Below are 55992 nucleotides of genomic sequence, written 5' to 3'. Positions count from 1 at the left end.
CGCTGGAGCTCGGCGCTGTTCATGGCCGCATTTGCGGACGAAGTTGCGGGGCCGTCAAGCTGCACGGTGGGCTAGTACCGCGGCATTATATCTGGCGCATGCCTTTTCGGAAAACCGCTTCACACCTTTCCGGATCATGCGCTACCGCCCCACCTGCCCGCGGTCGCGCAAAAAGTGGTCGGCGAGCACGCAGGCCATCATGGCCTCGCCGACGGGGACGGCACGGATGCCGACGCAGGGGTCGTGGCGACCCTTGGTGAATATCTCGGTATCAGCGCCGTTGCGATCGACGGTGAGCCGCGGCTGCAGGATCGACGAGGTCGGCTTCACAGCAAAGCGCACCACCACCGGCTGTCCGGTAGAGATACCGCCCAGCACGCCGCCGGCATGGTTGGACAGGAAGCGCGTGCCGTCATTGCCGGTGCGCATCTCGTCGGCGTTCTCTTCGCCGGTCAATTCGGCCGCGCCAAAACCGGCGCCAATCTCGACGCCCTTCACCGCGTTGATGGTCATCATCGCGCCCGCGAGATCGGAATCCAGCTTGGCGTAGATCGGCGCGCCCAGGCCCGCCGGCACGCCCTCGGCGACAACTTCGATCACCGCACCGATCGAGGAGCCGCTCTTGCGGATGGCGTCGAGATAGGTTTCGAAAAACGCGGCCTTGTCCTTGTCGGGGCAGAAGAACGGGTTTTTCGCGATCTCGTCCCAGTCCCACTTCGCGCGGTCGATCTTGTGCGGGCCGATCTGCACCAGCGCGCCGCGCACCTTCACCTCGGGCAGCACCTTGCGCGCGATTGCGCCGGCGGCAACGCGCATCGCGGTCTCGCGCGCAGAAGAACGCCCGCCGCCGCGATAGTCGCGCAAGCCGTACTTCGCCTCATAGGTGAAGTCGGCGTGGCCGGGGCGAAACTTGTCCTTGATCTCCGAATAGTCCTTCGAGCGCTGGTCGGTGTTCTCGATCAAGAGCCCGATCGGAGTGCCCGTCGTCACCTGCACGCCGGTCTCCGGATGCGCCATCACGCCGGACAGGATCTTCACCTGATCCGGCTCCTGGCGCTGGGTGGTGAAGCGCGACTGCCCGGGCCGGCGGCGGTCGAGGTCCCGCTGGATGTCGGCCTCGGTGAGTGGAATCATCGGCGGACAGCCGTCGACCACGCATCCGATCGCCACCCCATGGCTCTCGCCGAAGGTGGTGACGCGGAACATGTGGCCGAAGGTGTTGAAGGACATCGTTGCTCGCTGGTGAGGTTCCGGCGAGTGGTAACGCGCTCTCGATGGAGGGTCAAATGCCTGCGGAGTTCGTCATGGCCGGGCCTGTCCCGGCCATCCACGTTCTTGGGTGCCGCAACCAAGTCGGTCCGTGGATGCCCGGGTCAAGCCCGGGCATGACGGCGGAGAGCGTGGCCCACCGTTAACTGAACTTCTCCAGGCCCCCATCCCGAAACACGTAGACGGCGCCCTGCTCGATATAGAGCTCAGCCGCGCTGGCGGGGGTCTCGATGCCCAAAGCCACCATCAGGGCCCGGCAGGTGCCGCCATGGGCGACCGCGACGGTGTCGACCAGGAGCGACTCGTACCAATCGAGCATCCGCAGCTGCACGGCGGCATAGGTCTCGCCGCCGGCCGGCGCGACCGTCCATTTGTCGGCGAGGCGGCTTGCATAGACATCGGGATCGGAGGCCTCGCTTTCGGCCAGTGTCAGCCCTTCCCAGGTGCCATAGCCGATCTCCCGCAGGCGGTCGTCGAGCGAATAGTCGGCAGGCGGCAGTTCGAGCTTGCCGCGCACGAGTTCCATGGTCTGGCGCGCTCGCCCGAGCGGGCTCGCCACGTATGGCAACGCCGCCTTGTCCTTGCCCTCGCGCCTGAACAGATCGGCGAGAACATCAGCCGCGTGCACCGCCTGGCCGCGGCCCTTTGCGTTCAGGGGGACGTCCTGGGTGCCCTGGAGCCGTCCGAGCGCGTTCCACTCGGTCTCGCCATGGCGAAGGAAGTAGATCGTGGGCACGGACATTCGAGCTAAAGGCTAGTCCTTCCCGCCGAACGAGATATCAGGCGAGTCCGGGCGCTTCATGCCGAGCACGTGATAGCCGGAATCGACGTGGTGCACCTCGCCGGTCACGCCGCGCGACAGATCGGAGAGGAAATACAGCGCGCTGCCGCCGACGTCCTCGGTCGAGACGTTGCGCCGCATCGGCGCGTTGGCCTCGTTCCATTTCAGGATGTAACGGAAATCGCCGATGCCGGACGCGGCGAGCGTCTTGATCGGACCTGCCGAGATCGCGTTGACGCGGATGTTCTTCTCGCCGAGATCGGCGGCGAGATAGCGCACGCTGGCCTCCAGCGCGGCCTTGGCCACACCCATCACGTTGTAATGCGGCATCCACTTCTCGGCGCCGTAATAGCTGAGCGTGATGAGCGAGCCGCCATCGGTCATCAACTTCTCGGCGCGCTGCGCCACCGCGGTGAACGAATAGCAGGAGATCAGCATCGACTTGGAGAAATTCTCCTGCGTGGTGTCGACATAGCGGCCGTCGAGCTGCTCGCCGTAGGCGATCGCGTGCACCAGGAAGTCGATCTTGCCCCACTTCTCCTTCAGCACCGCGAAGGCGGCATCGATGGATGCAGCGTCCGTGACATCGCAATGGCCGAGCACGAGCCCGCCGATCTCCGCGGCGAGCGGCTCGACGCGCTTCTTGAGCGCATCGCCCTGATAGGTGAAGGCGAGTTCGGCGCCGGCCGCGTGGCATGCCTTGGCGATGCCCCAGGCGATCGAGCGGTTGTTGGCAACGCCGAGGATCACGCCTCGCTTGCCGTGCATCAGACCTGAATTCTGCGCCATTTTTCGATGTCCCATCGAGCGGGTTGAGGTCTGGAGGTACACCAGCCCTCCCCTGCGGTACAGTCCTAATACGCGGCGTTAACGCTGTTTCGAGCGCCGGAATAGCCGTTCCATTCGGGTGTTATGATCGTTGAGGCGCTTGCCCCGAACACCCGGACGTCACGACCGCAATGAATGCGTTTCGCCAGAGTGTGGAAGCCATGATCCCGGCGTTGCGCCGCTACGCTCGCGCGCTCACGCGCGACGCGGATGCGGCCGACGATCTGGTGCAGGATACGTTGGTGCGCGCGCTGCGCTCGGAGCGCCTGTTCCTCGGAGGCGACGTCAGGAGCTGGCTCTATACGATCCTGACCAACCTCAACAAGAACAGGCGGCGCTCGTTGGCGAGGCGGCCGCAATTCATGCCGCTGACGGACAACAATCCGGACGCCAGCGGGACCGAGGCCGAAGGCCGCGACATCGAGAAGGCGCTGGCCACCCTCGTCGAGGAGCAGCGGTCGGTGCTGCTGCTGGTGATGCTGGAGGGCATGAGCTATCGCGAGGTCGCCGACATCCAGGGCGTGCCGATCGGCACCGTGATGTCACGCCTGGCGCGCGCCCGCGCCCACGTCAAGGCGTCGCTGGAGGGCGAGCGCCCGGCGCTCAGGCGGGTGAAATGATGGCGGGGTCGATGCATCGCGTATCGTCCGCCCGCGTGCCGATGGAGCGGGCGACATCGAGTGACGAAGGACATTTTGGACGGCAAGGCCAGAGACGACCGATATGAACGACCGCAACATTCCCATCACCGAAGACGAGCTGCACGCCTATGTCGACGGCGAGCTGCCGGCCGAACGTCGCGCCGATGTCGAGGCTTTTCTCGCCGCCAATCCCGATGAAGCCGAACGTGTGCAGTCCTGGCGCGCCATGGCCGAGATGCTGCACGCCCGTTACGATTCCGTCGTCCAGGAGCCGGTGCCGGCCCGGCTGGAGCTCGAGCGGCTGGAGCGCCGCCCGCGTCAGTGGCTCTACGGTGCCGCCGCGGCCGTGCTGGTTGCTTTCGTCGCCGGCGGCACCGTCGGCTGGGTCGCGCATGGCGCCGCCAACGCGCCCTCGACCTTCCAGAGCTTGACCGCGGACGCGCTCGACGCCCACCGCCTCTACGTCGTCGAGGTCCGCCACCCCGTCGAGGTCGGCGGCAACGAGCGCGACCACCTCCAGGCCTGGCTAACCCGGCGCTGCGGCTGGACCGTGTTCGCGCCGAACCTGGAGGCGAGCGGGTTGAAGCTCGTCGGCGGCCGGCTTCTGCCCGGGCCGAACGGTCCGGCCTCGTTCCTGATGTATGAGGGCGCCTCGGGCGAGCGGTACACGATCTACGCGACCAAGACCGAGAGCGGGGCGACGCAGATGCGCTATGCCAAAACGGACAAGGACGGCGCGCTGTTCTGGGCCGAGCGCGGTGTCGGCTACGTTGTCAGCGGCGGCGGCGACCGCGATCGGCTGACCAAGGTGGCGCAGGCGGTCTACGACCAGGCAGAGAAAAACGGCACCTGAGCAACCGCATGAATGCGGTGCCTCGATTCCGACATTGAAAATTTGGAATCAGGACATCGACGCGTCTCATTATCGCACCGGATGATCACGCGAAAATGAGCAGCGTTCGATCCGCCGATCGACGCGGGCGGCCTCGATTGGGGTTTTTGGTACCGCGCTGGTCCCCCTCTCGAGGCCGCACCCATTTATCGCCTGCCCCGCCGGACAGCCGACACGTCGAGCATATCAGCCGAGACGCGCGACCACGCCTCTGGCATATGATGTCGTCCGTTAAGAAGCCGGATTGATCGAGGCTGGCCGGGCGAGCGTGCGCCATAGCTGGGCCAGGAACAGGCACAAGAGATATCTCAGCCAGGCGAGGATGCGGCGGAAGTTGTGTCCGACGGCTGAGAGGACGACGTTGGCGGCATCGCCGGCGCGGCCTTTGAGGTAGCAGCGCCCGAGGTGGCCTTCCGCCTTCAGGTGTCCGATGATGGGCTCGATGGCGGAGCGGCGGCGCAGCTCGCGCTTGATGACACCGAAAACGCCGCGCTTCTGGCCGGAGATGAAGACGCGACGGGGATTTTGTGCGTCGTGGCCGCGGTATCCCTTGTCGACATAGGCCCGCTCGATCGGACAGCCGGTGAGTGTCTCGGTGCGGTCAATGACGTCCCGCAAGGTGTGACCGTCGTAGGGGTTGTCGGGCAGTGCGCTGGCGTGCAGCACGAACAGGCCACCGGGAGCCCGGCGGTTGTTGGTGACGATGGAGGCCTTCACGCCGAACTCGTAAGGCGCGCTGGCCTTGCCCTTGCCGATGCACTCCACTTCCGGGGCATGGAAGGAATAGAGCTTCCAGCCGCGCTGGCGCTGCTGCTGCGAGCGGATCTGCGTGGCCCGGCCGAGCGGGAGGGCGAACGCCTGCTCCAGTGCTGGCTGGCCTTCGATCTTGCGGCGGATGTCGCGGATGATCCGGCCCAGCCGGCTACGCAGGATACGCAACTGCCGCTGATGCCGCCTGAACTGTTTGGCATGGGCGTAGCGGCCGGCCATCATCGCGGCGGCCTTGGCGATGCGAGCATAGGATTGCCGCAGCCTGACGCCGTGCCTGATCGCCAGGCGGTTGAGCCCCTTGATGGCCGCATGCAGCAGCTTGGCATCGGTCGGAAAGGTGATGGCCTTCGGCTGCACCGTGGTGTCGACCGTAACCCGCTTGAGGTCCTGGCTGCGTAATGCACCGGCCTCGTGCGCTACCCGCAAGCTCTCGGCCAGCAGCAACTCCAGCTTGTCGCCAAGCCGCTTGCGCCAATGGCTCAGGTCCGAGCGCTCGTGCGGGAACGTGTGCTGAAAGAACTCTTCCCCGGTGAAGAACTGGAAGTATGGGTCATGGACCCAGCGCTCGCACACCTCCTCATCGGACAGCCCGTAAATGTGCTTGAGCAACAGCAGACCGATCATGAAGCGCGTCTCGATCCCGGGCCTGCCGTTCTCGCTGTAGAGCGGCGCGATCTCGCCGTCGATCCAGTCCCAATCGACCTTGCCGGCGAGCAGAACCAGCTCGTGCTTCATATTGATGATCTGGTCGAGCCGAGCCCGGAACAGATCGTTCGATCCCGTCGTCTTGTGCTTCTTCGGCCGCATCGTTCCCTCCGATGCAGACAAGGAATCATGCTTCCCGCTTCGAGGGAATCCACGAAAACCAAATCGCAAGGTTCTGACGCCCAAAGCATCAAAACCTTGCAATCTGGAAATGCCCCTTAGCCCAAATCGAGATTCCCGATCAGTGGCTTAGTCCTTCTTCACGGACGACATGATGAGCATCATCTGCCGGACGATGCTCTAGACCTCTTGGGAGAACCCCTTCAGTTGGATCACGCCTAACCAACACCACTACGCGGATTGTAGGGGTGCTGATCCCGCCACTTTTCCATCAATGCCTCAAGCTCGGCATCGTTCCCGTCCGGTAGCATAATCCTGATGACGACGAAGAGGTCCCCGGCTCCGCCGGCTTTCGGCAGCCCCTTGCCCTTCAGGCGAAAGGTCCGGCCGCTGGACGTGTTTTTCGGGACCGAGAGCTCCACGGCATTGCCGAGCGTGGGCACCCGGACCTTGGCCCCGAGCACCGCCTCGTAAAGCGTGACCGGCAGGTCGATCCGCAAATCGGCGCCTTCGACCTTGAAGTGGGGATGGGGCGCGATGTTGATGGTGATGAGGAGATCGCCGGGCGGATGGCCCTGCGCGCTCTCGCCCTGCCCCCGCAGCCTGATCGTCTGGCCTTCGGTGACGCCGGCGGGGATCTTGACGTTCAGCTCCTTGCCCGTGGGCAGCCGGACGCGCTTCTCGCCGCCATTGACCGCCTCTTCCAGCGACACCGACATGGCGACGTTGACGTCGAGATCGAGCCCGATCCCGCCGGTGTCGAAGTCGAACTGGGCGCCGCCGCCGGCTCCCGGCCGCGCGCCACGCATCCCGCCGCCGAACATGCTGTTGAGGATGTCCTCGAACGCGCCGCCGCCCGGACCGCCACCGGTACCGCCGCTGCGGAACGTATAGTTCTCGAACCCGCCGGCACCCGCGCGGCCGCGCGAACCGCCGCCACCCGGAAAGCCCTGGAAGCGCGGCTTGCCCTCGGCATCGATCTCGCCGCGGTCGAACTGCTTGCGCTTGTCCTCGTCGCCGAGGATCTCGTTGGCCGAGTTGATCTCGGCAAAGCGCTCGGCAGCCTTCGGGTCACCCTTGTTGCTGTCGGGATGGTGCTTCTTGGCAAGCTTGCGATAGGCGCTCTTGATGGCGGCAGCGTTGGCGCTCCGCGGCACCCCCAAGACCTCATAGGGGTCGCGCATCCGTCACGTCTCCTTCAAGATATCGAATTGTTCAAAAGGGCTCCCCGCCCCACCTGCGGATCATGTGGGGAGAGAGTGGCATTTTTGCAACTAGGGGCGCACGCCGACGCCTTATGATTCTAGCATGATCTTATCGGAAAACCGGTTCCCACTTTTCGCGAACGCGGCCCTCCGGGTCCGGATCATGCTCAGCTCCGCCACGGCTTTAGCGTATGAATCTCCCAACGGCCACGGCCGCTTTGGCAGCCGGCGCCCTGGAGCCAGCTTTCGGTATTGCCGTTGACGTAGCTGGCCAGGAAGTCGCGGCATTTGCGGCCGTCCTCGGCGGCATAGGACTGTGCGATCGGCGTCACGGAGCCCCGCGCGCCGGTCTCCGGGTTCTCCCAGTGCTGGCTGGAATCCTTGTCGCCCTTGCTGAGGACGTCGGAGGCGGCGTTGCGGGTGAAGGCGAGATCCGTCTCGGTCGGCGGGGCGTCCTTTGCCGGCCGCGCGATCGAGCCGGTCAGGTCGTTGTCCTCGGCCTTGGCATAGGCGCTGCCGTCGTTGCGCGAAAAGCTGCAGCCGCCGGCACCAAGCCCGATCAGGATCATCGTCACGACGAAGCCGGACGGCCGGATCGCCGATAGGCCAACGCGTCCCCATGCCCTATATAGGGCGGTAGCGGACAGCAACGCGTTTTGGGCCGCGGGACGCAACTCGGACTCCGGACATGACCGACACGACCTCAATGAAACACCAGACACCCTTAACATCCGGTGATTTCACCGCCGCCGACGAGCCATTTGCGTTGTTCGAGTCCTGGCTGAACGAGGCGATCAAGAGCGAGCCGAACGATCCGAACGCGATGGCGCTCGCCACCGTCGATCCGGACGGCCTGCCAGACGTGCGCATGGTGCTGATGAAGGGCTTCGACACCGAGGGTTTCGTCTTCTACAGCCACATCGCGAGCCAGAAGGGCCGCGAACTCGCCGCAAATCCTAAGGCAGCGTTACTTTTTCACTGGAAGTCGCTGCGCCGTCAGGTCCGCATCCGCGGCAACGTGACGCCGGTGACGGACGCCGAGGCCGACGCCTATTTCGCCACCCGACCGAAGCAGGCGCAGATCGGCGCCTGGGCGAGCAAGCAATCCGAGGCGTTGGAGAGCCGCTTCGCGTTCGAGCAGGCGATCGCAAAGGTCGCGGCCAGATATGTCATCGGAGAGGTGCCGCGACCGCCGGGCTGGAGCGGCTGGCGCATCGCGCCGATCCGCATCGAGTTCTGGCATGACCGCCCATTCCGCCTGCACGACCGCATCGAATTTCGCCGTGACGCGGCCGGCCAACCGTGGTCCAAGACGCGGATGTACCCCTAAGCTTTGGGCCGATTTGAAAGATGTCCATGCCGCATTCGACCAACGCTCCGCGACGCACGCTCCTTCTGACGGGCGCCAGCCGCGGCATCGGCCATGCCACCGTGATCCGGTTCTCATCTGCCGGTTGGCGCGTCATCACCTGCTCGCGGCATCCTTTCCCGGAGGACTGCCCATGGGATGCCGGGCCCGAGGATCACATCCAGGTCGACCTCGGCGATCCCAAGGACACCGCGCGTGCGATCACCGACATCCGCGACCGCCTCGAAGGCGGCATGCTGCATGCCCTCGTCAACAACGCCGCGATCTCGCCCAAGGGCCCGGGCGGCTCCCGGCTCGGCTCGGTCGACACTGATCTCGAAACCTGGACGCATGTCTTCCACGTCAACTTCTTTGCGCCGATCATGATCGCGCGCGGGCTGATCGAGGAGTTGAAGGCGGCCAAGGGATCGGTGGTGAACGTCACCTCGATCGCGGGCTCGCGCGTGCATCCCTTCGCCGGCGCCGCCTACGCCACGTCGAAAGCCGCGCTGGCCTCCCTGACGCGCGAGATGGCGTCGGATTTCGGCCGCGTCGGCGTGCGCGTCAACGCGATCGCACCGGGCGAGATCGACACATCGATCCTGTCCCCGGGCACCGAGAAGATCGTCGACCAGCAGATTCCGATGCACCGGCTCGGCACGCCCGACGAGGTCGCCAAGATCATCTACGTGCTGTGCACGGACACCTCTTCCTACGTCAACGGCGCCGAGATCCACATCAACGGCGGCCAGCACGTTTGATCCGCTTCGCATTGCTGGCGGCAGTGCGCTGCGTCCGGCGCACGCGAGTGGATGAGCGGCGCGCTGCCTCGACGCGTCATTGCGAGGAGCCCTTGCGACGAAGCAATCCAGAGTCTTTCCGTGGAGGGATTCTGGATTGCTTCGTCGCTTCGCTCCTCGCAATGACGGAGTATGTGGCGATAGCTGGCTCTCTAACCTCCGCTGTCATTCCCCGCCACCGGGTCTCGCCTTCGGCGAGCCCGATGACAGGCTCCAGCGGGGAATCCAGTACGGCGCGGCTCTCGGCTCAACAATAACTATCTCGGAGTACTGGATCGTCCGGTCAAGCCGGACGATGACACCGAGTGTGTGGCTGCAGACACGCCTTCACAGCCTCGCGGCGCATTTCGCCCGAGCTTTGCTTGATCGCTCCACCCTCTAAAGCCAAGAGGGTGCAGGGAAGGCCGGGTGCCGGCGGCACCCGCGGTCCGCTGCGCGAAAAGCACACGCAGGAAGAACCGCACAGCAGCATACAGGTGAAGCCCAACACACGGCCTTCCCTGCGCGATGGTCGGACGGCTTATGCCGTGCTCTCCCGGGAGCCGAGTTCCTTCTGGCCTCCCTCACCCTCACGGAATTCACCGGCCCTGCGCCGGTTGGCGCAGATGCCGCCTCCGCAAGGGCTTGACCGTAGCAACGACGGCCAGGACCACACGGTTTTGCCGTACGCACGGTTCGTTGGCGCCACAGGGTCCGGCGGCGTTGTGCACCTTGCCACCGGAATATGACGCGACGAACCTGACAGCGCCGCTCGTCCGCGCGATGCCTCAGGGCTCACGGAGAGCAATCCGCCCTGCCCCTGGCTTTCGCGCACGACGCTGCTGCGTCCACCGCAAGCCCGGCTCTGCGATCACACGACAACATGACCGCCCTTCAAGGGTGAGCCGGGATGGACGACACATACGTCAATTCCGAATTTCGGTAAAGTGGAATATTTCTCGCTTCGGGGCTTGACACCCAGACGGCGCAAATGGGTCGGGTGTTTTGCCCCGCGGCAGCCATTCCGCATCGAGATGCCTGCTGCGACGATTCGGGCAGCCGCGGACATAAAGGCGCGGCATTTCCGGGGCTTCTGAAAGCATCCCACCCCTGCCTGATCCCTGGAGTTCCCATGCTTTCTGCCGACCGGCCGGCAACGCGCCTTGCGACCCGGCTCGCCTTCCTCGTCGCGGGCTTCGGCATCGCATGCTGGGCGCCGCTGGTGCCGTTCGCGAAGTCGCGCCTCGGCGTCGACGACGGTATCCTCGGACTGCTGCTTCTCAGCCTCGGCATCGGATCGGTCCTCGCCATGCTTCTAACCGGCGTGCTGAGCGCGCGCTATGGCAGCAGGCCGATCATCCTCGCGGGCGGGTTCGGTCTCGCCGTCGTCCTGCCGTTGCTCGCGATCGCGAGCTCGCCCGCAACGCTGGCGCTTGCGTTGTTTGCATTCGGTGCTGCGCTCGGCTCGATCGACGTCGCGATGAACATTCATGCCGTGGAGGTCGAGCGCGCCGCGGCTCGTCCGCTGATGTCCGGCTTCCACGCTCTGTTCAGCATCGGCGGCTTCGCCGGATCCGCGTTGATGACGGCGCTGCTCTCGCTGCAGCTTGGCGCGCTCACCTGCACCCTGATCTGCTCCGTCCTGATGCTGATCGCGATGCTGGTGACCTCTCCCCGACTGCTCCGTGCGGCGCAGGCACAGGAGGGGCCGCTGTTCGTGCTGCCGCATGGATCGGTGCTGCTGCTCGCGCTGCTCGGCGCCATCACCTTTCTCGTCGAAGGCGCGATGCTCGATTGGGGCGCCCTGCTGGTCATCGGCGCAGGCCTCGTCTCCGAGGCGCAAGGCGGCGCCGGCTATATCGTGTTCTCGATCGCGATGACGATCGGGCGGCTCGGCGGCGATGCCGTCGTCGCGCGCATCGGCGACCGCACGACGCTGTTTTGGGGAAGCCTGATCGCCATCGCAGGCTTCGTGGTCCTCCTCACGGCTCCAATTGCGGCGGTCGCGATGGCCGGCTTCCTGCTCATCGGCCTCGGCGCATCGAACCTCGTGCCGGTGCTGTTCCGTGGGGCGGCCAAGCAGACCGCCATGCCCACGGGGCTGGCGGTCGCGGCGATCACGACCGCCGGCTATGCCGGGATCCTGATCGGCCCCGCCGGCGTCGGCTTCGTGGCGCGCGTCAGCGGGCTGCCGACGGCGTTCTGGCTGCTGGCGGCGCTGATGGGTCTCGTTACGCTGACGGCGGGCATCGTCTCGCGGGAGCAGGCCCGGACATCGCGCGTCGAAGCCTGAGAGAACTCACGGATCGCTGAGCCCCGATTGATCGCCGGCGTCGTCACGCGCGCTCGCGTGAGGCGATGGGCATCGCCGACATCCGCGTTGCCCACGACCTAATTGCACATGGCCGGGCTGCCGCGCGCATTGACCGCACGACGGCTCGGCCTAGCCTTCGGCAGCAACTGCCCGGCGCGGCAGCTTCCAGTCGGGCCGGATGAAGTGACAGGTGTATCCGGCAGGATAGCGTTCGAGATAATCCTGATGCTCGGGCTCGGCTTCCCAGAACTCTGTTGCAGGCGCGACTTCGGTCACCACCTTGCCGGGCCACAGACCAGACGCTTCGACGTCGGCGATGGTGTCTTCGGCGATCCGCTTCTGCTGATCACTCGTGTAGAAGATCGCCGAACGATAGCTCGTGCCGAGATCGTTGCCCTGACGGTTGAGTGTGGTCGGATCATGGATCTGGAAGAAGAACTCCAGCATGGTCCGGAAGCTCGTCTTGGCGGGATTGAAGATGATCTCGATGGCTTCGGCGTGCCCTTCGTGGTTGCGATAAGTGGCGTTCTTCACATGCCCGCCGGTGTAGCCGACGCGGGTAGAGATCACACCGGGCTGCTTGCGGATCAGATCCTGCATGCCCCAGAAGCAGCCTCCGGCCAAAACTGCGCGCTCTGTCGTCATCTGACGCTCCCTGTTGATCGCTCCGTCCGTTCTGAGAATATATGCCTTCGGGTGCCCGGCCGAAAGACAGGTCTTTGTCCATCCGGCTCCTCTCGCGAGCCCAAGCTTCGGCCGCTTCCGCCTCTCAGAACCGGATGGACACGAGAGCTCGCCGCTAGCCCAGCTTGGCGTCGAGCGTGATGGCGGCGTTGAGCACCTTCGACACCGGACAGTTCTTCTCGGCCTCGCCGGCGATCTTCGCGAAGCCCGCATCATCGAGATTCGGCACTTTCGCGCGCAAGGTGAGCGCCGACTTGCTGATCTTGAAGCCCTTGCCTTCCGGCTCGAGCGTGACGGCGGCCTCCGTCGAGAGCTCCTCCGGCGTAAAACCCGCCATCTGAAGGCCGAAGGCCAACGCCATCGTAAAACAGCCGGCATGGGCCGCGGCGATCAGCTCCTCCGGATTGGTCCCCTTCTCGTTCTCGAAGCGGGTTTTGAACGAATAGGGCGTGTGCGCGAGCACACCGGATTCGCTGGAGAGCTGGCCCGTGCCGTCACGACCGGTCCCCTTCCATACTGCTGTTGCCTTGCGGATCATCCTGGTTCTCCTGGTTCGATTTGGGCCCCCGCGCTCGTACCGTTGAAAGGCGACATCGGCGTGACCGCGCAGCAAGCTTTTGCAACCGCGGAACGCCGAAGAGCAACCCTTGCCGCTACACCGGATCGAACGCCCGGATCGGCGGGAGATTACCGGTGAACTTCTCGACCTCGACCGACGTCAACTGCCCCGTGCACCCCTGTGCAAAGGACGAGGTGCCGATGTCGCGGGTGAGCACGTTCGGATTGCCGTGAACGCAGAGCGGCGCGTCGTCCTCGGGGTCCATGGGGTCATACCAGGCGCCGGTCGGAAGCTGCACGACGCCGGCCGCGATGCCGTCGGTGACGTGGACGGCGGCAAGGCAGGCGCCGCGATCGTTGAACAGGCGGATGATGTCGCCGTCCGTGATGCCGCGCGCGTCCGCATCGCGCGGATTCATGCGCGCGACCTCGCGGCCGCGATGCTTCGAGCCGAGCGAATGCCCGCCGAAATCGAGCTGGCTGTGCAGACGCGTCACCGGCTGGTTGGCGACGAGGAAGCACGGCGCTCCCGGCTTCGGCATGTCCGTCTTCTCCAGCCAGACCGGATGGCCCGGGCAATCCGCGTCACCATGCCCTGCGATCTTCGCCGAGAAAATCTCGATGCGGCCACTCGGCGTCGGCAGGGCATGATTGACCGGATCTTCGCGGAAACGCCGCAACCGGCCGCCATCATCGGGCTGCTGCGGCACGACGAGACTGCCGCGCTGCCAGAACTCGTCGAAGCTGGGCGCTTCCAGGCCGCGCTTGGCGAGCGAGACGCGCGTCGGCTCGTACAGATATTCAAGCCACTGCCCTGAGGTGCGGCCTTCGGTGAACGGCTCGCGCGCACCGAGGCGTTCGGCGAGATCGGCGAAGACATCGTAGTCGTCGCGTGCAAGCCCGAACGGCTCGGCGATCCGGTGCATCGCGACCATCAGGGGATCGTTGGTGGAATAGCCGATGTCCTCACGCTCCAGCGTCATGGTCGCGGGCAGCACGATATCGGCGTGCCTGGCCGTCGCGGTCCAGCCGAGCTCGTGCACGACCAGCGTGTCGACCTTTGCAAACGCCTTGCGCAGGCGGTTGATGTCCTGATGATGATGGAAGGGATTGCCGCCGGCCCAGTAGACGAGGCGGATATCCGGATAGGTGCGCGTTTCGCCGTTGTAGCGATAGGTGCTGCCGGGACCCAGCAGCATGTCGGCGATGCGCGCCACCGGAATGAAATCGGCAACGCCATTGCGGCCCTGCCCCAGCGTCGGCCCCGGCACGTCGTTGACGCGCCGGCCGTAATAGCCGATCGCCCCGAGCGAATAGGCATAGCCGCCGCCGGACAGCCCGATCTGGCCGAGCGCTGCCGCCAGCACCAGGCCCATCCACACCGGCTGCTCGCCATGCTCGGCGCGCTGCAGCGAATGCGAGACGGTGATCAGCGCGCGCTTTCCGGCGGCGCGGCGGGCGAGCTTGCGGATCGTGTTGGCGTCGACGCCCGAGATTGCGGCGGCCCATTCGGCGTGCTTGGGTTGCCCGTCGCTGTCCCCGGTGAGATAGCGCAGGAAGACGGGCCAACCCTCCGTGTAGCGATCGAGGAAGGCCTGATCGTGCAGGTTCTCAGCGACCAGCGTGTGGACGATGCCGAGCATCAGCGCGGTATCGGTGCCGGGTATGCAACTCATCCATTCGGCCCCGGCTTCGACCGGCAGATCGTCGCGCAGGGGACTGACCAGAACGAACTCGCAGCCGCGCTTACGCGCCGCTGCCATGGCGCCGCGCTCGACATGCTTGCTGATCGAGCCGCCGGCCACCATCGAGTTCTTCAGCGCCATGCCGCCAAACGCCAGCACGATCTCGGTGTCCGCGGCGATCTGCTCCCAGGTGACGTTGCGCTTGGTGATGTCCTCGTATCCGCAGAGGATCTGGGGCAGCAGCACCGAGGACGCGCCTGAGGAATAGGTGTTAACCGAACGCACATAGCCGCCCATCGCGATATTGAGAAAGCGATGCACCTGGCTCTGGGCGTGATGGAAACGGCCCGCGCTCGACCAGCCATAGGAGCCGCCGAAGACGGCACCGGGGCCGCGCGTGTCGCGGATGCGGATCAGCTCGTCGCCGAGCAGGTCGAGCGCCTTGTCCCAGCTGACGGAGACGAATTCGTCACGGCCACGGCGATCGTCGGGACCCGGACCGCGCTCGAGCCAGCCGCGGCGGATCGCCGGCTGGGCAATGCGGGCCTGGTGACGCAATGCGCCGGGGAAATTGTCAATGATGCCGTTCGGATCGGGATCGCCCGCATAGGCCCTCACCTCGAGTCCGGCCTTGCCGTTGCGTGCCGAAAACACGCCCCAATGCGAGGTGTGCGGCTTGAAGCCGTCGGACAGGTCGAGGCCGGGGTCGGGAAAGCCAATCGTATCGTCCATCGTCTGATCCTTGTTCCGGTCGTGGTGGCAGTATACCGATCCACGTCCCGATGTCATGGGATCAGGGCCGACCCAAACGCCGGGCTCCCGTGCGCTACGATCTGCCGGATGTTCCGCTGGAACGAATGCCTAGCCGCTGGCCCGCAACGGCTGCAGCAGGCGTGAGGCAGCAACGAGGTCCTGGGTCGCGAAGCCCTCGGTGAACTCTTGGTAGATCGGCGCGAGCAACCGGATGGCCTTGGAGCTGCGACCGGTCGCGATCCAATGCGCGGCAAGATCGGTGGCGATCCGCAACTCGAAGGTCTTCGCTCCTATCGCGCGCGCTTCTACGAGCGCCTGTTGGAGCCGCTTTTCAGCGCGCAGCGGCTCACCTTCGTGAAGCAGGATCGACGCATCGACCCGCTGAAGCTCCGAGCGGCACCAGCGTTCACCCTGACGTTCCTGGTGGTCGATGGCCCGTGCCATGGCCTCGCGCGCTTCCTCGATCCGCCCTTGTCGCAGAAGAGCGCGGGCGAGGACGGCGAGATAGCTGCCGATCCGCATCACGAAGCGGCATTCGATCAGCTCATCGATCGCGGCTTTGATATCCTCGACCGCGCGCCTGTCGCCGCGCAGATCGCGAAGGCAGGCGGAGAAATAGCGTTCGACCGGAACCCAGCGCGAGATGCGCTCGCGCTCCAGATTGCGACGCAGCCGCTCGGCATAGCTCTCGAGCGCAGCCAGATTTCCGGTCTCGAGCGAGACGGGAAGTGCGGCAAGCCCGAGCGCATTCGATTGCGACACCCATTGACCGCTGCGATCGGCGGCATCGACAGCGGCGCGGGCGAGTTTCGCCGCATGGTCGGCCTGGCCTTGCATCCACGCGACGAAGGGCAGATTGAAGCGGACTGTGATAAAGCGATAGACTTCGTTGGCATCCTTGCGCGAACGACCCTCGGCAAGCGAATGGGTCGCGGCGAGCCGATCGAGAGCCGGGCGGCTCTTGCTCAGTTCGCCGGCGAAGGCGCGAGCCCAGGCCAGCGCCCGGTCGGCTCCGGACGTCGCGGTCAAATCGCGGTCGCGGTCGCCCAGCCCCGTGGCTTCCTCGAGATAGGTGATGGCGCGCGGGACATGGCCGATCTGCAACAAGTAGAAGGCGAACCCAACCAGCGCACGCTGTTGATACTCGATATTGGTAGCGCGCCTTGCAAAGAGAATAGCGTCGAGCCAGACGACCTCGGCCTCGTTCGGCAGCTTGCGGGCATAGAACAGGCTCCATCCCAGTGCACAAGCAAGCTTGGCTCTCAGCAAATCGTCACATGCGATGGATTTGGCCAGAGCGAGCGCGGACCCCCACCGCGCCTGAGCTTCGGACAGGATCGAAGTCTCGGACCAGAGCGTGATCCCGGCAACGTTCAGCCTGATGCCGAGGACGGGGTCTCCCTCTTCGCCAAACGCCCACGACAGAGCAGCCCTCAAATCCGCGATGCGGCCGAGATAGCGTTGCGTCCAATCGGCCGGCTCGCGCCAGTTCCACTCGTCTTCAGACTGTTCGAACAAGGCCAGGACACGCTGCGCATGACGACGCAGTGCTTGCCCGCAGGCTGGATCGGCCTGGCGCCGCTCGGCTGCATAGCGACGTGTGCTGTCGAGCATCCGATAGCGCAGGCTTGGCCCTTTTGCCTGCGCGCCCAATAGCGATTTCGTGACGAGGCTGCCGAGGCCCGCGGCGACGTCGACTGGGGAAAGCCCTGACGCCTCGGCGACGAATGCGGCATCCTCCGCCTCGAACGCGTCACTGAACACCGACAGCAGGCTAAACAGCGTGGCCTCCTTGTGCGGCAGGAGCTTGAAGCTCCAGTCGATCGCCGCCATGAGCGTTTCGTGGCGCGGCGATGCGCCCTCGGTGCCGGGCGCGCGAAAACCTAGCTTTTGATCGAGCAGCGCTACCAACTGGCGCGGACTGAATGTGCCGATCTGGGCTGCCGCCAGCTCAATGGCGAGCGGAAGGCCGTCGAGCGAATGGCAGATCGAGGCGACGGCCTCGCAATCGCCATCGACGAACTGGTAATCCGACCATTCGGAGGCGCGACGGACGAACAGCTGGACCGCGGGAAATCCGAGGGCCTGATCGAGCGTCAGAGCAAGACCGGGCCGCGGCGAGGGCAGCGATCCAAGCCGCACGACATGTTCGGCGACGGTGCCAAGCGGTTCGCGACTCGTTGCAAGCAGCCTGGACGGTGAGGTGTCCGCCATGAGCTTGCCGGCAAAGATCGTGGCCGCAGGCAGCACATGCTCGCAATTGTCCAGAACGAGCAGCATCTGCCGCGGTCTCAGATAATCGAGGACCGCAGCCAGGCTGTTGTCCGGATTGCCCCTGATGCCCAGCGCCGTCACCAGCGCCGCGCCGAACAGCATCGGATCTGAAATCGTCGCGAGATCGACGAAGCACATGCCGTCGCGGCATCGTGGAGCGAACACCCGGGCCGCCGCAAGGGCGACTGTCGTCTTGCCGACCCCGCCTGGGCCGGCCAGGGTGACATGCCTTGTGTTCGTCAACACTTCGGAAATGTCGGCAATTTCCGCCTCGCGCCCGACGATCCCCCGCAAAGATGGCGGTCTGGATACGGGCACCGGCTCGGCGAGATCGTTCTCGACCTCGCCGATGCTGGTCTGCACGTTCGCAATGAACTTGTACCCTCGGCGCGGCACGGTCGCGATGTACACCGGCTCGATCTGGGTATCGCCCAGCGAACGGCGCAAGCTCCACATATTGACCTTGAGATTGCTGTCGTGGAGGAAGGTCCCCGGCCAGGCGGCCGCCATCAGCTCCTTCTTGCTGACCAGTTCACCGCGACGCTGCACCAGCAGCTGCAAGAGCTCGAACGCACGTCCGCCCAATTTGACGGGACGCCCGTCGAGGAGGAGCAGCTGGCGGCCGGGAATCAGCTTGAACGGGCCGAAGGAGAACGTGAGTTCCTGTCGGCGTGAGTCTCGTTGCGATATTGCCGTGGCCGCCTGCATTGATCATTGCCAATCGATCCGAAGATCGTCTGGAATTATCATGCACTGCAATATTCTTGAATGGAACGCTTTTGAATTAGCACGATCGCGGCGAGCATTTCGTCGCAGGGCTATTTTTTAGGCACCTCGAGGATCGTCATCCGCAGGACTTCGACGCCGCCCTCGGCCAGCTCCGGTAACTTGGCGAACCACGCTTTGACATAGGGCATGGCATTGTGCGCATCGAAATCGGCTTGGCTGGCGAAGACCTCGTAGAAGATGAAATGACCGGGCTTGGTTCGATCTTCCTGGAGGAAATAGACGAGGTTCTTGGGATCGCCGCGAACCAGCTCGATCAGCGGCAGGGTGACGGCCCGCAACGCGTCTTCCTTTCCGGGCTTGGCTCGCACCTGGGCAACGATCGAATAGGCGCCTTCGCGAATGTCCTGATAGCGGACATGTTGCGCTTCTTGGGCAGGGGCCAGCGACGGCAACACGAGGAACAGCATCGCGGCGAGCGACTTGCGGCCAAGGGTTTGCATGATGGGCTCCTTCGTTGATCAGCGCACGATCGCCTGACGCTTGGCGAGAGCCTCGCTGAAGCGCTTCTTGACCGGGCCAAGCGCCTTCACGAACTCCAGCTGCTCGCCTTCCGGCCCCTTGCAATAGATCAGCTCCCAGCCGTCGGAGGGAGCCTCACTCACCCGGTTTGTATTGGCGCTGCGGGGAGCGGCCTTGCGGTCCGCTTCCGTCATCACTCTGACCGTGCGGTTCGCCCTCACCTGCGTCATGCCACGACGCGCGGATTCGGCTTCGAGATCGGCGATGAATTTGTTGAAGTCGACATCGTCGCGAACATAGAAGCAGATGTGCATCATGCGCGGAAAGGCCGGGCTCATGTGCTCCAGCGGCTCGGCAAAGCTCTTGGAGCTGCCCATGGGCTGATCGGCCTCGCGATATTGCAGGAGTTCAAGCACCATGTTGTCGAACTGGATGAAACGGACATCGAGCCGTTGCGCCCCGCTGCGCAGATCGGGAACGCCGATGGTCCGCGGATTGACCCCGCGCGCGTTGGCCTCGATTTCCTGGTCGGCCAGCAGCGTGTTCTGCACGCCATCGCCCTGGAAGTCGCCATGCCGGAAGACTTCGGTACCGCCCAGCACCTCGGTGTAGAACTGATAGGCGCGCTCCATGTTCTGGACCGTCAACCCGAAATGCTGCACGCCCTGCAGCCGAGCCCCCAGTGGCGCCTCGTTGCGCGCGGTGGCCGGCATCGCATCCGCGCCCTGTGCCGCGGCGTCGGACGCGGAGCCGACGACCAGACCAGCGACCACGGCCGCACCGGCCGTCTGCAGCACGGCGCGGCGGCCTATTTCGATGGCATTGTGTGTTTCATCGGTCATGTCGCTCTCCTCGTCGTTTCGATTGGTTATGCGTGCATGGCTCAGGCAGCCGCGGGAAGCGGAGCTGCCGGGTTGACGAGACCTGCGGAACGGAGCTCGCGCCAGAAATCGACGGGGATGGATTTCGCGAGCGCAGCACGATCCTCGGCGATCCGGCCTGGACGGCTCGCACCCGGAATGACGGCTGCAACCACGGGGTTGGCGAGCGCGAACTGGAGCCCCGCAGCTTTCATGCTGATGCCGTACCTGTCGGCGATCGCCTTGATCCGCGTCACCTTGTCGAGGATCTCCGGCGGCGCCGGCGCGTATTCGAAATTCGGGCCGCCGACCAGCGCGCCCGAGCTGTAGGGACCGCCGACGACGATCGCGAGCTCGTGCTCGGCAACCATCGGCATCACCCGCTGAAGCGCGCGGGCATGGTCGAGCAGCGTGTAACGGCCTGCGAGCAGGAAGCCGTCCGGGCGCGGACCTTCGAGCGCGAGCAGCAGCTCGATGGGCTCGACGCGGTTGACGCCTAACCCCCACGCCTTGACGACGCCCTCGTCGCGCAGCCGGTCGAGCGCCCTGAACGCACCCTTGCGCGCGCTCTCGAACACCGCCAGCCATTCGTCACCGTAGAAGTCTTGCGCGACGTCGTGCACGAAGGCGATGTCGATATGGTCGGTGCCCAGCCGCTTTAGGCTGTCGTCGATCGATCGCAATGTCGCATCGGCCGAATAATCGTTCACGATCTTGTTCGGGCGACCGTGTCTGAAGACACTGCCCTTCTCGCCGAGATCACGGGCGCCGACATCCTCGATTTCATCCAGGATCAGGCGGCCGACCTTGGTGCTGATCACGTAATCTTCGCGGGGTCTTGCGGCGAGCGCTGCGCCCATGCGGATCTCCGCCAGTCCTGCGCCGTAGAACGGCGCATTGTCGAAATAGCGGATGCCGTCGTCCCAGGCCGCATTCACCGTTGCGAGCGCCTCATGCTCCGGAATGTCGCGAAACATGTTGCCGAGCGGCGCCGCGCCGAAGCCGAGGCTTCCCGGCAGGATATCCTTGAGGCCCATGTTGCGAGTCCTTGTGTGCGGCATCCGAAACCCTCTGCGGTGCGGCCGAACCTCAGTCGGCCGCGGAGGTATCTGCGCTTCTGATGAACGCCGCGACTTCGCGCGGATGCGCCAGCATCACCGCGTGGCTGCTTTTGATCTCCGTCACCTTCGCGCCCGAGCGCTTGGCCATGGTGCGCAGTAAGCTTGGAGGGATAATGTGATCCTCCATCGTCACCATGTAATAGGTCGGCTTCGTCTTCCAGGCCACGCGTTCGACCTTGGTCTGCACCGCCTGCAATCCAAACGGCAATTGCGCCGCGGCCATGAAGCGGGTCGTGGCCGGGTCGACACCGGCGGCGAAGGAGGTCGGGAATTTATCGCGATCGACGAAGAGAAAATTGCCTTCAGTGACCAACGGACCCTTGTGCTCGCCGGGCGGCACGGGTGCTTCCGACAGCGTGCTGACCGACTCCCCGACATCGGGAGCATATGCCGCGAGATAGACCAGGCTGCGAACCTTCGGATTGTCGCCGGCCTCGGTGATGACCATTCCACCATAGGAGTGCCCGACGAGAATCACCGGATGCCGCGCCTTGGCGATTACGCGTTCGGTCTCCGCGACATCGTCTCGTAGCGAGATCGTCGGCTGCTGGACGACGAGCACTTCATAGCCGGCCTTCGAGAGGATGTCGTAGGTGTCCTTCCAGCCCGATCCGTCGACGAAGGCGCCATGGACGAGGACGATGGACACGGGCCTCTCGGCCGCGATTGCGGGGGCGGCCGTTGCGATCGTCACAGCGGCAAGCGTGGAGATTAGCGTCTTCATATCGGGCTCCGATCCTCGATACGGCGGCATTGCCGTTCGATGAGCCATGATGCGCTCGAGCCAGCATTGCGGTATTTCCGATTCCTGCGCGATGACGGACGCATCTTGCTGATCCGGCCACGAGATCCGCTTTTGACGTTGAACCAGCACGTCGCCAAGCCTTTGCGTGCTTGCCTTTTACCTCTTTTAACCGTGCCGCCTCTGGACTTCGCTCTCGCCGCTTGTGAGAAATTCCCATCGACGTGGAACGGCCGGGGCTGCAACTCACCACCGGATGGAATGCTCGCTCGTACGCGATACGGGGCCGGGATTCGCCGCAACACAAGCGGAGGTCATGATGGCGCTCGTCACCCATGGAGATCGGAAGTACCAGAACAGCGAGAAGCTCGCCGAGACCAGCAACTGGCACTCACTCAGCATCGAGCATCGCAAGTTCGAGGCAGGACGGCAGGCAACGCCCGTCCCCATCTGCACCGAGATCGTCATGTTGCTGTCAGGCGGCGGGATGGTCTGCCGGGCCGGCAATGGCGAAGTCCAGAAGAGTCTTGCGCGTCCGGGCATGAGCTACCTCGTCCCCGTGGGAACGCAGGAGAGCCATCTCGAGCTTTCGGACCAGATGGAATGTCTTCATCTCTATCTTCCGCCGGCGCTGCTGGACCAAAGCGCCCTCGCCGACTTCGATATCGATCCAGCCAAGATCGAGATCGCCTATGCCCATGGCCTTGCGGATCAGGTTCTCTTTCACATCTGCTCGCCGCTGCGTGACCTGCTGCATCGTCCTCGCCTGCCGACCGATGCCCTGTTCGTCGAGGGCATCCAAGTCGCGCTCGCGGCACATCTTCTCGGGCACTACACGATCGACCGTTGGCGTCCGCCCGAAAAGTCGCCATCGCTGGATCAGCGAAGGCTTCAGCGTGTCCTCGATTTCATCGAGACTTCCCTCGGCGTGGATATCAGGCTCGAGGAGCTCGCGGCCGAGGCTTGCCTCAGCCCGTTCCATTTTTCCCGATTGTTTCGCGAGGCGACCGGACTGTCACCGCATCGTTATGTAACGGATCGTCGCGTCCAGGCTGCACGGCATGAGCTGGCACGTAGCCGCATGTCCCTGGTCGAGATCGCGCTGGAATTCGGCTTCGGGTCGCAAGCCAATTTCACGCGCGTGTTCCGCAAGGCCACGAGTCTCACACCGGGCCAGTATCGGGAGCTTTGCTGCGGCCAGGCCGACATCAAGGCTGCACCGATCGAGCATTGCGCAGGGATTGCGCATGATCCCGCAGGATTCGGAAATACTGCGCCGCGCCCATGAATGAATGCTGTGACGAAGCCAATCCGCGAAGGGACGTATCGACATGATCGAACTCACGGTCAACGGGATCAAGCGCCAGGTCGACGTGGTGCCCGAGATGCCCCTGCTCTGGGTCCTGCGCGACGAACTCGGCCTCACCAGTGCCAAATACGGCTGCGGTGTCGCGCAATGTGGCGCCTGCACCGTCCACATCGACGGAAAGGCGGTCCGGTCCTGTCAGTCGCATATCGGCGAGATCGCGGGCAAGTCGGTCGTCACGCTCGAAGGCCTCCCCAACAGGGAGCAGCATCCGGTTCTCCAGGCCTGGATCGAGCATCAGGTCCCGCAATGCGGCTACTGCCAGACCGGGCAGATCATGCAGGCGATCTCGCTTCTCACGTCGATCCCCAAGCCGACGGACAAGCAGATCAACCAAGTGATGTCCGGCAACCTCTGCCGCTGCGGCACCTATCCGCGGATTCGTGCTGCGATCCATGCGGCGGCCGCAAAGCGCATGGCGGAGAAGTGACATGGGCGCGTTACCGAGCATTTCACGCCGGGCTTTCGTCTTCGGCTCCGCCGCCTTCGCCGGCGGCATCGCATTCGGCGCCTACGGCCAGGCCGAGGCGGCCTCGACCACTGCGGGCGACAATCCGTTGGCCGCCGGCCTCGGGTCCAATTCCGTGACCTTCAATCCCTGGGTCGAGATCAGCCCGGACAAGATTACGCTGATCGCACAGCACGCCGACATCGGCCAGGGCGTTGGATCGGTGCAGCCGATCATGATCGCCGAAGAGATGGATCTCGACCCCGGCCAGTTCGAGGTCCGGTTTGCCGCACCCAGCCCCGCCTACTTCAACACGGGTTTCGCCGACGAGCTCGCGCCGTTCGTGGCTGCGGACCAAAGCAAGGCTGCGGAGGAAGCCCGCGCTGCCATGCTCGAATGGCTGCGAAAGGCCGGCCTGCAAATGACGGGTGGATCGAGCACGATCCCGGACACCTACGAGAAACTGCGCGTCGCCGGTGCGGTCGCACGCGAGACCCTCAAGGCCGCCGCGGCCAAACGTTCGGGCGTCGCACTGGCCGACCTCCGCACCCAATCGGGTCACGTGATCCTGCCCAACGGAACCAAGATCGCCTATGTCGCACTCGCGGCGGATGCCGCCAGAATTCCGCCGGTGCTCGATGCACAGCCGCGCGACCCGTCCAAATGGCGAATGCTCGGCAAGCCCATGATGCGGCTCGACGTTCGCGAGAAGGTGATGGGCGAGCTGAAGTTCGGCATCGACATGAAAATGGACGGCATGCTCTATGCCGCCGTCAAGCTGAACCCCAACAAGGGCCAGCCGCTGAAGTCCTACGACGCCGGCAAGGCGCGCGCGATGCCGGGGGTCAAGCAGATCTTCGAAATCAAGAACGGCGTTGCGGTGATCGCCACGAACAGCTGGTACGCCATGAAGGCGATCGACGCCGTCATCTGCGAGTGGGCGCCTGCGGCCTATCCCGCCGAGCAAGCCGATCATTGGAAGGTTCTGGAATCTTCGTTCAAGCCCGAGTTCCTGGGCAAGGAGTGGCGGAAGATCGGCGACATCGAAGGCGGGCTGAAGACAGGGACGCGCGTCGAGGCGGAGTATCGCGCGCCCTATGTGGCGCATCAGCCGCTCGAACCACTCAACGGGATCGGCCTCGTCACCGACAAGGGGATCGAGATCTGGGTCGGCCATCAGAGCCCCCGCTTCGTGCAGGATATCGCAGCAGCCGCGATCGGCCTCAAGCCGGAGCAGGTCACGTTCCACAATCAGTGGACCGGTGGAAGCTTCGGGCACCGTCTCGAGTACGAGAACGTCCGCGTTCTTGCCGAGATTGCCAACCAGATGAAGGGAACGCCGATCAAACTGGTGTTCTCGCGCGAGGAGGATTTCCTTCAGGACATTCCGCGCCAGATCGCGATCGCCCGGCACCGCGGCAGCATCGACAAGGGCAGGATCATCGCCGCCGATCTGCAGGTGGCATCGACCGCCCCGTTCAAGGGATTGCTCGAGCGTTCCGGCACCCCCACGAAGGATCCCGACGGGCAGCTGGCTGCCGGTCTGTGGAATGTCTATTACGACATCCCCAATTTCCGGGGCACGAGCTACGAAGCGCAGGGACTTTCCCCGTGCACCACATGGCGTTCGGTCGGGGCCTCGACGTCGGGCTTCTTCACCGAAAGCTTCATCGACGAACTGATCCATGCGGCGGGTCTCGATCCGATGAAGGCGCGCATTGCGATGTGCAACGTGCCGCACTACCGCAAGGTGCTGGAAACCGTCGCGGAGATGTCGAACTGGAAGGGTCCACTCGGCAACGGCAGGGGTCGGGGCGTCGCCTTCGTGGAATCGTTCGGGACACCGACGGCCGAAGTCGTCGAGGTCACGATGACGGATGCGGGCATCCGGATCGACAAGGTGTGGGTCGCGGTCGATGTCGGCAAGGTCGTCGACCCCGTCAATTTCGAGAACCAGGTGCAGGGCGGCGTCGTCTGGGGACTCGGCCACGCCATCAATTGCGAGCTCACTTACGCCAAGGGCGCGGCGCAGCAGACCAACTACAATCATCACGAGGCGATGCGGATCTACCAGTGTCCGGTCATCGAGGTGCGCGGGCTCGAGAACGATCCCAAGGTGAGAGGCGTCGGCGAGCCCCCCGTTCCGCCGGCCGCGCCGGCGCTGGCGAACGCGATCTTCGCGGCGACCGGAAAGCGCATCCGCGAGATGCCGTTCAACAAGTTCATCGACTTCGTGTGAGGCGCGCCATGAAGAGATCTCTGATCACGGCCGCCTTCGCGGCCTCGGCCATTGCGGCCCTGACCGGACTTGTCGCGGCGAAAGACGAGGCCGCCAAGGATTTGCTGCCGGGCAGCGTCAGCCGCGCGGAAGGACTCGAGGCCTGGAAGCGGATCGAAGCCGTGGTGACCCATCCGCGTTGCGCCAACTGCCACGTCGACGCCAAGGCGATCCCGATCTGGACGCCGGCGGGCGAGACCAAGCCGCGCCCGCACGGCATGAACATCCATGGCGGCGCGAGTCGAATCGGCGCCGAGGCGATCCCCTGCGCGACCTGTCACATGACGTCCACCCAGGCGAACGAGCCAGCGCCGGCGCCGCCGCGTGCCGGCATCGACTGGCAGCTCGCGCCCGTGGCGTTCATCTGGTTCGGCAAGAGCGGCGCCGAGATCTGCACGCAGCTGAAGGATTCCAAGCGGAATGGCGGCCGCGACGCCGCAGGCCTCGTCGAGCATCTCAGGCACGACGCGTCGCTGAACGGCTTCATCCCCCGCGGCTGGGCACCGGGCGCCGGCCGCTCGACGCCACCGGGCACGTTCGAGGATCATGTCAAGGACATGGCGCGGTGGGGCGCCGCCGGACAACCCTGTCCGGACTGACCGACCTTCGCACGCGCGGCACGCAGGGCCATCCGGCACGATTTCAGAACGTATGCCGTGCTCTCCCGGGAGCCGAATTCCTTCTGGCCTCCCTCACCCCTGCGAAAGTCGCCGGCGGCGCGCCGGTTGACGCTGATGCCGCATCCGCAAGAGCTTGACCGTAGCAACGACGCAGATCGTGAAGCTTTGGCTGATTTGTCGCGAAGGACGGAAGCAAGGCGATCCAGACAACGCCGCCGCAGGACCTGGATCGCCCGCCTTCCTCCCCGTTCCTCAATCGAGTCGAATCCGACGCGACCTCTCGCGTGGCCGCGGAGCGGCCGTGCTGAACGCAGTCGAGCAGTCGTCGTCGTTCTCGCCGTCGAGCAGCGGAGCACCACAGTGCCGGCACATGCGTGCCGACAACGACGGCGCCTTGCCGCTCGTCACCGCCTGACGGTAGTGCGCCAGATCGATGACGTTGCGGGGCGTCGTTATGTGTTTTTCAACCATGGTTGTTCCTCGCGGCTAACACGCTGCTTATCGCAGACAAGTTTCGCGCAAACGTTCAGCCCACCGCTCAAATTTTACCGGAGGAATTGGGGCGGCGAGCAGGCATCACCGCGCGGCCGCAATCCCGCTCTATTCTGCGACACGATCGACCGTGTCTCTGCGAACAGCGTAAGGTCTCGGTAGCTATTTTCCGAGAGCGGCGGGATTCACAGCCACTTCTTGAACTTGAAGATCCAGTACGGGACGATCGCCGCGATCAGCATCATCACCAGGGCCATCGGATAGCCGTGGATCCATTCGAGCTCCGGCATCACCTTGAAGTTCATGCCGTAGATCGAGGCGATCAGCGTCGGCGGCATCAGGACAACGGCCATGACCGAAAACAGCTTGATGATGTTGTTCTGCTCGAGATTGACGACGCCGAGCATGGCGTCGAGCACGAAGGTGATCTTGCTGGAGAGATAGGAGGCGTGGTCGGTCAGCGAGGCCACGTCGCGCTGCATGGTCTTGAGCTGCTCGCGCATGTCCTTGGACCATTTCACGCCCTCGACCACCGCGGACAGGAAGGTGACGACGCGGCCGATCGAGACCAGGCTCTCGCGAACCTTCGAGGTCAGGTCGCCCTTGCGGCCGATCGAGATCAGGATCTGGGAATATTGCTTGGCGTGGCCGTGGCGCTCGCTCTCGGGCTCGAAGATGTCGTGGCTGACCTGGTCGATCTCGGAACCGCAGCGCTCCAGGATGTCGGCGCAGCGGTCGATCACGGCGTCCAGGAGCTCCATCAGCACCATCTCGCCGGTGATCGCCGGCGTGCAGGAGCGGGCGAGCTTGGCTTCCACCAGGGCGAACGGCTTGGGCAGATCGTAGCGCACCGTCACCAGGCGGTGGTCGCCGAGGATGAAGGTCACCGCCGTGGTCCTGGGCATGTCGGTATCGGAATGGCACATCAGCGTCGCGGTCATGTAGCGCGCGCCGTTCTCGATGTAGAGGCGGCTGGAGATCTCGATCTCCTGCATGTCTTCCCGTGTCGGAATGGCGATGCCCGCCAGCCGCTCCACCGCCTTGTCCTCGGCCGCACTGGGATTGACGAGGTCGATCCAGACAGCGTTCTCCGGCAGGGTGGAGAGATCCTCGATGACGGCCTTCTTGAGCGAGGACTCGGAGGGAACGAATACCGAAAACATGACGACTCCAGAGATCCTGCGACAGAACGACAGCCCTTAGCGCGATTCTGACAAGTTCACGATGACAACAGCATTAACGAAGCGTTGGTATTTTGGGTGGGGGCAAGGCTCAACTGTGGCACGGAATCGACAGTTTGCGGCTGTGGCAATCCGAAAACTGGCTCCGACCGCCAAATTTGCGGCAGAAAAGCCACAGGTTGGGCCTCGCAGTGCGGGATACGGCCTTCAGTGCTGGAATTGTGGCAGATTTCAACGATAATGGGATCAACGGAGTCGAGGAACTTGGGAGGTAAGCTCATGCCTTCGCACGGTATTGTTTTGATTGGAACCAAACCATGTCGTCGCTGAAAGTTATTTTTGGGATTCTGGCCGCCGGCCTGATGCTGTCGGGCTGCATGCAGGCCACCACGCGTTACGAGGCGACCGACGCCAAGGCGTTCAAGCCGAAGGACAAGGAACTCCTCGCCAAGGTCAAGTACGAGAATACTGCGGTCGCAGAGCCGTTCCGCCGCGCCATCGTCCAGTACCACCGCAAGGAATCGCCGGGCTCGATCGTGGTCGATTCCGACAACCACTATCTCTATTACGTGCTGGATGGCGGCAAGGCGATCCGCTACGGCATCACCGTCGGTGAAGAGGCCATGGCCTGGTCGGGCATCGCCAAGGTGGCCAGCAAGACCGAGTGGCCGGCCTGGCACCCCACCCCCAGCGAAATTTCTCGCCTTGGCGTGCCGACCTATGTCGCCCCCGGCCCGGACAATCCGATGGGCTCCCGCGCGCTGTACCTCCATTCGGGGGGCAAGGACACGCTGTTCCGCATCCACGGCACCAACCAGCCGGAATATATCGGCGCCTCGATCTCGTCGGGCTGCATTCGCCTGACCAACGAGGACGCGATCGATCTCTATGATCGCGTCAAGGTCGGCACCCTCGTCGTGGTGCTCGAGCCCAAGCACGGCGACTCGCCGTACAACTCGCGACTCGCGCTCGGCAGCAGCCAAACCGGGCAATCGGCCAGCTACTGATCGCCTCCTGATCTCAGACAGTCAAAAGCGCCGGTTCTACCGGCGCTTTTTTGTTCCCCGCTTGGATGGTTGAGCCTTCTTCTCCGGCTCCGACTTGTCCTTGGACGGAGAGGATTTCTCCGCCGTCTCGTCCTCGGCACCCTCCTTGGTCTCCGGCTTGGCCGCGACCTCGCGCGGCGGCGCCTCTTCAGGCCGTTCCGCCGGCAGCAGGGGAGCGACCTGCGGCAGGGGATCCCACACGTTCCACTGGCAGATCCGGTAGCCGCTGCGCCGTTGCGCGAGATCGAGATGGATGTGGTCCTCGTGGTACCAGTCCGAGCCCGGACCGAGCACGGTGGAGAAGCGTGCGCACACCGAATGCAGCACGCGCTCGCGCACCTCGCGCGACATGGTCCGGTCGGTGAGGCCGATCGACTGCCCGTTGGCGAGCTTGATGGCGCGGACGTCGATCGCATTGGCCTTGCCGTGCTCGGACAGCATCGCGCCGGCGACGCGGTTGCGGCCGCGGCACTCGAAGCTGTCGAAATTGTCGAGCTCGCTCACCGCGGAGCCGAGGCTGGTCGCCAGCGGCGCCATGTCCTTGCGCACCCAATCGGCAAGCGCGGACGCCATGGTGCAGCGGAGGATGGCCGCCGGCTTGACCGCCACCTTGCGCTTGTCCGGCAGCACGACGGCCTCCAGCCGCACCAGATCCTCGCCGCCGCAGGCGCCGGGGCCGCGGATATCGGGAATGGACGGCGCGATCGCGATCTCCTCGGTCAGCGCCAGCCGGCAGGCCGAGGCCTGCTTCTCGGGCGGCGGCGCCGCCTCGGCGGGCTTGTCCGCGCTCGGCTTGTCGAGAGCCGGCTTGCCGGTGGCCTGTGGCGGGCTCTCCTCCGATGCCTTCGAGGTTGCCTTGGGGGCCTCCTCGGGGCGCGGCTTGGGAAGGGGAATTTTGGCGGCGCGAACGGCAGCGCGCGGCTTTGGTGTTCCAAAATTGAAGATATCGAGCGGCGCGGGATATTTCCGCGCCTCGACCGTTTCCGCGAGCAGCAACAGCCCCGCCGCAGCGGTAACCATTGCCGCCCCAGTGGACATATAGCCGCGACAAGACCATTTGCGGCGAAAGTCCGGCAGGCTAAAACTCATGACAATTCTTTGGCCCAACGCTGAGAGCGACAACGCGCCCAGCGACTTCTCGGAGGAACGTGAGAATGCTCGGTTTGATGCAAGATTGGCCCCTGCTCTGCCACCGGATCATCGAACATGCCGCAAGGATTCATGGCAAGCAGGAGGTGGTCACGCGCTCGGTCGAGGGACCGATCCACCGCACCAACTACGCCGAGATCCACAAGCGCGCGCTCAAGGTCTCGCAGATGCTGGAGCGCGACGGCATCAAGCTCGGCGACCGTGTCGCGACGATTGCCTGGAACACCTGGCGCCATCTCGAGGTGTGGTACGGCATCATGGGGATCGGCGCCATCTGCCATACCGTCAATCCCCGCCTTTTCCCCGAACAGATCGCCTGGATCATCAACCATGCGCAGGACCGCATCGTGGTGACCGATCTCACCTTCATTCCGATCCTGGAGAAGATCGCCGACAAGCTGCCAAGCGTCGAACGCTACGTCGTGCTCACCGACAAGGCGCACATGCCCGAGACCACGCTGAAGCAGGCGGTCGCCTACGAGGACTGGATTGCGCAGGCTGACGGCAAATTCAAATGGAAGGACTTTGACGAGAACACGGCAGCGGCGATGTGCTACACGTCGGGCACGACGGGCGATCCGAAGGGTGTGCTCTATTCGCATCGCTCCAACGTGCTGCACGCGCTGATGGCCAATAATGTCGACGCGCTCGGCACCAGCGCGTCCGAGACAATGCTGCCGGTGGTTCCGCTGTTCCACGCCAACAGCTGGGGCATCGCCTTCTCGGCGCCCTCGCAGGGCACCAAGCTGGTGATGCCTGGCGCCAAGCTCGACGGCGCCTCGGTCTACGAGCTGCTCTCGACCGAGAAGGTGACGCATACCGCGGGCGTGCCTACGGTGTGGCTGATGCTGCTCCAGCACATGGCCGCGAACAATCTGAAGCTGCCGGACCTGAAGATGGTGATCTGCGGCGGCTCGGCGATGCCGCGCTCGATGATCAAGGCCTTCCTCGACATGGGCTCGAACGTCCGCCACGCCTGGGGCATGACCGAGATGAGCCCGATCGGCAGCGTCGCGGCCCTGAAGCCGCCGTTCCAGAACGCAACCGGCGATGCCAAGCTCGACGTGCTCCAGATGCAGGGCTATGCGCCGTTCGCGGTCGAGATGAAGATCACCGACGATGCCGGCAAGGAGCTGCCCTGGGACGGCAAGACCTTCGGGCGGCTCAAGGTCGCGGGACCAGCCGTCGCCAAGGCCTATTACCGGGTCGATGCCAACATCCTCGACGAGGACGGCTTCTTCGACACCGGCGACGTCTCGACCATCGACGAGGACGGCTATATGCGGATCACCGATCGCTCCAAGGACGTGATCAAGTCCGGCGGCGAGTGGATTTCCTCGATCGACCTCGAGAACCTCGCGGTCGGCCATCCCGCCGTGGCGGAAGCCGCCGTGATCGGGGTGTTCCACCCCAAATGGGACGAGCGGCCGCTGCTGATCGTGCAGCTCAAGCAGGGCCAGCAGGCCACGCGCGAGGACATCCTGAAGTTCATGGACGGCAAGATCGCCAAATGGTGGATGCCCGACGACGTCGCCTTCGTCGACGGCATTCCCCACACTGCCACCGGCAAGATCCTGAAGACGGCGCTGCGCGACCAGTTCAAGGACTACCGCTTCCCGAACGCGGCGGCTTAAGGACCACCAGTCGCAGGCGTCATGCCCGGGCTTGTCCCGGGCATCCACGTTCTGCCTGGAGAAAGAGAAGGTGGGCGTGGATGGTCGGGACAAGCCCGGCCATGACGACGAGAGCGCCTGCGGAACTCTTGAATTTGCCCCCGGGCCGTGGTCTCAACGGCCCAGTCGCGCCGGATTGGCCGGCACCGCCTCCAAAACCCCGGCAGAGCTTTTCCCGATGGCCCGCAGGTTTTCCGCTCCCTACCAGTCGGAGCCCGTGTCCAGCCTCGCGAACTGGGCGCGCAATCTGGCCGTGTTCGCGGTGGTGGCGGTGGTGGTCTCGATCATCATCGTCCGCTTCGACTTCCTCGAGATGAAGCCGGCGCTGATGACCTTTTTCGGCGGCCTGGCGATCGCCGGTCTGTCGATCCTGTTCGGGCTCGCCGGCTTTGCCGCGATCTGGCAGAACGGCTCGCGCGGTATGGGGCGCATCCTGCTCGCTTTCCTGATCGATGGATTGATCCTCGCCTATCCCGCCTATCTCGCCCTGCAATATCGCAAGCTGCCGGCGATCTACGACATCACCACCAATCCGATCGACCCGCCGCGGTTCGACGCGCTGGCGCCCGTCCGCACCGGCGATGGCACCAACACCGCGGTCTATGCCGGCCTCTATTCGGCCGAGCAACAGCGCCAGTTCTATCCCGACATCGAGCCGATCGAGCTGGAGCTCCCGGTCGACCGCGCCTATGCGATCGCGCGCCAGCTCGTCAACAAGCGCAAATGGCTCGTCATCGACGAGCGCGCCCCGCAGCCGCCGCGCCGGATCGGCCGCATCGAGGCGGTAGCACGCACGCCGATCATGGGCTTCCGCGAGGACGTCTCGATCCGCGTCGTACCCGACGGCGACGATTCCCGCGTCGATATCCGCTCGGCCTCACGCTATTTCGAGAGCGACATCGGCAGCAACGCCGCCCGCGTCAAGAAATTCATCGACGACCTCAACACCGCCGCCGATGCCGATGCGCTGAAGCCGGTGAAGAAGACGCCGGTGGCGCCACCGAAGGCGCCGGCGAAGACGGTGAAGAAATAGCGAATGGCGAGTAGCGAATGGAAGCCACTCTTATTCGCTACTCCCCATTCGCCATTCGCCCCTAGGCCATCCGATACGTCCCGCCGATCACGGGATCGCCGTCCGTCGCCACCACGCCGCGGGCGACCAGATCTTCGAGGTGCGCCAGCACGGAATAGCCGGCCGCCGTCGTCAGCCGGGGATCGATGCCGATATAGATCGCGCGCACCATGGTCGGGATATCAGTCTCGCCCTTGCCGAGGCGATGCAGGATCGAAGCCTCGCGCGCCTTGCGATGCCGGATCAGGAAGCGCACGAAGCGCGGTCCGTCCGGAATCTCGGGGCCATGGCCGGAGAAGTACAGATCTTCCTCACGCGCGGCGAGGCGGTCCAGCGAGTCCATATAGTCGATCATCGAGCCGTCGGGCGGCGCGACGATCGAGGTCGACCAGCCCATCACGTGATCGCCGACGAAGTTGAACCTCCGCTCGGGCCAGGCGAAGGCGAGATGGTTCGCGGTGTGACCCGGGGTCGCCACCGCCTCGAGTCGCCAGCCGTCGCCTTCGACGACGTCCCCGTGGGCGATCCTGATGTCGGGGACGAAATCGCGATCAGAGCCGGATTCCGGATTGTGCTTCTCGCTTTCGAAGCGCGGGCGCGAGGCGCGATGCGGGCCTTCGGCATAAACGGGCGCGCCGGTCGCCTGCTTGATCCGCGCCGTGTTCGGCGAATGGTCGCGGTGGGTGTGGGTGACGAAGATGTGGCTCACCGTCTCGCCGCGCACGGCATCGAGCAGCGCTGCCGCATGCGCCGCGTGGTCCGGGCCGGGATCGATGATCGCGACATTGCCGGTGCCGACGATGTAGCTGACCGTGCCGGTGAAGGTGAACGGGCTCGGATTGTTACAGAGCACGCGCCGCACGCCGGGGCGGACTTCCTCGACGATTCCGGGGGCAAGCGGAAAGTTGCGGTTGAACGGGACGTCGTCGTTGTCGGACATGGCTTCTTCTTTGTTCTTTGACGTCATTCCGGGATGGCCCGCAGGGCCAGACCCGGAATCTCGAGATTCCGGGTTCGATGCTTCGCATCGCCCCGGAATGACGGAGAACTAGATCAGAAAAACGCCTGAATGCCCGTGATCGCGCGGCCCAGGATCAGGGCGTGGACGTCGTGGGTGCCCTCGTAGGTGTTGACGGTCTCGAGGTTATGGACGTGGCGCATCACGTGGTACTCGATCGAGATGCCGTTGCCGCCATGCATGTCGCGGGCGGTGCGGGCGATGTCGAGCGCCTTGCCGCAATTGTTGCGCTTCATGATCGAGATCATCTCGGGCGCGAACTTGCCCTCGTCCATCAGGCGGCCGACGCGCAAGCTGCCCTGCAGGCCCAGCGCGATCTCGGTCTCCATGTCGGCGAGTTTCTTCTGCACCAGCTGGGTCGCCGCGAGTGGCTTGCCGAACTGCTTGCGGTCGAGCGTGTACTGGCGGGCGCGATGCATGCAGTCCTCGGCGGCGCCCAGCGCACCCCAGGAGATGCCGTAGCGGGCGCGGTTGAGACAGCCGAACGGACCCTTGAGGCCGGAGACGTTGGGCAGCAATGCATCCTCGGGAACCACGACACCGTCCATCACGACCTCGCCGGTAATGGAGGCGCGAAGTGAGAGCTTGCCGCCGATCTTCGGCGCGGAGAGGCCTTTCATGCCCTTCTCCAGCACGAAGCCGCGGATCTGGTTGTCGTGCGCAGCCGACTTGGCCCACACCACGAACACGTCGGCGATCGGCGCGTTCGAGATCCACATCTTGCTGCCGGTGAGGCGATAGCCATCCGACACCTTCTCGGCGCGGGTCTTCATCCCGGCCGGATCCGAGCCCGCATCGGGCTCGGTCAGGCCGAAGCAGCCGACCCACTCGCCGCTGGCGAGCTTCGGCAGGTACTTCTTGCGCTGGTTCTCGTCGCCATAGGCGTAGATCGGATACATCACCAGCGAGGACTGCACCGAATTCATCGAGCGGTAGCCGGAATCGACCCGCTCGATCTCGCGCGCAACGAGACCATAGGCGACGTAGCTCGCATTGGCGCAGCCATATTCCTCCGGCAACGTGATGCCGATCAGGCCGAGCTCACCCATCTCGTTGAAGATCTCGCGGTCGGTCTCCTCTTCGAGATAGGCCTTGGAGACGCGCGGCAGCAGCTTGTCCTGGGCATAGGCGCGGGCGGTGTCGCGCACCATGCGTTCGTCTTCAGTCAGCTGCTCGTCGAGCAGGAACGGATCGTCCCACTGGAAAGAAGCCGCAGCCGGCTTGTCCTTGGCCTGAGGGCGCACGCTCATGAAACGTCCTTTCGCGTCTGGTTCCGTCATAAATTGACCGACAAATTAAAGCGCCGCGGCAACAAGTGCAATTGCGTTGCAGATCGATGGACCTGCGTGCTGTACGGACCGCGCGTCGTGCGGCCCGGGATGACAGCGCTAGCTTTCCAGCTGCTCGTTGGCGACGATCTCGATGCCGAAGCCGGACAGGCCCTTGTAGTCGTGCACCGAGGAGGTGAGATGCCGGATCGAGGTGACGCCGAGATCGCGCAGGATCTGCGCGCCGACACCGACCTCGCGCCACTGCCGGTTGCGGTCCGCCTCGGTCGCGCTCTCGTCGGGCAGCGGTGACACGGGGACACCGGCTGCGCCGTCGCGCAAGTAAACCAATACGCCACGGCCGGACTTCTTGAAGTGCTCGAGCACCGCCGCCATGCGCTTGTGGCCGGTAAAGGTATCCTTGACGATGTTGGGCTTGTGGAAGCGCGTCAGCACGTTCTTGCCGTCACCGACGCCGTTATAGACGAACGCGACATGAGCGATGGAATCGAACGGCGAACGATAGGCATAGCCCTGCAAGGGGCCGATCGGGCTCTCGGTGACGAAGGTCGAGACCCGCTCGATCAGCTTCTCGCGCGCCTGGCGGTAAGCGATCATGTCCGCGATGGTGACGTGCTTGAGCTTGTGCTCGGCGGCGAAGCGGGAGACCTGCTCCCCCTTCATCACGCTGCCATCGTCGTTCATGAGCTCGCTGATGACGCCGACCGGCGGCAGGCCCGAGAGCTTGCAGAGGTCCACGGCAGCCTCGGTATGGCCGGAGCGCAGCAGCACGCCGCCGTCCTTGGCGATCAGCGGGAAGATGTGGCCGGGCCGGGCGAAGTCGTTGGCGCCGACATTGGGATTGGACAGCGCGCGGCAACAGGAGGCGCGTTCCTCGGCGGAGATGCCGGTGCCGCCGTCGGGCTTGTAGTCGATCGAGACCGTGAACGCGGTGGTGTGCGCGGAATCGTTGTGGGCGACCATCGGATCGAGCCGCAGGCGGCGCGCATCCTCGGTGGTCACGGGCGCGCAGACGATGCCGGAGGTGTGGCGGATGATGAACGCCATCTTCTCGGCGGTGCAGAGCGAGGCGGCGACGATCAGATCGCCCTCGCCTTCACGATCGTCGTCGTCGGTGACGACCACGAGCTCGCCCCGGGCAAAGGCCTGCAAGACTTCCTGAACGCTATCGGGCATTTCCCAATCTCTATCGATGATGGCCGCGAGGCTTAGCCGGACGCCTTAGCCGGACTTGGGCCGGGGCGCTAGTGTTTCCAGCGCAACCACTCATGCCGGACGAGCCTGCCGGGATGGCCACCCTTGCACCGAAGATACCAGGGATATAGGTGCCCAGCGCCGGAGCGGAAGCAGGCAGCCCGACCGGTCAGGGCAGCACTTCGCGTCGCTCGCCGAGACGCTGATCGAGCTCGGCGCGCTTGTCGGCCAAAAGGCCGGCCTGGGCCGCCTCGATCACCGTGAACAGCTCATGGGCATCGCTGACCCGGGTCACCGTGACATAGCTGGCGCCGGCCTCATAGAGCTCGTCGACATCGGCCAGGAGGTCGGCCGTCGCCACGATCAGGGCGGTGGGATTGAGCGCGCGGACGTGACGGACCAGCTTCTCGTTGGTGGCGCCCTTCAGCAGCGAATCCGGCACGCTCAGGATGATCATCTCCGACTTGCCGATGCCGGCATGGAGCAGGGTATCGACATTGCTGATGTCGCCATAGATCACGTGCAGGCCGCGCGAGAGCAAGGTCTGGTACACATTGGGGTTGAAGTCGACCACGGTGATCTGCTCCAGCAGCACCGGGGCCTGCCGCTCGATCTCGGCGAGAAGCGCGCTCGCCGCACGGAAAAAGCCGAGGATGACGATGCGGCGGGCCTCGCCATGGCCGCCCTCATGGCCCTCCTCGCCTTGCCCGCTGCCGTGATCGAGGTCGCGCAGGCCGATCCGCTTCAAGGGACCGATCGCCCAGCGGGTGATCTCGTCGCTGCGGGTCATCACGAAGGTCGAGAGCACGGCCAGCACCACGAAGGCGAAGGAGGCAGCGTTCGCCGTTTCCGCTGCGATGTGGCGGTCGGTGACGCCGGTCTGAATCACCACCAGCGAGAATTCGGAGATCTGCGCGAGGTTCAGGGCCGGCAACAGGCTCGCGCGCAGCCCCTGCTTCATCAAATAGAGCGGGGTGAAGGTGGTGACGAGGCGGCTCACGACCGTGAAGGCCGCGATCATCAGCGCGAGCCAGATCACGGAGAGGCCGGGGATGGGAATGGTCATGCCGAGCGCGACGAAGAACAGCGTGATGAAGAAGTCGCGGAGCGTGGTGACCTTGGCGGTGACGTCGAGCGCATAGGGGAAGGTCGAGAGCGAGACGCCGGCGATCAGCGCGCCCATCTCGCGCGACAGCGACAACTGATAGGCGGTCTCGGCGACCAGGAAGCACCAGGCCAGCGCGCCGAGCAGGATCAGCTCGGGGCGGCGGGCGATCTGGTGAAACACGCGCGGCAACACATAGCGGCTGACCAGCAGCGCGGCGGTGACCAGAACCGCGACGCGGCCGACCGAGAGCAGGATGACGCTGACCTGCAGATTGGCGAGGCTCGGTTGCACCGCCAGGAACAGGATGGCGAAGATGTCCTGGAGCACCAGCACGCCGAGCGTGATGCGGCCCGGCAGCGTATCGAGCTCGCGCTTCTCATAGAGCACCTTGACGATGATGACGGTGCTGGAGAGCGCACAGGCGACGCAGAGATAGACCGCATCGAAGTGCCCGCCGCCGAGCGACAGGCCGATGCCGACGAAGAAAAGCACCCCGAGCAGGCAGCCGCCGAGCAACTGGCCGCCCGCCGCGAACAGGATCACCCGCCCTGCCCGCACGATCTTCTTCAGGTCGATCTCGAGGCCGATCATGAACAGCATGAAGATCAGGCCGAGCTCGGAAATGACGCCGATCGATTCCTGGGAATGGACCCAGCCGGCGCCGAATGGACCTATGCAAAAGCCGGCGACGAGGTAGGCCAGGATCAGGGGTTGCCGTGAGAAATGGGCGAGCAAGCCCAGCATCCAGGCAAACAGAATACAGAGAGTGATGTCGTGAATGAGCTCGTGCATGCCAAATTGGTCCGTTTTTGCCGCACCCTAGAGACGGGTTGCGGTGCGGCAAGCGAGCAATTCGTCACATGCGGAAGGCTCTTCGCAGCCAGGCTGCTCGATCCCTTCGCCTTTGCCGTGCGCGCCGCCGCGCAATCCGAGGTCAGTATCGAACAAAACCTTGCCGATTCGCTCCCACGCCATCGAAGAGGGGCCCTCTCCGTCCCCAGCGGGACTCTGTACCCGCCGATTCCAGCGTCGCGATGGGTCAGGCAAGCCGCCGTTGACGTCTCGGCGATGCTGAGCGTGCACAACGCCTCCGAGACTCAGCCGCTGGTGGTCCAACGCATCGCCTATTTCGACACCGCAGGCAAGCAGGTCGAGAGCTATCCGAGCGGTCCGGAGAGCGAGATTGCCAGCCCTGGCTCAAGCCTTGATGCTTGGCGGCGTCGGCAATGCGCATTACCCTTTCAACAGCCCCGTCCGCCCCGGACGGCCAGCAAGAACTGACCCCGGCCAGCCGGTGCAACGCCGGCTGCTCAACAAGAACAAAACGAGGAACGCCCATGACGTCCAGCTTCGATTTCGCCCCGCTGTTTCCGGCAGGGCTGCCGGCCCCTTCTGCGCGCTGGACGGGTCTTGCCAAATACAGCTTCGTGGGAGGCAACAACGATTCCGAACAAGTCCCGCTGGAGGGTCTGATCGAGGCGACCAACCTCGTGCTTCAACGCGAGGGCCGCTCACTCGCCACTTACGGGCTGGCGCATGGTCCGCAGGGTTACTTGCCGTTGCGGGAATTCCTCGTGACGAAACTCGAGCGCGATGCCCGCATCAATTGCACGGTCGACGATCTCATGATCGTCTCGGGCTCGCTCCAGGCGCTCGACCTCGTCAATGCCGCATTGCTGGCGCGCGGCGACACCGTGATCTTCGAACAGGAGAGCTACCAGGGCTCGCTGACGCGCCTGGCGCGGCTCGGCGTCAACGTGGTGGGCATCCCCCTCGATGAGGACGGCATGCGCATGGACGTGCTGGCCTCGACGCTCGCCGACCTGAAAAGCCGCGGCATCCGGCCGAAATACATCTACACCATTCCGACCGTGCAGAATCCCACCGGCAGCATCATGCCGGAAAGCCGACGTGCCGAGCTGCTGCGGCTATCGACGGAATATGGCGTGCCCATCTTCGAGGACGATTGCTATGCCGATCTCGTCTGGTCGGGGCAGCGGCCGCCCGCGATCTACGCGATGAGCCCGAACGGCGGCGTCATCCATATCGGCTCGTTCTCGAAGTCGATTGCGCCGGCGCTGCGCGTCGGTTTCGTCGTGGCGCCCTGGGAAGTGATGTCGCGGATGCTGGCGCTGAAGACGGATGCCGGCTCCGGCGCGCTCGAGCAGATGGTGCTCGCCACCTATTGCAAACCGCATTTCTCGGCACACGTGCCGGCCCTGACCAAGGCGCTGCGCACCAAGCTCGACACGTTGATGGAAGCGCTCAACGAGCAGTTCGGGACGGCGGCCGAGTTCGAGGAGCCCAAAGGCGGAATCTTCCTCTGGGTCAAGCTGCCCGACAAGGTCGATACGCTCAAGCTCTATCAGGCCGCGCTTGCCGCCGGCGTCTCGATCAATCCGGGACCGGAATGGTCGACCAACAAGAGCCATTCCAGCTCGCGGTTGCGGCTGTGCTTTGCAAGCCCGACGCATCAGCAGATCCGCGAAGGGATCGCGGTGCTCGCCGACATCTGCCGCAAGGAGTTCGGCGTGCCCGCCCGCAGCGCCAATGTCGAGAAGCCGGCTTGATACTTATAGCTTGGGCAAGATCTTCTCGGAAAACCGCTTCACACTTTGCGCTGACGTAGCCCTTCAAGTCCATGCCATCAGGCCGCCTGGGGCTGGCTGCTGTGGATCGCGGAGGCCAGGCGCAGCAAGAGGACGATCGAGACGTTGCCCTTGCCGGCCTCGATCTGGGCGATGTAGCGCTCTGAGATTCCGGAGCGGCGGGCCAGCTCGCGGCGTGACAGGTCGCAGCGCGCACGCGAGGACCTCAACCGCTCGCCGAGCTCGGCCAGGAACACGGTCTCGGAATAAGGCGGCACGGCGCAGCTCCCCGGGAGCACTTCGCCCGCAAAATCCATGACTTGATTGAGCATTGGTCCATCCACGCATCGCCTTGAGGAAGCGCATCCTACCCCGGATGCGGCCGGCCTCATTGACGCCGATCAAATTCGCGCGCGATCGGCGACCGTCGTGGACGGCTGCGCGGAGAATGCTACACTTTGGAATTCTTCGAGGCGGGGCTTACCAGGACATGACGGGTTGTTTGAGCCGCTGGACCGCGGCTGCTCTGCTGTGGGTCGCATTCGCGTCCACGGCGCGCGCCGAAACGTTGGCTGCGACCGTCGAGCAATGGGGCCTGCTCGGCGCATGGGCGGTCGACTGCACGGTGCGGCCCGACCGGGACAAGGGCGCGCGCCTCACTTACGAGATCCGGAAGGACGGCCGGGTGATGTACCGGCGCAATTTCGGCGATGCCAAAGACGAGAGCGAGGTCGTCTCCGCCACGGTCAATGCCGAGGGCCTGCTCAATGTGATGGTGTTCTTTCCTTCGCTGCATCAGACGCGCGAATTCGGGCTGTTGTTGCAGAAGGACGGCAGCCTGCGCGCAATCTACAATCGCAGCGAGCGGGGCGAGTACACGATCCGAGACGGCAAATTCGTCGCGACCAGCGCGCCGACGCCGGCGCAGCAACGCTGCGAGTGAGCCTCATTCTTTGGAATGATCTTCATCGCAAAATCGCTGCACAGTTTGCGCTTACGCGGCCCTTCGGGTCCGGATCATGCCAGCTGAACATCCGTTCAGAATTCTCCTCCCGTTCCGGCGGAACGTTCGCATGCATGCGCGGTTTAGATGTGCATTCGATTGGAGGAGGACATCATGAAGAAGCTTGGTTATGTGGCTGCGGCTCTGGGGGCGCTCGTGATCGCGGCGCCGACGGTGGCAAGTGCGGAGACAGTGGTGATCAAGCGTAGCGGCTATCACCATCATCATCACGGCCCGTACGGCGCCCGCGCCGAATTCCGCGGCCATCGCGACCATGGCTGGCATCGACATCATCGCGGTGACCGCGTGGTCGTGATCAAGCGCAGCCACCGCCATCACCACTGGGACTAATGCGCAACGCAAAACGGAAATGGCCCCTCGCGGGGCCATTTCTTTGTTCTTTCTAAAGCACAGTCTAATCCCACACCGGCGCGAAGCCCGGATTGACGCAGCGCTTGTCCTTCGCCAGCGAGGCGATCTTGTTGCGATCGGCATCGTCGAGCGTGATCTTCAGCGCATCGAGATTGGCCTTCTGGCTCTCGCGGCGCGACGCCTTCGGGATCGCGGCGACGCCGTCTTGGTCGAGCAGCCATTTCAGCGCGACCTGCGCTGCGGTCGCGTCGTGCCTGGCACCGATTTCGGCCAGCACCGGATCGGTCGCGAAACGTCCCTGCGCCAGCGGACAATAGGCCACCAGCGGGATCGACCTAACCTCGAGATAAGCCAGCAGCTTCGACTGATCGAGCATGGCATGGTACTCGACCTGGTTGCAGGCGATCGGCGCCTTGATGTCCTCGACCGCGATCTTGAGCAGCGCCGTGGTGAAATTGGCAACGCCGATGGCCCGCGTGAGCCCCTCCTGCTCCAGCTTCATCAGGGTCTCGAACACGGCGCCCCAGTTCGCGGATGGCGAGGGCCAGTGCACGAGATAGAGATCGACATGGTCGAGGCGGAGCTTCTTCAGACTGGCATCGAAGGCACGCCGGATCGCATCCGGGCTGAGATTCTCGTGCCAGACCTTGGTGGTGACGTGCAGCTCGCCGCGCGGCACGCGCGAGGCGGCGATCGCCGAGCCGATCGGCTCCTCATTGGCATACATCTCGGCAGTGTCGATATGGCGATAGCCGAGCGCGAGCGCGCTCTCGACCGCGGCGCGGCAGGCATCGCCCTGCATGCGGAAAGTGCCGAGGCCGAGCTTGGGCATGCTGATGCCCTGTGTCTTCAGATGATCCATGAAACAGCTCCTGACGTCATTCATCCCGCCAGAGGCGCGGTGAGGCCGCGGCGACAGACTCTTCGGTGATGGAAAAGAAGTGGCGGGAGCGGCGATGATAGCGCGGGAGGTGCGGCAGGGCCAATCAAGATCGGGTTAGCTCCTGGAGTGCGCAACGCCTCTCTACCGTCATGCCCGGGCTTGTCCCGGGCATCCACGTTCTTCGTGCCGTGCGGCAAGTCGTGGATGGCCGGGTCAAGCCCGGCCATGACGATGCCGAGAAAACTGTCCGATCCTCACGAATGCTGCGCCACCATGGCCGGGCGCGGCTGCGGCTGCGGCACGATATCGACCGACCAGAGGTCGCGGTTGTCGACGTCTTTCAAGGTGACCGTCATCACCCCGGACGCGCCGTCGATGTCGACACGGCCGAAGAACTGCAAGCCGAAGCACGGCGCCAGGTTCTCGCCCTGCTCGGGGCTGCAGCCCTGCTGATACATCGCGATCGGGCCAAAGGTGTCATCGAGCTCACCGGGACCCCAGGTGCCGGCGTGGAGCGGGCCGGAGACGAACTCCCAGAACGGCTCGAAATCCTGGAATTGCGCCTTGCTGGGATCGTAGTAATGCGCGGCGGTGTAGTGCATGTCGGCGGTGAGCCAGACGATGTTGCAAATGCCGGCGCGCTTGATTGAGCTGAGCAGGTCGGCGATCTCGTGCTCGCGCCGGTCGGGCGGCCCGTTGCCGAGCGCAACGGCGTCGAGGCTGATGAGGCCGATCGGCAAATCGGCCGCGATCACCTTCCAGGTCGCGCGCGAGGCGGCAAGTTCGCGCTTGAGCCAGGCAAGCTGCTCGGCGCCGAGAATCCAGCCGCGATGGTCGTCGCCCTTGTTCCATGTGCCATCGCGATAGCTGCGCATGTCGATCATGAAGACGTCCAGCATCGGGCCGTAAGCGATCTTGCGATAGATCCGGCCCTGCCGCGCGGCGATGTCGCGGATCGGCATGAAGTCGAAGAAGGCGCGGCGGGCGCGCGCAACCAAGAGCGGCGTGCCGTCGTCCTCATGACCGGCGGCATCGTAGCTGCCAGTCGGCGACCAGTCGTTGGTGACCTCGTGGTCGTCCCACTGCGCGAACATCGGCACCTCCGCATGGAAGACGCGAAAATGTTCGTCGAGATGGTTGTATTTGTAGTTGCCGCGGAATTGCGCCAGCGTGTGCGCGACCTCGGATTTCTCCTCGGTGACGAGGTTGCGCCAGATCTCGCCGTTCGGCAGCTTCTGTTCGGCAGGGATCGTGCAGTCGGCGTAGATGTGGTCACCGGAGTGGATGAAGAAGTCCGGACGGTTCTCGCGCATGGTGCGATAGCTGCGATAGCCGCCGCGCGCGACGTCGATGCCCCAGCCCTGCCCCGCGGTGTCGCCGGACCACAGGAACGAGATCGATCGGCCAGTTGCCGGCGCGGTGCGGAAATGCCCGACGCGGCTTTCGCCGGCGATGCCAGTTGCGATGTCGTCGAAGCGGACGCGGTAAAAGACGTCCTGCCCGGGCGGCAGATCGTTCAGCAGCAGCTTTGCCGTGAAGTCGGCATCGGGCAGCGCATCGCGCGAGACCGAGGCGATGGTGGTCTTGAAACTCTCCACGGTCGAGCATTCCACCTGCATCCGCGCGGGCCGATCAGCGCGCGCCCAGATCACGGCAGTGCCGTCGGAGACGTCGCCGGACTGGATGCCGCCTGCGATCTGCGGGCGATCGGCCGCGCGGCTGATGGAGGGCTTCGCGAGCGAAGCGATGGCGAGGCTGGAGGCGGAGCGGACCAGGAACTGCCGTCGGGTCCATGCGCGCGGGGCGCGGGGCGATGCCATTCAGGAAACCTTCGTCGAATCGCGACGGAAGGTGCCTGCGCTCCTTGACTCCTACCCTGACGGTTTCTTGACTCCGCGCCTACGGTTTTGCGACGCGGGGATGACGGCTATGCGCTAGCGTTTCCAGTTGCAGATGCCGCCGGAGCGGCACGGCCAGGTCTGGATGCGCGTGTCCATCGCCTGTGCGTCGAGCGGATTGCCGTGGCGATGCGACAGCCTGGTGCGGGCTGCGCCACGCGGCTGGCCGCTCTTCGTGTGAGCAATCTTCGGCTCCGGCACGTGCACGCGTTCGGCTGCAACCTTCTTCGGCACGTCGATCGGCTCGGCACGCGCCTGCGCCTCGTTGCCGCCCCGCGCCTCCAAGGCGACCGGCGCGAATTGCGTCTCCGGGCCGAGCCGCTTCGGCGACAGCACGGCCCTGGAGAGATCGAGGCCGAGATATTCGCCGGGCTTGTAGTCGTCGGCGCGCGCGAGGCCGGCCCCTGCGAGCACGAGGGCAACCGCAATTGCAAAAGAAGCACTTTTCAGGACCACGGACGCCTCCTGAAATTGATCATGAAAGGGGTAATTTACCCCTATTTAGGAGGCGTCGCGCGCAATTCCAGCGGTCGAATGCCGCCGTGGTTAAGAAGATTGGCGGCGTCAGGCGACCTTTCGCGTCGCCGCCGTCCCATCCAGGAACCCCATCAGGCGGCTGCGGATGATCTGCTCGGCCTCTGCCATGATGCGATCCACGAGTTCCTTGCAGGAGGGGATGTCGTGGATGAGGCCGGCGACCATGCCGCAGCTCCAGGCGCCCGCGTCCATCTGGCCGTCCAGCATGATCCTGGGATAGACGCCGGCGACCTGGTCGTGAATGTCCTCGATCTTGAGCCTGTCGCCCTTCTCGCGCTCGATCTCGATGAGACGATCGACATTGGCGTTCTTCAGGACGCGCTCGGTATTGCGCAGCGCCCGCATGATCAGGCGCGTGTCGAGCTCGGTGGCTGCGACCAGCGCGTTCTTGACGTTCTGATGCACCGGCGCTTCCTTGGTGGCGATGAAGCGCGTGCCCATGTTCATGCCGGCGGCGCCCAGCGACAGCGCGGCGACGAGGCTGCGCCCGTCGGCCATGCCGCCGGAGGCCACGAACGGGATCTTCAATTCCTCCGCCGCTCGGGGCAGCAGGATCATGTTGGGAATGTCGTCCTCGCCGGGATGGCCGCCGCACTCGAAGCCGTCGACGCTGACGGCGTCGCAGCCGATGCGTTCGGCCTTCAGCGAGTGACGGACCGAGGTGCATTTGTGGATCACCTTGATGCCCGCCGCCTTCAGCGCCGGCATGTAGGCTTCCGGACTGCGGCCCGCGGTCTCCACCGCCTTGATGCCGCCCTCGACGATGGCCGCGATGTATTCCGGGTAAGGCGGCGCGGCGAAGGTCGGCAGGAAGGTGAGGTTCACACCGAACGGCTTGTCGGTCATGTCGCGGCAGCGCGCGATTTCCTTCGCGAGCAATTCCGGCGTCTTCTGCGTGAGACCGGTGATGATGCCGAGCCCGCCGGCATTGGAGACGGCGGCAGCCAGCTCGGCAAAGCCGACGAAATGCATGCCGCCCTGGATGATCGGATGCTCGATGCCGAACAGTTCGGTGATCGCAGTCTTCACGTCGGTTTCCTCCCAAAGCCTTGTTTGTCAGGTTCAGTCTAGCCGCAGTCTCGTGCCGCGGTCACCATTTCTCTCCGAACGGGCGGATCTCCATCTCGAAGGTCCAGGCGCTCTTCGGCTGCCGGTAGAGCTGCCAATAGGCGTCGGCGACCGAGGATGGCGGCATCAGGAGATCGGGATCGTCCAGCGCATTCGGCCCGAGCGCTTCGAGCCGGCGCTGGCGCACCCATTCGGTGTCGACGCCGGAATCGATGATGAGGTGAGCGACGTGGATGTTCTTGGGCCCGAGCTCGCGCGCCATCGCCTGGGCCACCGCACGCAGACCGAACTTGGCGCTGGCGAAGGCGGCAAAGCCGCTGCCGCCGCGCAAGGACGCCGTGGCGCCGGTGAAGAAAATGTGGCCGCCGCCGCGCGGCAGCATCAGCCGCGCCGCTTCGCGCCCCGCGAGGAAGCCGGAATAGCAGGCCATCTCCCACACTTTGCGGAAGACTCGCTCGGTGGTGTCGAGGATGGGGAAATTGACGTTGGCGCCAACGTTGAAGATGCAGACCTCCAGCGGCGCGTGCTTGTCGGCATCGTCGAGGAAGGCAATGACCTCGTCTTCCTTTCGCGCATCGAGCGAACGCGCGTGGATTTCTCCACCGGCAGCTTCGATGTCCTTTACCAGCGGCGCGAGCTTGTCGCCGTTGCGACGGCCAGCGAAGACCGTGAAGCCTTCGGCGGCGAACTTCTTGGCGATCTCCGAGCCGATGAAATCTCCGGCCCCGATCACGGCGACAGTGGCGTTTCGCTTGGGCAAGGTCGCCTCCTCCGATGAGCCGCGCCGTGGGCGTGGCAAGCGCGCAGTGTGCCGGAGGCTATAGTTCTAAAATAGAACTGTCAAACTCGAGAGGTGAATGGTAGGCTGCACTGCAAATTGTGCTGATCATTCAAGTCAGTTCTTTTTTCAGACTGATTGCCCCGCGGAGACCGCAGATGAAATGGGACGCGCTGGACGAAGAAACCTGCTCGCTCGCCCGCACGATTGCCGTGATCGGGGACCGCTGGACCCTGCTGATCCTGCGCGAGTGCTTCTTGCGGGTGCGACGGTTCGAGGCATTCCAGTCCTCCCTCCAGATCACCCGGCACCTGCTCTCGGAGCGGCTGAAGAAGCTGGTTCGCTTCGGCATTCTACGCCGCGTACCCTACTCCGATGCGCCCAAGCGCTACGAATACATCCTCACCCAGAAGGGCCTCGACCTCTACCCGATCATCATGGCGATGGTGCATTGGGGCGACGCCCATATGGGCGACGAGCGCGGCCGCCCGATGCTGCACGAGCACAAGACTTGCGGCAAGCTGTTCGACCCCGTGATGGTGTGCTCGGAATGCGGCGAGGTGCTGCATGCCAAGCAGGTGCATGTGCATGCGGGACCGGGGCGGCGCGAGGCGGTCGGGTGAGGAAGGCAGGCGCGTCTCTCAACCCCGTCATTGCAAAGAGCCCTTGCGATGAAGCAATCCAGAACCCTTCCGCAGAGGCAGTCTGGATTGCTTCGCTGCGCTCAATGACGGAAGTGGCGGCGAGTTTGCCTCAATGCCCCCGCGTCGGTGCGCTCAGATCAATCCGGCGCAGCACCGCGGCCGTGGGAATCATCAGCACGGCGACGATCGCGAGCGTCCAGAACACGTCGATATAGGCGAGCAGGTCCACCTGTCGCTGCAAGGTCTTGCCGACCCAGGCCACCGCCTGCGCGGCAGCATCGCTTGCGTTCGAACCCTGCGCCTGGAAGTAACGCGTCACGGCATCGATGGTCTGCTGGTAGCCGAGATCGGACGGCGCGGCGTGCTCGACCAGCCTGCTCTGGTGGAATTGCTGGCGCTGCGCCAGCATGGTCTGCGCCAGCGCGACGCCCATGGACCCGCCGATGTTGCGGGCGACATTGATCAGCGCCGAGGCCTGGTTGGTCTTGTCGGGCGGGATGCCGTCATAGGAGGCGGTCGTCACCGGCAGGAACAGGAAGGGCAGACCGAGCGCAAGGAAGATGCGCGACAGCGCCGCGTAGCCGTAGGTGATGTCGCCCGTGAGTCCAGTGAGATGCCACATCGAGAAGGCGACGATGGCGGCGCCGAACATGATCAGGTATTTCGGCTGTACCGTGCTGACGAGGCGCCCCACCACCGGCATCAGCACCAGCGTCGCGATACCGCCCGGTGACAGCGCGAGTCCGGCCAGCATGGCGGTGTAATTCAGCTCGGTCTGGAGCAACTGCGGCAGAAGCTGGGTGGTCGAGATCAGCACCGCGCCGGTGGCGAGCATGACCAGGAAGCAGGCGGCGAATTGGCGCCGGCCGAGCAGGCGAAGATCGACGATCGGATCTTTCCGCGTCAGCTCCCACGGAATCAGCGCGAGCAGCGAGACGGCCGCGAGCACCGCGAAGACGACGATCATGTTCGATCCGAACCAATCCTTGCGCTGGCCTTCGTCGAGCACGAATTCGAGCGAGCCGAGCCCGATCGCGACGAGGACGAAGCCGACATAGTCGACGCGCAGGCCTTTGCTGAGCAGCTTCTGTCTCTCCTCCTCCGCACCCGACGGCTCCTTGACCAGCGTGCCGACCAAGAACAGCGAGAGCATTCCCATGGGGACGTTGATCAGGAACACCCAGTGCCAGGTGTAGGTGTCGGTGATCCAGCCGCCGAGCGTCGGGCCGATCACCGGCGCGACCACGACGGCCACGCCGTAGACCGCGAAAGCCTGGCCGCGCTTATGCGGCGGAAAGGAGTCGGCGAGGATCGCCTGCTCGCTAGTCGCCATGCCGCCGCCGCCAAGGCCCTGCAGAATGCGGAACAGCACCAGCGATTCCAGATTCCAGGCGAAGCCGCAGAGCAACGAGGCCAGCGTGAAGATCGCGACGCACATCATGTAGAAGCGCTTGCGGCCGATCACCGTCGACAGCCAACCCGAGATCGACAGCACGATGGCATTGGCGACGAGGTAGCTGGTGATGACGTAGGTGCTCTCGTCGATGCCGACCGCGAGGCCGCCCGCGATGTGGCGCAATGCGACGTTGGCGATGGTGGTGTCGAGCACCTCCATGAAGGTCGCGATCGAGACCACGAAGGCGATCAGATAGGGATTGTGCCCGCCAGCCGCCGACCGCTCCGGCGACCATCCGCCGGCGGACGCGCCGCCTTGCGTGGCATCCGTCATCGCACCCTGGTCCAGGGCACGACCGACATGCCGGGGCCAACGGGCAGATCGGGCGGCCAATTGTCGACCACGATCTTCACCGGCACGCGCTGAACCACCTTGACGTAGTTGCCGGTGGCATTCTCCGCCGGCAGCAGGCTGAAGGCGGTACCCGAGCCCGGCTGCACGGACTCGACATGGCCGGTCAGCTTGCGGCCGGGATAGGCATCGATGCGGATCTCGACCGGCTGGCCCGGCCGCATGTCGCTCAGCTGGGTTTCCTTGTAGTTGGCGACGACCCAGACCTCGTCGGGCACGAACATCATCAGGCTCTGGCCGGCCGTGACGAACGTGCCCTTTGCGCCCGATAGCTTGACGACGCGGCCGGACTGCGCCGCGACGACGCTGGTGTATTGCAGGTTCAGCCTGGCCTGATCGAGCTGCGCCTGCGATTGGGCGAGCTGCGCCTTGGCGCCTTCGCGCTGCGATTGCAGGGTCCTGATGCCGAGTTGGGCCGCTGTGACTGCGGTCTTCGCGCGCTCCGTGTTAGCCTGCTGCGCCTGGAGATCGGACCGGGTCTGCTGCTGGCGCTGCACCGTGCCGGCGCCTTTCTCGACCAGCTCTTCCGCACGCTTGAACTCCTCCTGCGCGAACTGAAGCTGGGCTTGCGCCTGCTCGAGCTGGGCCTGAGCCTGCTTGATTTGCTCCTCCTGCGAGACGATCTGCGCCTCGACATTGTCGATATTCGCCCTGGAGACCGCGACTTGCGCGTCGGCCTGCTCGATCGCGATCCGGTAGTCGCGCTCGTCGATCTTGGCCAGGAGGTCGCCGGCCTTGAGGTGCTGGTTGTCCGTGACCGGAACGTCCGTCACGTAGCCGCCGACCTTGGAGGCGACCGAAAAGCTGCGTGCGGCGACGAAGGCGTCGTCGGTGGATTCGTAGTGGCGGACCTCGAGCCAATAAACCAGGCCGCCGGCGAGAGCCGCAATCAGCACAAGGGCGCCGCCGGTCGCGAGCACCCAATGCTCGCGGAGCCGGTCACGCAGCGACGCCGCCGGCTTCTCCGAATGATCTTCGACGTCGCGGGCCTGATCGGGATTGAATGTCGGAGCTTCCTTCGCCTTCTGCGGCTGCTCCGCGGACGGCCTACGCTCCCGGGTTTGAGCATCCACGGTGAACACCTATTCTCGGGCTGACGGCAGCAAGCAACTTGAACGGTGCTTGCGCGCCGGGAGCCCAACCGCAGCGCAGAAGCATGGTTCCCCGGTCGCCCCAGCGCCTCTGTCATTCGTGAACGCGGTGCGCAAAAAAGAAGCGCGGCACCGATGCCGCGCTTCTCGATGATGTCTGGTTCACGAGGACCTTCAGTGCGTCTTGGTCTCGTGCCACTTCTCGAGATCGGGTTTCACCTCGTCCGATCCCTGTTCCTTCTCTGGATTGCCCTTCCAGGGCTTGTCCGTTTGCTTGTGCGAACCCCAGTCGCTCTGCTGGCGGGGATCGTCGGTGGGCCGTTCCTTGCTCATCGGAGGTCCTTTCGTTACGCGAAGGGGACGCCGTAATACGCATTGATCCCGCGGACGGCGGCGTCGTCGCCCCAGTTCCACTCGGTCTTCTCGCCGTATTTCGGCGCACCTTCCAGATCCTTGGCGGTGATCGCGGTAATGTACCCGCCGAGCTCGGTATCGTATTTCAGCGACTGCCAGGGCAATGGATAGTGGTCATTGCCGAGGCCGAGAAAGCCACCGAAACCAAGCACAGCGTAAGAGACCTTGCCGCTGATCTTGTCGATCATGACCCGTTCGATCGAGCCGATCTTGTTTCGATCGGCGCCGTAGACGGCTGTTCCCTCGACCTTGTCGCTTCCGATCAGCCGGCCCATCTCGTTGCGGTCCAGTTCGCCCTGATTCAGCATCGTCATTCTCCACTCAGCCATTCGTGAATCAACCGCAAGGGGTGAGTGATCGTTCCGGCGCGTGTTCCGCAAGACCTTGGGAACATCGCCACAGACAACCGGTTCTCTGAGGCTAACGAGGCCGCAACCGAGAGAGCCGCCCGCATGTCCCAGACCGTCTCCGACTTCATCGTTCAGCGCCTGCATCAATGGGGCGTGCGTCATATCTTCGGCTACCCCGGCGACGGCATCAACGGCGTGTTCGGCGCGATGAACCGGGCCGAAGGCAAGCTCGGCTTCGTCCAGGCGCGGCATGAGGAGATGGCGGCGTTCATGGCGAGCGCCTACGCGAAATTCTCAGGGCAGCTCGGCGTCTGCATCGCGACCTCCGGTCCTGGCGCCTCGCATCTCGTCACTGGTCTCTATGATGCATTGCTCGATCACCAACCGGTGCTGGCGATCGTCGGCCAGCAGGCCCGCAATGCGCTCGGCGGCCATTATCAGCAGGAACTCGATCTTCTCTCGATGTTCAAGGACGTCGCCGGGGCCTACGTCATGCAGGCCTCCTCGCCCGCACAAGTGCGGCACCTGATCGATCGGTCGGTGCGGATCGCGCTGGCGCGGCGGACCCCGACCGTGATCATCCTGCCCAACGACCTGCAGGAAGAGGCCTACGAGGACCCGCCCCGCGCCCACGGCACGCTGCACTCCGGCATTGGCTACAGCGCGCCCAGCATCATGCCTCGGGACGCCGATCTCGACCGCGCGGCCGACGTCCTCAATGCCGGCAAGAAGGTTGCAATGCTCGTCGGCGCCGGCGCGCTTGGCGCCACCGACGAAGTCATCGCGGTCGCCGACCGACTGTCGGCCGGTTGCGCCAAGGCGCTGCTCGGCAAGGCCGCGCTGCTTGACGACCTGCCCTGGGTCACCGGCTCGATCGGCCTGCTCGGCACCGAGCCCAGCTACAACATGATGATGGAATGCGACACGCTGCTGATGGTCGGCTCCGCCTTTCCCTATGCGGAATTCCTGCCCAAGGAAGGCGCCGCGCGGGGTGTGCAGATCGACATCGACGCCAGCATGATGTCGATCCGCTTCCCCATGGAGGTCGGCCTCGTCGGCGATGCCGCCGAAACATTGCGCGCGCTGTTGCCACGGCTCGCGCCGAAGAGCGACGGCGCTTGGCGCAAGGGCATCGAAGACGATGTCGCAAAATGGTGGAAGACGCTTGATGACCGCGCCCATCAGCCGGCCGCGCCCGTCAACCCGCAGCTCGTCGCCTGGGAATTGTCCCCGCGCCTGCCCGATCGCGCCATCATCACCAGCGATTCCGGCTCCTGTGCGAACTGGTTCGCGCGCGACCTGAAGATGCGGCGGGGCATGACGGCGTCACTCTCGGGCGGCCTCGCCTCGATGGGCGCTGCGGTGCCTTACGCACTCGCCGCCAAATATGCCCATCCGGACCGGCCGGTGATCGCGCTGGTCGGCGATGGCGCCATGCAGATGAACAACATGGCCGAGTTGATTACGGCCGCCAAATACTGGCGCTCCTGGCGGGATCCGCGCTTCATCGTCTGCGTCTTCAACAACGAGGACCTCAACCAGGTCACCTGGGAGCAGCGCATCATCAACGGTGATCCCAAGTTCGAAGCCTCGCAGCGCATTCCCGATGTTTCCTATTCGCGCTTCGCCGAGCTGATCGGCCTGCGCGGCATCTTCGTCGACAGCCCACAGCTGCTCGGCTCGGCCTGGGAGCAGGCGCTGGCGAGCGAGATGCCCGTCGTGCTGGAAGTGAAGACCGATCCGGAGGTGCCGCCGCTGCCGCCGCATATCACGCTGCAGCAGGCGAAGAATTTCTCGCTCGCCCTGCTGAAGGGCGATCCGAACGAAAGCGGGATGATCAAGGGAGCGGCGCGGCAGGTGTTCGAATCGATCATGCCCGGTAAGCAATGAGGTGACCCATGAGCGACTTCCGCGATATCCAGCACGGCGTCAACGATCCGGTCGGAGGGCTCGACGTCAAGCGTCAGATCAACGACAACCGCACGCCGCATGAGCGGGCGCAGCGCCATGCGGACGTGCGCGCCGACGCCACCGCCACGCAGGCCGAGCCGTTCCTGCCCGAGCGACTTCGACGCAAGCCGACCGATCCCATCAATCCGCGAACGGGACGCAATCCCACGGACTAGGGTCCAGACTCAATTGAGCCAATATGCGACGAGAGCGGCGAGATGAACAGCGGCCAAAAAATTACGGGCGAGCTTGTCATATCGCGTGGCGATGCGCCGGAAGTCCTTGAGCCTGCAAAAGCAGCGTTCGATGACATTTCGTCCTTTGTAGGCGCGTTTGTTGAAGCGATGGATGACGACACGGTTAGATTTATTGGGGATTACGGGCTTGGCGCCACGACGAATGATTTCGCCGCGAAGCTTGTCGCCATCATACCCTTTGTCGGCGAGGAGCACGCTCATGGGTGGCGCGAGCGCCAGGACATCGGGAGCCGCAGCGATATCGGCATCCTGGCCTGGAGTCAGATGCAGGACGACCGGCCGGCAGAGCGGATCGCTCAGCGCATGGATTTTTGTCGTGCGGCCTCCGCGCGAGCGGCCGATTGCTTGATTGTGCTCCCCCCTTTTCCGCCGGAGGCACACCGGTGAGCTTTAATCGAGGTCGAGTCGAGCGACAGTACGACGCCGTCTTCGCCAGGCTTGGCCAGCGCTTCGAAGATTGCGCACCATCGTCCTCGCTTGGCCCAGCGATTGAAGCGATTGTAGATCGTCGTGTAAGGGCCGTATTCACGTGGACAATCACGCCATCGTGCACCCGATTGCAGCATGTGAATGATGCCGCTGACGATGCGTCGGTCGTCGTCCCGATCCGGCCCCGTCAGTCCCCTCGGCAGATGCGGTTCGATACGCGCCCATTGCCTGTCGTTCAGCCAAAACAAACCAGCGCGCATTCTCTCGCCCCCGAATCAACACGTAGGCAAGAGAATCACGTGGCGCTATTTAGGTACAGACCCTAGTCGTTAGGAACCTCGGCCTTTGCCGCGGGTTGATCGGCGCAACACGGCGCGGCAACTGCCGCGCGACTAGTGAAGGGACCGGACCATGAAACGAACCATCATCGCCATCGCGTGCATGCTTCTCGCAGGCCCGGCATTGGCGCAATCCCTGGGCGAAAAGACCGGCGTCAATTCGGCGCTCGGCGTCGCGCCAAGCACCGCCGACTTCGTCAAGCAGGTGGCCATCAGCGACATGTTCGAGATCGAATCGAGCAGGCTCGCCGAGCAGAAGGGCAACGCGCAGGAGAAGAGCTTCGCGCAGCAGATGGTGACTGATCACACCAAGACCAGCGCCGAGCTCAAGAAGCTGGTAAGTGACGGCAAGGTACAAGCGACCTTGCCGACGGCACTCGACAGCTCCCATCAGAGCAAAATCGACAAGCTCAAGAGCGCGACCGGCAAGGACTTCAGCTCGGACTACAATTCCTACCAGGTCAGCGCCCATGAGGACGCCGTCTCGCTGTTCGAGCGTTACGCCAAGGGCGGCGACAACGCCGCGCTGAAGGATTGGGCCGGCAAGACGGTGCCAGCATTGAAGCACCACCTCGATATGGCCAAGGAGCTCGGCAAGGCGCCGAGTGTCGGTCAGACCAAGTAACGCATTGCTGAAGGGACGCCGGCGCGCCGGCGTCCTTCGTTGAGCAACGACTGCCGCCTCCGCGCATTGAGCCTCGACCATCGCGGAGGGCACGATGTCGATCCCAGCACCACCTCACAGTCCCGCCAGCACGTCGTCCACGCCGCGAGCGCAACGCTCGCGGCGGCTTCGCTGGCATCTACAGCGAAAGGAGATACGTCCATGGCCGAGCACGCCTTGATCGATCCCGTCAGCCGCTATCCGAAGCCGCCGTTCAAGAAGCAGTCACAGCCCTGGCCGGGTCTGGCCGGCAAGATGGAGCCGCGACCGGATCATGGCGAGACCAGCTACAAGGGCTCCGGCCGTCTTGCTGGCCGCAAGGCCCTGATCACCGGCGGCGATTCCGGCATGGGCCGCGCCGCAGCGATTGCCTATGCGCGCGAAGGCGCCGATCTCGCCATCAACTATCTGCCCGCGGAAGAGCCGGACGCGCAGGAGGTGATCGCGCTGATCAAGAAGGAAGGCCGCACCGGAGTGGCGATCCCCGGAGACCTCAAGGACGAAGCCTTTTGCAGGCGGCTGGTCGAGCAAGCCGTGCAAGGCCTCGGCGGCCTCGACATCCTCGTCAACAATGCCGCGCGGCAGCAGACCCGCGCCTCCATTCTCGATGTCTCATCGGAGGATTTCGACGCGACCATGAAGACGAACATCTATGCGCCGTTCTGGATCATCAAGGCGGCACTGCCGCATCTCAAACCCGGCTCCTGCATCATCGGCACGACTTCGGAGCAGGCTTATGACCCCTCATCGGATCTGTACGACTATGCGCAGACCAAGGCGGCGACGATGAACTATGTGAAGTCGTTGGCGAAGCCAGCTCGCCTCGAAGGGCATCCGCGTCAATGGCGTCGCGCCGGGACCGATCTGGACACCGCTCCAGGTCTCCGGCGGCGCCACGATGGAGAAGCTGGAAAAATTCGGCGGCATGACACCCCTCGGTCGTCCCGGCCAGCCGGTCGAGCTGGCTTCGATCTACGTGCAGCTTGCCGCGTCGGACGCAAGTTATGCGACTGGGCAAGTGTATGGGTCGGCGGGCGGATCGGGACAGCCTTAGCGGAGGCAGCGGTCGAACTCAGGAACGATCTTTGTCTCACAGCTTTTACAAAACTGTCATGGAGAAACAATCGCCGGCTGACCGATGGCTCTCGTAACCGTCAAACCCACGCGGATGGACACGGCGATCGCAAACGAGATCGCGCACAATACCAACTCGGGGGTCGAGCACGCCGCCCAGGCAATGACCTGGGGTGCCGACGAGCATGTGCTGGTCGCGCTGGCAACGGTGGGATGGCTCTATACCCGACTGCGGCGTCCGCAGAACCGTCGCATCGCCGATCACGTCCTGGTAGTATCGCTCGCGACAGCGGTGCTGCCGCATATCCTGAAGTCCGTGTTCGACCAGACGAGGC

The 55992-nt window shown here is 64.5% G+C and carries 53 protein-coding genes and 1 pseudogene (2 of these 54 cut by a window edge); 22 read left to right on the top strand and 32 right to left on the bottom strand.

Annotated elements, in window-relative coordinates; all coding sequences use genetic code 11:
* The 4 genes from LPJ38_RS16090 to fabI all read right to left on the bottom strand — a co-directional run.
* Positions 1–23, bottom strand: partial view of an adenylate/guanylate cyclase domain-containing protein gene (locus LPJ38_RS16090; RefSeq protein WP_145642340.1) — the 5' end (the start) only. Its footprint begins 1168 nt before the window's first position; the window shows 23 of its 1191 coding nt (coding positions 1–23); it begins with the start codon at positions 21–23; its stop codon lies beyond the left edge, outside the window.
* A gap of 118 nt (positions 24–141) precedes the next feature.
* Entirely contained in the window at positions 142–1230 is a 1089-nt protein-coding gene (gene aroC, locus LPJ38_RS16085; protein WP_145642343.1) for a chorismate synthase, read from the bottom strand.
* Positions 1231–1411: 181 nt separating this feature from the next.
* Positions 1412–2011, bottom strand: a complete 600-nt coding sequence (locus LPJ38_RS16080; RefSeq protein WP_145642347.1) for a histidine phosphatase family protein — start codon at positions 2009–2011, stop codon at positions 1412–1414.
* Positions 2012–2023: 12 nt separating this feature from the next.
* Entirely contained in the window at positions 2024–2839 is an 816-nt protein-coding gene (fabI, locus tag LPJ38_RS16075) for an enoyl-ACP reductase FabI (protein ID WP_145642350.1), read from the bottom strand.
* Between the two features lie 170 nt (positions 2840–3009).
* On the opposite strand from fabI, the gene LPJ38_RS16070 reads away from it, so the two are divergent.
* Both LPJ38_RS16070 and LPJ38_RS16065 read left to right on the top strand, forming a co-directional pair.
* Entirely contained in the window at positions 3010–3498 is a 489-nt protein-coding gene (locus LPJ38_RS16070; RefSeq protein WP_008551322.1) for a sigma-70 family RNA polymerase sigma factor, read from the top strand.
* Positions 3499–3601: 103 nt separating this feature from the next.
* Positions 3602–4372: an anti-sigma factor family protein gene (locus tag LPJ38_RS16065; protein ID WP_145642352.1), complete on the top strand. Its 771-nt coding sequence runs from the start codon at positions 3602–3604 to the stop codon at positions 4370–4372.
* Positions 4373–4642: 270 nt separating this feature from the next.
* Here the strand turns inward: LPJ38_RS16065 and LPJ38_RS16060 are convergent, their stop codons facing one another.
* From LPJ38_RS16060 to LPJ38_RS16050, 3 genes are all read right to left on the bottom strand, one after another.
* Positions 4643–5989, bottom strand: coding sequence for an IS5-like element ISBj5_B family transposase (locus LPJ38_RS16060; RefSeq protein ID WP_011084757.1), 1347 nt, complete (start codon positions 5987–5989; stop codon positions 4643–4645).
* A 236-nt stretch (positions 5990–6225) separates the two neighbouring features.
* Complete coding sequence (locus LPJ38_RS16055) at positions 6226–7191, bottom strand: DnaJ C-terminal domain-containing protein (RefSeq protein WP_145643225.1); 966 nt, start codon at positions 7189–7191, stop codon at positions 6226–6228.
* Between the two features lie 188 nt (positions 7192–7379).
* Positions 7380–7781, bottom strand: a complete 402-nt coding sequence (locus LPJ38_RS16050) for an RT0821/Lpp0805 family surface protein (protein ID WP_347339050.1) — start codon at positions 7779–7781, stop codon at positions 7380–7382.
* Positions 7782–7900: 119 nt separating this feature from the next.
* Here LPJ38_RS16050 and pdxH point away from each other — a divergent pair, with 119 nt between their 5' ends.
* From pdxH to LPJ38_RS16035, 3 genes are all read left to right on the top strand, one after another.
* On the top strand, positions 7901–8542 hold the full coding sequence (gene pdxH / locus LPJ38_RS16045; protein WP_145643221.1) for a pyridoxamine 5'-phosphate oxidase: 642 nt from the start codon (positions 7901–7903) through the stop codon (positions 8540–8542).
* A 26-nt stretch (positions 8543–8568) separates the two neighbouring features.
* The gene (locus LPJ38_RS16040; RefSeq protein ID WP_145643227.1) at positions 8569–9321 is read left to right on the top strand and encodes an SDR family NAD(P)-dependent oxidoreductase; all 753 of its coding nucleotides are present in this window, start codon (positions 8569–8571) and stop codon (positions 9319–9321) included.
* Positions 9322–10471: 1150 nt separating this feature from the next.
* Positions 10472–11632 (top strand): MFS transporter, encoded by a 1161-nt coding sequence (locus tag LPJ38_RS16035; RefSeq protein ID WP_167520794.1) that lies wholly within the window; start codon positions 10472–10474, stop codon positions 11630–11632.
* A 150-nt stretch (positions 11633–11782) separates the two neighbouring features.
* Here LPJ38_RS16035 and msrA read toward each other — a convergent pair whose 3' ends face one another.
* The 8 genes from msrA to LPJ38_RS15995 form a co-directional block, all read right to left on the bottom strand.
* On the bottom strand, positions 11783–12298 hold the full coding sequence (gene msrA / locus LPJ38_RS16030; RefSeq protein WP_145642652.1) for a peptide-methionine (S)-S-oxide reductase MsrA: 516 nt from the start codon (positions 12296–12298) through the stop codon (positions 11783–11785).
* Between the two features lie 154 nt (positions 12299–12452).
* Positions 12453–12875, bottom strand: a complete 423-nt coding sequence (locus LPJ38_RS16025) for an OsmC family protein (protein WP_008562279.1) — start codon at positions 12873–12875, stop codon at positions 12453–12455.
* A gap of 115 nt (positions 12876–12990) precedes the next feature.
* Complete coding sequence (locus tag LPJ38_RS16020) at positions 12991–15312, bottom strand: molybdopterin guanine dinucleotide-containing S/N-oxide reductase (protein ID WP_145642651.1); 2322 nt, start codon at positions 15310–15312, stop codon at positions 12991–12993.
* 129 nt (positions 15313–15441) lie between these two features.
* Positions 15442–18156 carry an ATP-binding protein gene (locus tag LPJ38_RS16015; RefSeq protein ID WP_231088642.1) on the bottom strand — a complete coding sequence of 905 codons (2715 nt, stop codon included), beginning with the start codon at positions 18154–18156 and terminating at the stop codon, positions 15442–15444.
* A 269-nt stretch (positions 18157–18425) separates the two neighbouring features.
* A complete protein-coding gene (locus LPJ38_RS16010; protein ID WP_145642646.1) occupies positions 18426–18836 on the bottom strand; it encodes a putative quinol monooxygenase in 411 nt (136 codons plus the stop codon).
* A gap of 18 nt (positions 18837–18854) precedes the next feature.
* Positions 18855–19697 (bottom strand): VOC family protein, encoded by an 843-nt coding sequence (locus LPJ38_RS16005; RefSeq protein ID WP_145642644.1) that lies wholly within the window; start codon positions 19695–19697, stop codon positions 18855–18857.
* Between the two features lie 41 nt (positions 19698–19738).
* A complete protein-coding gene (locus LPJ38_RS16000; protein ID WP_145642642.1) occupies positions 19739–20752 on the bottom strand; it encodes an aldo/keto reductase in 1014 nt (337 codons plus the stop codon).
* Positions 20753–20804: 52 nt separating this feature from the next.
* Positions 20805–21560 (bottom strand): alpha/beta fold hydrolase, encoded by a 756-nt coding sequence (locus tag LPJ38_RS15995; RefSeq protein ID WP_145642640.1) that lies wholly within the window; start codon positions 21558–21560, stop codon positions 20805–20807.
* 334 nt (positions 21561–21894) lie between these two features.
* On the opposite strand from LPJ38_RS15995, the gene LPJ38_RS15990 reads away from it, so the two are divergent.
* From LPJ38_RS15990 to LPJ38_RS15975, 4 genes are read left to right on the top strand one after another with little or no spacing between them, the layout of a single operon-like run.
* Positions 21895–22866 carry a helix-turn-helix domain-containing protein gene (locus LPJ38_RS15990; protein ID WP_167520793.1) on the top strand — a complete coding sequence of 324 codons (972 nt, stop codon included), beginning with the start codon at positions 21895–21897 and terminating at the stop codon, positions 22864–22866.
* A gap of 43 nt (positions 22867–22909) precedes the next feature.
* On the top strand, positions 22910–23374 hold the full coding sequence (locus LPJ38_RS15985; protein ID WP_145642638.1) for a (2Fe-2S)-binding protein: 465 nt from the start codon (positions 22910–22912) through the stop codon (positions 23372–23374).
* 1 nt (position 23375) lies between these two features.
* The gene (locus tag LPJ38_RS15980; RefSeq protein ID WP_145642636.1) at positions 23376–25631 is read left to right on the top strand and encodes a xanthine dehydrogenase family protein molybdopterin-binding subunit; all 2256 of its coding nucleotides are present in this window, start codon (positions 23376–23378) and stop codon (positions 25629–25631) included.
* A gap of 8 nt (positions 25632–25639) precedes the next feature.
* Entirely contained in the window at positions 25640–26269 is a 630-nt protein-coding gene (locus LPJ38_RS15975) for a hypothetical protein (RefSeq protein ID WP_145642634.1), read from the top strand.
* A 698-nt stretch (positions 26270–26967) separates the two neighbouring features.
* Here the strand turns inward: LPJ38_RS15975 and LPJ38_RS15970 are convergent.
* A complete protein-coding gene (locus LPJ38_RS15970) occupies positions 26968–27945 on the bottom strand; it encodes a magnesium transporter CorA family protein (RefSeq protein WP_008551347.1) in 978 nt (325 codons plus the stop codon).
* 335 nt (positions 27946–28280) lie between these two features.
* On the opposite strand from LPJ38_RS15970, the gene LPJ38_RS15965 reads away from it, so the two are divergent.
* On the top strand, positions 28281–28970 hold the full coding sequence (locus LPJ38_RS15965; RefSeq protein WP_145642628.1) for a L,D-transpeptidase: 690 nt from the start codon (positions 28281–28283) through the stop codon (positions 28968–28970).
* Positions 28971–29006: 36 nt separating this feature from the next.
* On the opposite strand, the gene LPJ38_RS15960 is transcribed toward LPJ38_RS15965, so the two are convergent.
* Positions 29007–30098 carry an extensin family protein gene (locus LPJ38_RS15960; protein WP_145642626.1) on the bottom strand — a complete coding sequence of 364 codons (1092 nt, stop codon included), beginning with the start codon at positions 30096–30098 and terminating at the stop codon, positions 29007–29009.
* A gap of 65 nt (positions 30099–30163) precedes the next feature.
* On the opposite strand from LPJ38_RS15960, the gene LPJ38_RS15955 reads away from it, so the two are divergent.
* Both LPJ38_RS15955 and LPJ38_RS15950 read left to right on the top strand, forming a co-directional pair.
* Positions 30164–31792: a fatty-acid--CoA ligase gene (locus tag LPJ38_RS15955; RefSeq protein WP_145642624.1), complete on the top strand. Its 1629-nt coding sequence runs from the start codon at positions 30164–30166 to the stop codon at positions 31790–31792.
* A gap of 217 nt (positions 31793–32009) precedes the next feature.
* Positions 32010–32864: a DUF1499 domain-containing protein gene (locus tag LPJ38_RS15950; RefSeq protein WP_145642622.1), complete on the top strand. Its 855-nt coding sequence runs from the start codon at positions 32010–32012 to the stop codon at positions 32862–32864.
* A 61-nt stretch (positions 32865–32925) separates the two neighbouring features.
* Here LPJ38_RS15950 and LPJ38_RS15945 read toward each other — a convergent pair whose 3' ends face one another.
* From LPJ38_RS15945 to LPJ38_RS15930, 4 genes are all read right to left on the bottom strand, one after another.
* Positions 32926–33843, bottom strand: a complete 918-nt coding sequence (locus tag LPJ38_RS15945; protein WP_145642620.1) for an MBL fold metallo-hydrolase — start codon at positions 33841–33843, stop codon at positions 32926–32928.
* Positions 33844–33956: 113 nt separating this feature from the next.
* Entirely contained in the window at positions 33957–35171 is a 1215-nt protein-coding gene (locus LPJ38_RS15940; protein WP_145642618.1) for an acyl-CoA dehydrogenase, read from the bottom strand.
* 138 nt (positions 35172–35309) lie between these two features.
* On the bottom strand, positions 35310–36386 hold the full coding sequence (ribB, locus tag LPJ38_RS15935) for a 3,4-dihydroxy-2-butanone-4-phosphate synthase (RefSeq protein ID WP_145642616.1): 1077 nt from the start codon (positions 36384–36386) through the stop codon (positions 35310–35312).
* 187 nt (positions 36387–36573) lie between these two features.
* Entirely contained in the window at positions 36574–38304 is a 1731-nt protein-coding gene (locus LPJ38_RS15930; protein ID WP_145642614.1) for a cation:proton antiporter, read from the bottom strand.
* On the opposite strand from LPJ38_RS15930, the gene LPJ38_RS15925 reads away from it, so the two are divergent.
* Positions 38287–38793: a DUF3124 domain-containing protein gene (locus tag LPJ38_RS15925; protein WP_347339047.1), complete on the top strand. Its 507-nt coding sequence runs from the start codon at positions 38287–38289 to the stop codon at positions 38791–38793. The genes LPJ38_RS15930 and LPJ38_RS15925 overlap by 18 nt on opposite strands.
* Positions 38794–38849: 56 nt before the next feature.
* Complete coding sequence (locus tag LPJ38_RS15920; RefSeq protein WP_145642612.1) at positions 38850–40082, top strand: aminotransferase-like domain-containing protein; 1233 nt, start codon at positions 38850–38852, stop codon at positions 40080–40082.
* Positions 40083–40159: 77 nt separating this feature from the next.
* On the opposite strand, the gene LPJ38_RS15915 is transcribed toward LPJ38_RS15920, so the two are convergent.
* On the bottom strand, positions 40160–40432 hold the full coding sequence (locus LPJ38_RS15915) for a helix-turn-helix domain-containing protein (protein ID WP_167520792.1): 273 nt from the start codon (positions 40430–40432) through the stop codon (positions 40160–40162).
* Positions 40433–40590: 158 nt separating this feature from the next.
* Between LPJ38_RS15915 and LPJ38_RS15910 the strand changes: the two genes are divergently transcribed.
* Positions 40591–41043, top strand: coding sequence for a hypothetical protein (locus tag LPJ38_RS15910; protein WP_167520791.1), 453 nt, complete (start codon positions 40591–40593; stop codon positions 41041–41043).
* 174 nt (positions 41044–41217) lie between these two features.
* Positions 41218–41454, top strand: a complete 237-nt coding sequence (locus tag LPJ38_RS15905) for a hypothetical protein (RefSeq protein ID WP_145642605.1) — start codon at positions 41218–41220, stop codon at positions 41452–41454.
* Between the two features lie 64 nt (positions 41455–41518).
* Here the strand turns inward: LPJ38_RS15905 and LPJ38_RS15900 are convergent, their stop codons facing one another.
* From LPJ38_RS15900 to LPJ38_RS15880, 5 genes are all read right to left on the bottom strand, one after another.
* On the bottom strand, positions 41519–42337 hold the full coding sequence (locus LPJ38_RS15900) for an aldo/keto reductase (RefSeq protein ID WP_145642603.1): 819 nt from the start codon (positions 42335–42337) through the stop codon (positions 41519–41521).
* Between the two features lie 275 nt (positions 42338–42612).
* Complete coding sequence (locus LPJ38_RS15895) at positions 42613–44178, bottom strand: alkaline phosphatase D family protein (protein WP_145642601.1); 1566 nt, start codon at positions 44176–44178, stop codon at positions 42613–42615.
* A 114-nt stretch (positions 44179–44292) separates the two neighbouring features.
* Positions 44293–44712 (bottom strand): hypothetical protein, encoded by a 420-nt coding sequence (locus LPJ38_RS15890; protein WP_145642599.1) that lies wholly within the window; start codon positions 44710–44712, stop codon positions 44293–44295.
* Between the two features lie 108 nt (positions 44713–44820).
* Positions 44821–45822 carry an NAD(P)H-dependent flavin oxidoreductase gene (locus LPJ38_RS15885; protein WP_145642597.1) on the bottom strand — a complete coding sequence of 334 codons (1002 nt, stop codon included), beginning with the start codon at positions 45820–45822 and terminating at the stop codon, positions 44821–44823.
* Positions 45823–45883: 61 nt separating this feature from the next.
* The gene (locus LPJ38_RS15880) at positions 45884–46621 is read right to left on the bottom strand and encodes an SDR family oxidoreductase (RefSeq protein WP_145642595.1); all 738 of its coding nucleotides are present in this window, start codon (positions 46619–46621) and stop codon (positions 45884–45886) included.
* A gap of 176 nt (positions 46622–46797) precedes the next feature.
* Here LPJ38_RS15880 and LPJ38_RS15875 point away from each other — a divergent pair, with 176 nt between their 5' ends.
* Complete coding sequence (locus tag LPJ38_RS15875; protein WP_145642593.1) at positions 46798–47262, top strand: winged helix-turn-helix transcriptional regulator; 465 nt, start codon at positions 46798–46800, stop codon at positions 47260–47262.
* 130 nt (positions 47263–47392) lie between these two features.
* Here LPJ38_RS15875 and LPJ38_RS15870 read toward each other — a convergent pair whose 3' ends face one another.
* The 4 genes from LPJ38_RS15870 to LPJ38_RS15855 form a co-directional block, all read right to left on the bottom strand.
* A complete protein-coding gene (locus LPJ38_RS15870; RefSeq protein WP_145642591.1) occupies positions 47393–49012 on the bottom strand; it encodes a DHA2 family efflux MFS transporter permease subunit in 1620 nt (539 codons plus the stop codon).
* Entirely contained in the window at positions 49009–50163 is a 1155-nt protein-coding gene (locus tag LPJ38_RS15865) for an HlyD family secretion protein (protein WP_145642589.1), read from the bottom strand. The genes LPJ38_RS15870 and LPJ38_RS15865 overlap by 4 nt, the downstream gene beginning before the upstream one ends.
* A gap of 192 nt (positions 50164–50355) precedes the next feature.
* On the bottom strand, positions 50356–50514 hold the full coding sequence (locus LPJ38_RS15860; protein WP_167520790.1) for a hypothetical protein: 159 nt from the start codon (positions 50512–50514) through the stop codon (positions 50356–50358).
* Between the two features lie 14 nt (positions 50515–50528).
* Positions 50529–50903 (bottom strand): PRC-barrel domain-containing protein, encoded by a 375-nt coding sequence (locus tag LPJ38_RS15855; RefSeq protein WP_145642656.1) that lies wholly within the window; start codon positions 50901–50903, stop codon positions 50529–50531.
* Positions 50904–51047: 144 nt separating this feature from the next.
* Between LPJ38_RS15855 and LPJ38_RS15850 the strand changes: the two genes are divergently transcribed.
* Both LPJ38_RS15850 and LPJ38_RS15845 read left to right on the top strand, forming a co-directional pair.
* Positions 51048–52835: a thiamine pyrophosphate-requiring protein gene (locus LPJ38_RS15850; RefSeq protein ID WP_145642587.1), complete on the top strand. Its 1788-nt coding sequence runs from the start codon at positions 51048–51050 to the stop codon at positions 52833–52835.
* 8 nt (positions 52836–52843) lie between these two features.
* Positions 52844–53071, top strand: coding sequence for a hypothetical protein (locus tag LPJ38_RS15845; protein WP_145642584.1), 228 nt, complete (start codon positions 52844–52846; stop codon positions 53069–53071).
* Between the two features lie 9 nt (positions 53072–53080).
* Here the strand turns inward: LPJ38_RS15845 and LPJ38_RS15840 are convergent.
* Positions 53081–53841, bottom strand: a protein-coding gene (locus tag LPJ38_RS15840) for an IS5 family transposase (RefSeq protein ID WP_110115998.1) whose coding sequence is annotated in 2 segments (ribosomal slippage) — positions 53081–53502 and positions 53502–53841 — 762 coding nt in all. Because the reading frame shifts where the segments join, the coding sequence is not laid out codon by codon here.
* A gap of 151 nt (positions 53842–53992) precedes the next feature.
* On the opposite strand from LPJ38_RS15840, the gene LPJ38_RS15835 reads away from it, so the two are divergent.
* The 3 genes and pseudogenes from LPJ38_RS15835 to LPJ38_RS15825 all read left to right on the top strand — a co-directional run.
* Entirely contained in the window at positions 53993–54544 is a 552-nt protein-coding gene (locus LPJ38_RS15835; protein WP_145637199.1) for a DUF4142 domain-containing protein, read from the top strand.
* Positions 54545–54745: 201 nt separating this feature from the next.
* Positions 54746–55637, top strand: a pseudogene (locus LPJ38_RS15830) (SDR family oxidoreductase).
* A gap of 84 nt (positions 55638–55721) precedes the next feature.
* Positions 55722–55992, top strand: partial view of a phosphatase PAP2 family protein gene (locus LPJ38_RS15825; protein ID WP_145637196.1) — the 5' end (the start) only. 299 nt of this gene lie beyond the right edge of the window; only the first 271 of its 570 coding nucleotides appear in the window; it begins with the start codon at positions 55722–55724; its stop codon lies beyond the right edge, outside the window.

Source organism: Bradyrhizobium daqingense, from assembly GCF_021044685.1.
GTDB lineage: Bacteria > Pseudomonadota > Alphaproteobacteria > Rhizobiales > Xanthobacteraceae > Bradyrhizobium > Bradyrhizobium daqingense.
Note: the sequence above shows the minus strand (reverse complement) of the source record. Positions and strands in the feature narration are given on the sequence as shown.

What these genes read in the sequence shown, in the direction of transcription:
- LPJ38_RS16080 (WP_145642347.1), bottom strand. Translation starts at nt 2,011, where the DNA reads ATGTCCGTGCCCACGATCTACTTCCTTCGCCATGGCGAGACCGAGTGG.
- LPJ38_RS16020 (WP_145642651.1), bottom strand. Translation starts at nt 15,312, where the DNA reads ATGGACGATACGATTGGCTTTCCCGACCCCGGCCTCGACCTGTCCGAC.
- LPJ38_RS15970 (WP_008551347.1), bottom strand. Translation starts at nt 27,945, where the DNA reads ATGTTTTCGGTATTCGTTCCCTCCGAGTCCTCGCTCAAGAAGGCCGTC.
- LPJ38_RS15850 (WP_145642587.1), top strand. Translation starts at nt 51,048, where the DNA reads ATGTCCCAGACCGTCTCCGACTTCATCGTTCAGCGCCTGCATCAATGG.
- LPJ38_RS15990 (WP_167520793.1), top strand. Translation starts at nt 21,895, where the DNA reads ATGATGGCGCTCGTCACCCATGGAGATCGGAAGTACCAGAACAGCGAG.
- LPJ38_RS15980 (WP_145642636.1), top strand. Translation starts at nt 23,376, where the DNA reads ATGGGCGCGTTACCGAGCATTTCACGCCGGGCTTTCGTCTTCGGCTCC.
- msrA (WP_145642652.1), bottom strand. Translation starts at nt 12,298, where the DNA reads ATGACGACAGAGCGCGCAGTTTTGGCCGGAGGCTGCTTCTGGGGCATG.
- LPJ38_RS16000 (WP_145642642.1), bottom strand. Translation starts at nt 20,752, where the DNA reads ATGGGCCTCAAGGATATCCTGCCGGGAAGCCTCGGCTTCGGCGCGGCG.
- LPJ38_RS15855 (WP_145642656.1), bottom strand. Translation starts at nt 50,903, where the DNA reads ATGCTGAATCAGGGCGAACTGGACCGCAACGAGATGGGCCGGCTGATC.
- LPJ38_RS15845 (WP_145642584.1), top strand. Translation starts at nt 52,844, where the DNA reads ATGAGCGACTTCCGCGATATCCAGCACGGCGTCAACGATCCGGTCGGA.
- LPJ38_RS16055 (WP_145643225.1), bottom strand. Translation starts at nt 7,191, where the DNA reads ATGCGCGACCCCTATGAGGTCTTGGGGGTGCCGCGGAGCGCCAACGCT.
- LPJ38_RS16010 (WP_145642646.1), bottom strand. Translation starts at nt 18,836, where the DNA reads ATGCAAACCCTTGGCCGCAAGTCGCTCGCCGCGATGCTGTTCCTCGTG.
- ribB (WP_145642616.1), bottom strand. Translation starts at nt 36,386, where the DNA reads ATGCCCGATAGCGTTCAGGAAGTCTTGCAGGCCTTTGCCCGGGGCGAG.
- LPJ38_RS16005 (WP_145642644.1), bottom strand. Translation starts at nt 19,697, where the DNA reads ATGACCGATGAAACACACAATGCCATCGAAATAGGCCGCCGCGCCGTG.
- LPJ38_RS15860 (WP_167520790.1), bottom strand. Translation starts at nt 50,514, where the DNA reads ATGAGCAAGGAACGGCCCACCGACGATCCCCGCCAGCAGAGCGACTGG.
- LPJ38_RS15945 (WP_145642620.1), bottom strand. Translation starts at nt 33,843, where the DNA reads ATGTCCGACAACGACGACGTCCCGTTCAACCGCAACTTTCCGCTTGCC.
- LPJ38_RS16050 (WP_347339050.1), bottom strand. Translation starts at nt 7,781, where the DNA reads ATGATCCTGATCGGGCTTGGTGCCGGCGGCTGCAGCTTTTCGCGCAAC.
- LPJ38_RS15835 (WP_145637199.1), top strand. Translation starts at nt 53,993, where the DNA reads ATGAAACGAACCATCATCGCCATCGCGTGCATGCTTCTCGCAGGCCCG.
- LPJ38_RS15870 (WP_145642591.1), bottom strand. Translation starts at nt 49,012, where the DNA reads ATGACGGATGCCACGCAAGGCGGCGCGTCCGCCGGCGGATGGTCGCCG.
- aroC (WP_145642343.1), bottom strand. Translation starts at nt 1,230, where the DNA reads ATGTCCTTCAACACCTTCGGCCACATGTTCCGCGTCACCACCTTCGGC.
- LPJ38_RS15940 (WP_145642618.1), bottom strand. Translation starts at nt 35,171, where the DNA reads ATGAGCGTGCGCCCTCAGGCCAAGGACAAGCCGGCTGCGGCTTCTTTC.
- LPJ38_RS15920 (WP_145642612.1), top strand. Translation starts at nt 38,850, where the DNA reads ATGACGTCCAGCTTCGATTTCGCCCCGCTGTTTCCGGCAGGGCTGCCG.
- LPJ38_RS15905 (WP_145642605.1), top strand. Translation starts at nt 41,218, where the DNA reads ATGAAGAAGCTTGGTTATGTGGCTGCGGCTCTGGGGGCGCTCGTGATC.
- LPJ38_RS15895 (WP_145642601.1), bottom strand. Translation starts at nt 44,178, where the DNA reads ATGGCATCGCCCCGCGCCCCGCGCGCATGGACCCGACGGCAGTTCCTG.
- LPJ38_RS16040 (WP_145643227.1), top strand. Translation starts at nt 8,569, where the DNA reads ATGCCGCATTCGACCAACGCTCCGCGACGCACGCTCCTTCTGACGGGC.
- LPJ38_RS16060 (WP_011084757.1), bottom strand. Translation starts at nt 5,989, where the DNA reads ATGCGGCCGAAGAAGCACAAGACGACGGGATCGAACGATCTGTTCCGG.
- LPJ38_RS15900 (WP_145642603.1), bottom strand. Translation starts at nt 42,337, where the DNA reads ATGGATCATCTGAAGACACAGGGCATCAGCATGCCCAAGCTCGGCCTC.
- LPJ38_RS15950 (WP_145642622.1), top strand. Translation starts at nt 32,010, where the DNA reads ATGGCCCGCAGGTTTTCCGCTCCCTACCAGTCGGAGCCCGTGTCCAGC.
- pdxH (WP_145643221.1), top strand. Translation starts at nt 7,901, where the DNA reads ATGACCGACACGACCTCAATGAAACACCAGACACCCTTAACATCCGGT.
- LPJ38_RS15915 (WP_167520792.1), bottom strand. Translation starts at nt 40,432, where the DNA reads ATGCTCAATCAAGTCATGGATTTTGCGGGCGAAGTGCTCCCGGGGAGC.
- LPJ38_RS15975 (WP_145642634.1), top strand. Translation starts at nt 25,640, where the DNA reads ATGAAGAGATCTCTGATCACGGCCGCCTTCGCGGCCTCGGCCATTGCG.
- LPJ38_RS15910 (WP_167520791.1), top strand. Translation starts at nt 40,591, where the DNA reads ATGACGGGTTGTTTGAGCCGCTGGACCGCGGCTGCTCTGCTGTGGGTC.
- LPJ38_RS16035 (WP_167520794.1), top strand. Translation starts at nt 10,472, where the DNA reads ATGCTTTCTGCCGACCGGCCGGCAACGCGCCTTGCGACCCGGCTCGCC.
- LPJ38_RS15985 (WP_145642638.1), top strand. Translation starts at nt 22,910, where the DNA reads ATGATCGAACTCACGGTCAACGGGATCAAGCGCCAGGTCGACGTGGTG.
- LPJ38_RS16070 (WP_008551322.1), top strand. Translation starts at nt 3,010, where the DNA reads ATGAATGCGTTTCGCCAGAGTGTGGAAGCCATGATCCCGGCGTTGCGC.
- LPJ38_RS15955 (WP_145642624.1), top strand. Translation starts at nt 30,164, where the DNA reads ATGCTCGGTTTGATGCAAGATTGGCCCCTGCTCTGCCACCGGATCATC.
- LPJ38_RS15965 (WP_145642628.1), top strand. Translation starts at nt 28,281, where the DNA reads ATGTCGTCGCTGAAAGTTATTTTTGGGATTCTGGCCGCCGGCCTGATG.
- LPJ38_RS15930 (WP_145642614.1), bottom strand. Translation starts at nt 38,304, where the DNA reads ATGCACGAGCTCATTCACGACATCACTCTCTGTATTCTGTTTGCCTGG.
- LPJ38_RS16065 (WP_145642352.1), top strand. Translation starts at nt 3,602, where the DNA reads ATGAACGACCGCAACATTCCCATCACCGAAGACGAGCTGCACGCCTAT.
- fabI (WP_145642350.1), bottom strand. Translation starts at nt 2,839, where the DNA reads ATGGCGCAGAATTCAGGTCTGATGCACGGCAAGCGAGGCGTGATCCTC.
- LPJ38_RS15875 (WP_145642593.1), top strand. Translation starts at nt 46,798, where the DNA reads ATGAAATGGGACGCGCTGGACGAAGAAACCTGCTCGCTCGCCCGCACG.
- LPJ38_RS16025 (WP_008562279.1), bottom strand. Translation starts at nt 12,875, where the DNA reads ATGATCCGCAAGGCAACAGCAGTATGGAAGGGGACCGGTCGTGACGGC.
- LPJ38_RS15960 (WP_145642626.1), bottom strand. Translation starts at nt 30,098, where the DNA reads ATGAGTTTTAGCCTGCCGGACTTTCGCCGCAAATGGTCTTGTCGCGGC.
- LPJ38_RS15995 (WP_145642640.1), bottom strand. Translation starts at nt 21,560, where the DNA reads ATGAAGACGCTAATCTCCACGCTTGCCGCTGTGACGATCGCAACGGCC.